The sequence below is a fragment of the Ectothiorhodosinus mongolicus genome (genome assembly GCF_022406875.1).
GTDB classification, from domain to species: domain Bacteria; phylum Pseudomonadota; class Gammaproteobacteria; order Ectothiorhodospirales; family Ectothiorhodospiraceae; genus Ectothiorhodospira; species Ectothiorhodospira mongolica.
The window spans coordinates 93246-150916 of the sequence record NZ_CP023018.1; the positions used below are offsets into that span (position 1 = coordinate 93246).

Sequence of the window (57671 nt, forward strand, 5' to 3'; positions counted from 1 at the left end):
AGCGGCGGGAGCATTCATCAGCCGCGCCAGTCGTTCACGCAGGCGCTGCTCCGTCGCCAGCCACCGCGGATAATGGGAAGAACCCACCCGCATATTCTCATCAGCAAAGGCTTTGACCGCAGCGCAGGTACGCTTCGGCCAGGGTGCTACCGCCGCATGATTCAGGTGAATCAGCCCAGCCTCTTGAGGGAATTCATCAAACATATCGAGCGGACTCCTATGGGTCGGCAATTTGCACCCACATATCGGTATTTGTTAGGGTGCCCCAGCTTTATCGCACTATTTTAGGGCAACTGTGAAGGGGGCGACCCTTTCCGCTGGAATGGGGTACGACCCCATTTGGGGTCGTACCCCATTGGTTATGTTCTTGCCCGCACAACAGGAGAAAGAGATGAATTCAGTGGTGACACTGCATCGCAGAGATGCTTTGCGCTCATTTAATGCGCGCCCATTTCGCGTGTTTACCGATCGGCAGATGTCGCAGATATCACAACTGGCCAAACTACCAGAAGAGCAGCAACGCGCCATGCGCATCGTCGCCAGTGTGTTGCCTTTTCGTGTCAATGAATATGTGATCAACGAGCTCATTGACTGGCGTGCGGTGCCCCATGATCCGATCTTCCAGCTGGTGTTCCCGCAACAGGGCATGCTCAGCGAGAAGCACTTCGCGCGCATGGCCAAGCTGCATGATAGCGGTGCTGATGCCGCCCAAACCCGCATCCTAGCGGACCAAATTCGTGCTGAGCTCAATCCCCATCCGGCCGGACAAATGGAGATGAATATCCCACAGCTGGACGGGCAGAACATCGATGGTCTGCAGCATAAATACCGAGAGACGGTGTTGTTCTTCCCCAGCCAAGGTCAGACCTGCCACAGCTACTGCAGCTTTTGCTTCCGCTGGGCACAGTTTGTCGGTGATCGCGATCTGCGCATGGCCAGCAACCAGGCCGATACGCTTCAAGAGTACCTGTTGGCGCATCCTGAGGTTACCGATCTTTTGATGACCGGCGGCGACCCGATGGTCATGAAAACCCGCCACCTGTCGGCCTATTTGGACCCCTTAACCCGACCCGAATTCGAACATGTGCAAACCGTACGCCTGGGCACCAAATCCCTGACGTTCTGGCCGCATCGCTTTGTCACCGACGAGGATGCTGATGATTTGTTGGGTTTGCTGGCACGCTTGGTAAATGCGGGCAAGCATGTCTCGATCATGGCGCATTACAACCATGCACGCGAGATGAGCACCCCCATCGCCAGAGAAGCGATTCGCCGCCTGCGCGACACCGGCGTGCAAATCCGCAGCCAAGGGCCTTTGCTGGCGCACATCAATGACTCGGCCGAGACTTGGGCGGATATGTGGCGAGAGCAGGTCAAACTCGGCATCGTGCCTTACTATCTCTTTGTGGAACGCGACACCGGAGCGCGCTGCTATTTCGAAGTGCCGCTGGTGGGTGCCTGGGAGATTTATCGTCAGGCTATGCAGCAGGTTTCAGGAGTAGGGCGCACGGCACGCGGCCCCTCCATGAGCGCTGGGCCGGGCAAGGTCGAAATTCAAGGAGTCACGGAAATCCAGGGCGAGAAAGTGTTTGTCCTGCGTTTCATCCAAGCGAGAAATCCAGACTGGGTACAGCAACCCTTTTTCGCCCAGTACGATCCCAAGGCTACTTGGCTGGATCAACTCAAACCGGCTTTCGGCGCCGACAAGTTCTTCTTCAGCGATGAGTACGCCGCCATGACCCCAGACGCTCTTTAATCCTATTTTTAAAGCATCTAGTTGGATCAATGTCACCGGGCGCATATCATCAGCCAATGGGCAAAAATGATAGTTTGACCGCGCGGGACCTAGCGGTGGTATGGCATCCCTGTACGCAAATGAAGGATCACGAACATCTGCCGATGATTCCGATCCGGCGCGGGCAGGGCGTTTGGCTGGAAGATTTTGACGGCAATCGCTATATCGATGCGGTGAGCTCGTGGTGGGTCAATCTGTTTGGCCACGCCAACCCCCACATCAATGCGGCGATCAGCACGCAGGCGGCACAGCTAGAGCATGTGATTCTGGCCGGCTTTACTCATGAGCCGGTGATACGTCTTTCCGAACGTCTTGTAGAACGTGCGCCAAGTCCACTATCTCGTTGTTTTTACGCGGATAGCGGCTCTGCTGCGGTCGAAGTCGCATTGAAGATGAGCTTTCATTACTGGCTCAATCAGGCCAGGCCGGCGAAAACCCGTTTTATCTGTTTAAGCAATAGCTATCACGGCGAGACCATGGGCGCTTTGTCTGTGGGCGATGTGGCTTTATATAAAGAAACCTATAAACCGTTGCTGCTCGATGTCATCACTGTGCCGGGGCCAGACGCTTTCTATGCCGAACCCGGTGAAACCCCCAAAGACGTCGCTAAGCGCCAATTTAGTCACATGCAACAGGCTCTTGAACAGCATGGGGAAGAGGTGTGCGCGGTGATCGTCGAACCCTTGGTGCAATGCGCTGGGGGCATGCGCATGTATGACCCCGAGTATTTGCGCCTTTTAAGGCAGGCCTGTGATCAATACGGCGTGCACCTCATTGCCGATGAGATCGCTGTAGGATTTGGCCGCACTGGAACGTTTTTCGCTTGTGAGCAAGCGGATGTTACTCCCGACTTTCTGTGCCTCTCAAAAGGCCTTACGGGCGGCTATCTACCGTTATCTGTAGTGCTTACGCATGACCAGGTATACGAGGCCTTTTACACCGAATATGAACGCCTGCAGGCGTTTCTGCATTCTCACTCTTACACCGGCAATGCCTTGGCCTGTAGCGCTGCGTTGGCGACATTGGACCTTTTTGAGGCTTCCCCTGTACTCGAGCGTAATCGCATGCTGGCAGATGTCATGAGTGAGGCATTGGCGCCGCTGAAAGATCACCCCCATGTGGGTGATGTGCGCCAAACTGGGATGATCGCCGCCGTAGAAATGGTCAAGGACAAACTCGCTAAAACGCCATATCCCTGGCAAGAGCGCCGCGGCCTGAAGATTTATCAGCACGCATTGGCCAACCAAGCCCTGTTGCGACCGTTGGGTCATGTTTCCTATTTGATGCCGCCGTATGTCATCGAGCCTGAACAAATCCAGCATTTGGCACGCGTGATGGCCGAAGGCATTGATTTGGCGACGCGTGATTGACTTGAGGAGCTCGGGCTACCCGGGCATCAGAAACAGCGGCTTGCCTAGCGAATCATTTCCGCCTGGCCGGGGCGGGCGCGGGTTGTGCGCTGTTTAGGCCCTTTGCGCGCGGCGATACGCACCAACACATCTTTGTCTTCTAAAAGGCGCTGGCGCTGTAGATCGGTAATCAAGGGATTGCGGGCGATGAAATAGCGCAAATTCGGGTCCTGATCGCAGACACAAGCTTCCACTTGTTCAGAAGTTAGATCAGAGCGTTTGGCGCAATTGAGACGCACGGTCTGATTGGGGTCGGCCAGGAGAATGGCGACTTCCTCGGCGCGAAGGTCAACGCGACGTGAAAAATAAGTTTTTACCTGTGCGTGCTGATCGTTCACCAGAAAAGGACGCCATTGCGAATCCAAATCCGCTGAGAGGGCCAGTTCCATGCGCTGATCAAACGATAGGGCTTGATAGCGTTTCTGGTATTCAGACATAAGCACAAATAACACGGTGACAAAGCTCAGAGGCCGCATTCTGGGGGATTGGGGCCGGAAGCGCTACTCCCGAAGGCCCCTCTAAATTGCGCATAATATATATTATGTTAAATAATGGGGTACGACCCCATTTTTCGCATCTTGAAACCGGGGTCGTACCCCTTTTGTGCAGAAAGCGCGGATAATGGGTGCAGACTCATAACAACAAGTTGTGCGCAGGCATGGACAAGACCAGCATCAATACCGCCGCTCTGGACTATCACAGCGAACCACGCCCCGGAAAAATTTCGGTGGTCGCCACCAAAGGGTTAACCAATCAGCGAGATCTCGCTCTCGCCTATTCGCCAGGAGTCGCGGCCGCCTCAAGGGCCATTGCGGCTGATCCCTCGCAAGCCAGCAGGCTGACTACTCGCGCTAATTTGGTCGGCGTCGTCACCAATGGAACGGCGGTGCTAGGACTGGGGGATGTCGGCCCCCTCGCTGCCAAGCCAGTGATGGAAGGCAAGGCGGTTTTATTTAAAAAGTTCGCCAATATCGATGTCTTTGATATCGAGCTCAACGAGAAAAATCCCGACCGGTTGGTCGATATCATTGCGGCGATGGAGCCCACCTTTGGGGGTATCAACCTCGAGGATATCAAGGCACCGGAATGCTTTTATATCGAGTCGCGGCTACGCGAACGCATGAACATCCCGGTTTTCCATGACGATCAACATGGTACGGCGATTGTGGTGGCAGCGGCCGTACTTAATGCTTTATTCCTGACCGGCAAAGACTTGGGCCATATCAAATTAGTGACCTCTGGTGCCGGTGCCGCTGCCCTCGCCTGTTTAAACCTATTGGTTCAACTCGGTTTAAAACGCGAGAACATCTGGGTGACCGATATTCATGGCGTGCTCTACAAAGGGCGACCTGAGGACATGGATTCCATTAAGCAGGTTTACGCACAAGATACGGTCGCTCGCACGCTTGGCGAAGTGATCGAGGGTGCCGATATTTTTCTCGGCTTATCGGCAGGTAACGTGCTCAAGCCAGATATGGTGGCGAAAATGGGTAAGCGGCCGCTCATTATGGCGCTGGCCAACCCCGATCCAGAGATCCTGCCAGAGGAGGTTGAGGCTGTACGTACCGACGCCATTATGGCCACAGGGCGCTCGGATTACCCCAATCAGGTGAATAATGTGCTGTGCTTTCCGTTTATTTTCCGCGGCGCCTTGGATGTTGGTGCGCGTAGCATTACTGATGAAATGAAGGTTGCTGCAGTCAAGGCTTTGGCCGAGCTCGCCCGCGCAGAACCGTCGGAATTAGTGGCTAAAGCCTATGGAGAAGATGTCCCAGGTTTTGGTGCCAACTACCTGATTCCAAAGCCTTTCGATCCGAGATTGATCGTGAAAATTGCGCCGGTTGTGGCCGAGGCCGCGATGGCCTCCGGCGTCGCCACTGCGCCGCTTGAAGATATCGCTAACTATCGCGATCAGCTCAATAGTTTTGTGTATCAGACGGGTTTTGTGATGAAACCCGTGTTCGCGGCCGCCAAGGCTTCGCCGCGCCGGGTGGTTTATCCGGAGGGTGAAGATGAGCGGGTCTTGCGGGCCATCCAGACCGTCATTGAAGAAGGTATCGCCTACCCAATCATCATCGGCCGCCCCGATGTCATCGAGGCACGCATCAAGCGCATTGGGCTACAAATTCGGCCGGGTGAGGATTTCGAGATCGTCAATCAGGACTCAGATCCGCGCTATCGCGAAGTCTGGAACGAATACCACGATCTCATGGGCCGTCGCGGTATCACGCCCGAGGTCGCGAAATACCGCCTGCGCAGTAATACCACGCTGATCGGCGCCATGCTTTTAAGACGCAACGAGGCTGACGCGATGATCTGCGGCATGATCGGGCAGCACGCTTATCACCTCAAGCATATTAATGACGCTATCGGCTTGGCCACGGGCGTGCGCCATTACGCCACCATGAATGTGTTGATGCTACCGCAGCGCACCTTGTTTCTCACCGACACCTATGTCAATGAGAACCCCGATGCGCGCACCATTGCCGAGATCACCCTGATGGCAGCCGAGGAAGTGCGTAATTTTGGTTTAACACCCAAGGTCGCCCTGCTCTCGCATTCCAATTTTGGCAGCGTCGATTCGGAAAGCGCCCGCAAAATGAGTCAGGCCTGCTCTATCCTCGAACGTCTGGATCCCGAACTTGAGGTGGATGGTGAGATGCATGCGGACACCGCACTCAAACAGGAAATCCGCGACCGCTTGCTACCCGGTTCTCGGCTCAAAGGCGAGGCTAATCTGCTGGTTATGCCCAATATCGATGCTGCCAATATCGCCTTGAATCTGCTCAAGGCTACCAGTGGCGAAGGCGTGGGAGTGGGCCCGATCTTGCTGGGGGCTGCGCGACCCGTGCACATCATGACCGAGGCATCCTCGGTGCGCCGCGTCGTCAATATGACCGCGCTGGCGGTGGTCGATGCCAATCAGTATTTGCAGCACCAAAGCCGCTTCGCCATCCCGCAAGGCTAATTAATGGGGACAGACCCCTTTTTGGCAAAAAGGGGTCTGTCCCCATTAATTAATTTATACTGTATATATGTACAGTATACGATCTTCGGCGAACTCGTTATGGCTGGCCTGGCATCACCCTCAGGCATTACCTGAGGGCCTAGCCGAACAGGCTTTGCACTACAGCGATCACGTGCATGTGCCTGCACAGCCGCAGCTGCTGGCTTTAGAAATCGGTCGTAGCCTGCGCTGTTTTGGTGGCCTTGAGTCGCTCCAACAACAGATCACCAACGATCTACACGCCCTTTATGGCGCTATCGACCAAGCCATCGCCCCCTACCCTGCCGCGGCTTTATTGCTGTCGCGCCATCAACCGGGTAGCTCTATCACTGACGCCGACACTTGGTTGAATGTCCTAAAGCAGCTACCTATCCAGGCATTGGCGCTCGATAAAACCCTGAATCAGGCTCTGCAAGGCATTGGCATGCGCCGCGTGGGTGAGCTGCTCAAACTGCCGCGCAGCAGCCTGGCCCGGCGCACTGGTCCAGCACTATTGGCTTTTCTGGATGCGCTCCAAGGTCATCAGGTCATGGCGCTGAATCGTTTTCACAGTCGCCAGAGTTTTCGCTATGAAACCGAGTTTGCACAAGCCATACACAGCACCAATCGACTGCAACAGCCGATCACCAAGGGATTGAGTAGCCTGCTGATATGGCTGCGCGGTCGGGGCCTGAGCATCGAATCTTTGCAATTGCAGCTATGTCATGAAAAACAGCCCAACACCGTCTTAGACATTGGTTTGCTGGAACCCGGTCGAGATATGGCTCAGCTATTGGAGCTGTGCCAACTGCATTTGCAACAGCAACGCTTAATCGCACCCGTCACTAGCCTATTGCTGGAGAGTCGCTCATGTCTGCCTTGGTCAGCGGAGCACCGCTCGACACAGAGCTCGGTTGAGCCACTATTAGAGCGCCTGCAGGCGCGCTTAGGGGAAAAAGCCGTATTCGGCTTACAACTGCATGCCGACCATCGCCCCGAACAGGCCTGGAAGACCGCCTCTTTTGCTGCGCCCAAGGCAATGACAGTATCCTGTGCCACGACGACAGCCGCCCGTCGTCCCATTTGGTTGGTGTCTCGCCCCAGCCCCTGCCAAGCGCGCATCTCTATGCCGCCCCATCTTGAGCGCATTGAAACCGGCTGGTGGGATATGCGCGATGTACGGCGCGATTATTGCGATGCCACCAACGCTCAAGGACAGCGTCTGTGGGTTTATCAAGATTTGCGCGCCAAACATCAAGGCTGGCAGGTTCAAGGATTATTTGCCTGAGCCAACAATCACTGGCAGGAGTTCAATCGCCGTTTTGATGCGGCACCAAACGCCGGCGGCCGCCATCGCCAGGAAAGGGATATTCCATATTACGCGCTGCTGCCCGCGCCACGTCTTGACCATGAAAGCGCAGCACCAAATGCAGCGCCATATCAATGCCCGCTGAGATACCCGCTGAGGTGATCACCGAACCGGCATCAACGACAAACTCATCCTCCACCACCATCACTTCAGGAAATGCCTCGCGCATCCAAGGCAAGGAACGCCAATGCGTGGTGGCGCGTAAACCATCGAGCAGACCCGCCTGCCCCATCAGCATCGAGCCAGTACAAACACCCGCCAATAAAGGAATCCCGGCCCCGATCTGACGCAACCAATCGATCAGCACCGGATTATGGATCTCGGTGCGCGTGCCCTTACCCCCTGGCACCACCAATACATCAAAAAAGGGACAATCCGCGAAATCATGATCCGGCAGCACCCGCATGCCACCGGTTGTGGTCACCGGATCCTTGCTCTGTGCAATCAAGCGGATTTCAAAGGGTGACTCGGTTTCTGTGCGCTGCGCCTCATCCAAACGTGTGGTAGCGAACACTTCGAAAGGGCCGGTGAAGTCCAAGACCTCTACCTGCGGGAAAATCAGAATCCCCACCAAAGTACGATTTGCTTCAGATGTGTTCATAGGCACGGTCTCCTTGGTGTTGAGACAGTACAACATTCCTGCACTTTTTGTCTGGTCGAAAAAAAATGTTGCAATGCACAAAAAGATATTTTATGCTGCATCGCAACAAGGTCAGAAAAGCTTCTACCTTGGAATCTTTTTAAACCCTCGAAATCAGGAGATAGACCATGTACACCGAAATGTTCAACAGCATGCAGGATCAGATGGAAAAATTGGCCGCCCCCGTGCGTAAGTTCAACAACGCCACGATCGACCACATGTCCAAACTGGTTGACTACAACTTGACCACCATGCGCAACTACTCTGAAGTCGCCATTGAGCAGATGCGTGCTATGCAGACTGTTAGCGATCCTAAGAGCTTGCAGGCCTACATCAATGCCCAGGGCGAAGCTGCCAAGAACCTGAGCGAAAAAGTAGCCAAGGATGCCAACGAGTTGGTCGAACTGCAGCGCGGTTTCGCTGAGCAGGTTCAGAAGCTGAGCGAAGAAGGCCTGGCCACTGTGACCAAGCTGGAAACCCCAGTTGCTGTTAAGAAAAGCGCCTAAGTCCTAACTTAGCGTTGCTTTGAATGGGGTCTGACCCCTGCCAGGTTCACTGGTAGGAGTCAGACCCCTTCTTTATTTGGGGTACGACCCCAATTGGGGTCTGACCCCATTTTTTGCTTATACTGTTGATATATACAGTATAAGGAGAGATTGGCATGCTGCCCGCTTACGCCGAGCTGCAATGCGTCACCAACTTCACGTTTCTCAGAGGCGCTTCGCATCCTGAAGAGTTGGTGCAGCGAGCCGCTGAGTTGGGCTACGCTGCTTTGGCCATCACCGATGTGTGTTCGGTGGCCGCCGTGGTACGCGCCCACCAAGCCGCCAAAGAATACGGCCTGAAGCTGCTTATCGGCACACAAATCCAACTGACAGATCTACCCGGTGGCCAGCTGATGCTGCTGGCACGCAATACAAGCGGTTACAGCCATTTGTGCCAATTGATCAGTATCGGCCGCAGCCAAGCCGAAAAAGGCCAGTATTGCCTCAGCCTGGATAACCTCCCCAAAGATACCGATGATCTCATCGCGATTTGGGCCGTCGACTCCCAGACCCTGAATACACATACACCAAACCTACTCAAACCACTGCAAGAAAAATTCCCAAAGCGCCTTTGGCTGGGCGGCGGATTGTTTTGCAGCGCCACCGATGGCCAACTCATCCAGGATTTAGAAAATCTATCCGCCCACAGCGGCCTGCCAATTACCGCCGTAGGCGATGTCCACATGCATGTACGCGCCCGCCGCGCGCTGCAGGATGTACTCACCGCCATTCGCCTCGGCACCACCGTCGCCCAAGCCGGTCACGCCCTATTCCCCAACGGCGAACGCCATCTGCGCCCGCTTGAAGTATTAGCCCAGCACTATCCATCCCACTGGCTGGCTAATAGCCTTTCCGTGGCCGATGCCTGCCAATTCAGCCTAGACAGCCTGTGTTATCACTATCCACTGGATGATGTGCCCGAACACGAAGACGAAAACACCACCCTCAAACGCTTAGTCGACCAAGGCGCCCAAGCGTACTGGCCCGATGGTCTGCCCGATAAGGTCAGCCAGCTACTCGCCCATGAACTGAGCGTCATCGCCGAACTCGGCTATGCCCCCTACTTTCTCACCGTCTATGACATCGTGCGCTTTGCCCGTGAGCGCGGCATTTTGTGTCAGGGCCGAGGCTCTGCAGCAAACTCCGCCGTGTGTTACTGCCTGGGGATTACTGCGGTAGACCCCGCCAAATCCGATATGCTGTTCGAGCGTTTCATCTCCAAGGAACGCAATGAGCCGCCCGATATTGATGTGGATTTTGAGCATGAGCGGCGTGAAGAGGTGATCCAGTACATCTATAACCGCTATGGGCGAGACCGCGCAGCTCTGGCGGCCACAGTCATCACCTACCGTCGCCGCAGTGCCATTCGCGATGTCGGCAAAGCCTTAGGCCTTGCCCTCGATCGCCTGGATGCCTTGGCCAGCAATATGGCCCGCTGGGATGCGGGCTTGGCTGAGGAGCGCCTGCGTGAAGTCGGTCTGGACCCACAAGACCCTAGCATTGTGCGGCTCATGCAATTGGTCAAAGACATTTACGGCTTCCCACGCCACCTCTCGCAGCATGTGGGTGGTTTTGTCATCTCCCGCGAACCGCTACATACCCTAGTGCCTTTAGAAAATGCGGCCATGCCCGGGCGTACCATTATTCAATGGGACAAAGACGATCTAGACGCGCTGGGCCTATTGAAAATCGACGTCCTGGCACTGGGCATGCTCACCGCCATTCGTCGCAGCTTCGGCCTCATCGCCGAGCACACCGGCCAACAGTTAAGCCTAGACAGCATCCCCAGCGAAGACCCACAGGTCTATCAAATGATCAGTGCCGCCGATACCGTCGGCGTCTTTCAAATCGAATCACGCGCGCAAATGAGCATGTTGCCGCGCCTCAAACCGCGCACCTTTTACGATCTGGTGATCCAAGTGGCCATCGTGCGCCCGGGGCCCATTCAAGGCGATATGGTGCATCCCTACCTGCGCCGCAGCCAGGGTCTAGAACCGGTGCAATACCCACATGCTGATGTTGAGGCTGTACTCAAACGCACCCTAGGCGTGCCGCTGTTCCAAGAACAGGTCATTAAACTGGCCGTAGTGGCCGCCGGCTTTAGCGCCGGTGAGGCCGATGGTCTGCGGCGCGCTATCGCGGCTTGGCGGCGCAAAGGGCAATTACACGTCTTTCGTGAGCGCCTACTGCAAGGCATGACCGCCCGAGGCTACCCGCAAGCCTATGCCGAGCAGATTTACCATCAGATTTTAGGCTTTGGTGAATATGGCTTCCCCGAATCCCATGCCGCCAGTTTTGCTTTGCTGGCCTATATCTCCGCTTGGTTGAAACACCATCATCCCGCCGCTTTTGCCGCCGCCTTGATTAATAGCCAACCCATGGGGTTTTATGCACCCGCACAGTTGATTCAAGACGTCCGCCGTCATGGCGTGGAAGTCCTACCGGTAGATGTGTGTCATAGCCAATGGCATTGCACCCTAGAAGGCCCCACCGCAAAACCGAGTCTGCGTTTGGGTTTATGTCTGATTCAGCACCTGGGACAAGGCGCCGCACAGCGCTTACTAGAAGCACGCCAGCAACAAACTTTTAGCCATTGTGAGGATCTGATCCGTCGCAGCAAACTCGACCGCCGGCAAGTAGAAGCCTTAGCCGCTGCCGATGCCTTGCAATCCCTCAGCGGGCATCGCCATGCCGCGCGCTGGGATGCACTGGCCACCGAAGCGCCCCTGCCCCTGCTGGATGGGATACCCATTGAGGAACCCAAAGCTGCCTTACGCGCCCCCAATGAAGCCGAGAATCTATTAGCCGACTACGCCAGCTTAGGCTTAACCTTGGGACGCCACCCACTGGCTTTGATTCGTGAACAACAACCGCAATGCCCGACCCAAACTGCGCGCCAACTGGCGAATTTGGGCAATCGTCGCCGCGTGCGCTATGCCGGCTTAGTCACCACCCGTCAGCATCCGGCTTCGGCCAAAGGCACGGTTTTTCTCACTCTAGAAGATGAGACTGGACCGGTGAATGTTATTGTTTGGGCGCATTTGGTCGAGCGCTTTCGCCTGCCGCTATTACAATCCCAGCTGCTGGAGGTGCAAGGTGAGCTGCAACAGCAAGATGGCGTCATGCATCTCATCGCCCAACGACTGGATAATCGCAATGCCTGGTTGGGCGCTCTACACACCCGCTCACGGGATTTTTGTTAAATCCGGTTTGACAATAACCCCTCAAACTGGTCAGATTCAGATAGGCACCCCACAAAGAGTCCGGCACATGCGCCTTAGCAGGCTATTAATCGGGGTTTTATTCTGGGCTTCGGCTTCCCAAGTCAGTGCCCATGAACAAATTCGCGACTGGTGGATCACCGTCGAGGACTCCAGCGAACAGCTCACCGTCTTGGCTTTCACCCGCAGCGATGATGGCCACGCCTTCGCCATTGGCCAAACTCAAGAAGGCCCGATCAAAGCCGCGATATTGATTAATAACGCCCAACTCAGACTCGCCGATCAAGCCTGTTGCGTCGAAGCCCAAGTCATGGGGAACGGCGAGGCACCGATTATCTCGACCTATATCCGCCCCGGAGCACAGCGCGCCCAACAAGACCGCGAGACATTGGAGTGGGCTTTATGGCAGCCCGGCAGTGGTGAACCGCCCTCTGCGCTCGTTCAAGCGCTCATGCGCGGCGATACCGTGAGTCTGCGGGTTGAGGATGATTTTGGTGAACTGCATCAGCTCAGCTTCTCACTCAAAGGCGCTGGCGATGCTTTGCGCTGGATGATCGCCCAAGGACCCATGACCATCACCCATGACACGGTGGACACCCTCACCCAGCTCGCTGCCCATGAATGCCGCGGCGGCCGAGCCGCCATCGATCATTGCTTCGACAATATCGTCTCTTGCTGGGACCGTCAGCATGAGGGCGCCTCAGCCCTTGCCTTCCATGGCTGTTTGCGCGTCGCCGGTGTTATGGGGCCGCCACGCGCCCAAGCGGCGGAATAACCCGCCCTAAGGGATCAGTACGGTCGAGCCCGTGGTGCGTCGCGCCTCCAAATCGGCATGAGCTTTAGCCACATCTTTTAACGCATAGCGCTGGCCGATTTCGATCTTCACCACGCCCTGCTGCACGACTTCAAATAAATCCCGCGCCGCCCATTCCAACTCCTCACGCGTAGAGATGTAATGAAACAGCGAGGGTCGGGTCAAAAACAGCCCGCCTTTTTGCGCCAAAAGCCCCGGTGCAAACGGCTTCACCGCGCCTGATGCATTGCCAAAGCTCACCATCATGCCGCGTGAACGCAAGCAATCCAGCGAACCCATGAAAGTGGCATCACCTACCGAGTCATAAACCACATCCACACCTTTACCGCCGGTGAGCTCGCGCACGCGCGCCACAAAATCTTCTTCTTGATAATGAATCGGGTGATCACAACCATGAGCGGCCGCCAAAGCCGCCTTCTCAGCACTCCCCACGGTACCGATCACGGTAGCGCCCAAATGCTTGGCCCACTGACACACGATCAGGCCGACACCGCCGGCTGCCGCGTGAATCAACACAGTATCGCCGGGTTTCACGGCATGAATGCGGCGAATCAGATAATGCGCTGTCATGCCCCTAAGCATCATGGCTGCAGCCGTTTCATCACTGATGTCGTCAGGCAGTTTCACCAACTGTTCAGCAGGCATATTGCGCTCTTGAGCATAAGCGCCCGGCGGTGTCGCGGCGTAGGCGACCCGATCCCCTACTGATAAGTCCTGCACCTCAGCGCCGAGGGCTTCAACCACACCGGCCGCTTCCATGCCGAGTACGCCAGGCATTTGCGGCAGAGGATAAAGCCCCGTCCGGAAATACACATCAATGTAATTCAAGCCCACCGCGGTTTGTCGCAGACGTACCTGTCCTGGCTCAGGATCAACCACACTCATGGGCTCCCAGCGCATCACCTCGGGGCCACCGGTTTCATGGATTTGAATCGCAAAACTCATACCGCTTTTCCTTTAAAACGTAAAGACCCCCACTAGGAACTGGAGGCGCCAGCCGGCTCAGAATCGGGTAAGGCGGTCTCTGCCTGGCGATCTTTGGCCAAATAGAGATACACCGCCGGCACCACAAAAAGGGTGAACAACGTGCCGATGGTCATCCCCGCGGCAATCACCAAACCCATGGCAAAGCGCGCTCCAGCGCCTGCACCTGTGGCGATTAACAAAGGCACCATTGCTAATACCGTTGCTGCAGTAGTCATCAAAATCGGTCGCAGACGGATCCCCGCGGCTTTTTCGATGGCTTCACGCTTAGCTAGGCCCTCTTCCTGCAGCTTATTGGCAAACTCCACAATCAAAATGCCGTGTTTAGCGATCAGGCCAATCAGCGTCACCAGCCCCACCTGGGTGTAAATATTCAAGCTGGTAAAGCCCAAGCTCACAAAAATCAACGCACCGGCAATCGACATCGGCACGGTTACCAACATAATCAGGGAATCGCGGAACGACTCAAACTGAGCCGCCAACACCAAATAAATCACAATCAGCGCGAAGAAAAAGGTCATCACCAATTGCTGACCTTCCATGACCAGCTGTCTGGACTGCCCGGCGTAATCGACACTGTAGCCCGGCGGCAGTACATCGGCGGCGATCTTATCGAGCTCCGCTAAAGCATCGCCCAAGGTCACCCCAGGCCGAGGCACCGCCGATAAGGTCACCGCATTCAACTGTTGAAAGCGCTTCAGCTGTTGCGGCTGCACGCTGTGCTCTAGCGAAATCAATGTATCCAGAGGGACCAACTCGCCTTGCGCATTGCGGGTATAAAGATCCTTGAGCTGTTCAGCGTTGAGACGATCGACGCGCTGCAATTGGGGTACGACCCTATAGGATCGGTCCTCCATTGAAAACCGATTCACTGGCGCGCCGGCAAACAAAGCCGCTAAATCACCGGATAGGGTTTGCATGTCCACGCCCATCAGCGCCGCTTTCTCGCGGTCGATCACAATCTCGGTGCGCGGCCGGTCAATCTTTAAGTCCCCGTCAATAAAAATGAAACGCCCACTGGCCATGGCACGGCCGATCATCTCTTGCGCAATCTCCTGCATATTCTCCGGCACATCTGTGGAGCGGATCACAAATTCCACTGGGGCACCGCCACCAGCGCTGGGTAAGGACGGTGGCACTAAGGCAAACGTGCTCAAACCCGGAATCAGGTCCAGAGCGGGCTGCATGTCCTGCTCCAAAATCTCATGCGTACCACGCGAGCGCTGCTCCCATGGCGCCAACACGTAACCCGAAATAGCCAAATTGGTCAGACCACCAAACCCGTTGATAATAAACACATTATCCATCTCAGGGATATCGTCCAGGAAACGATTCAGAAGCGCTGTGTTGCGCTCCACCTGATCCAAAGTCGCTGTAGCGTCCGCCTCTGAGATGGCGAACACAAAGCCCAAGTCTTCCTTGGGCTCGAGCTCGGTGGAGCTGCTGACAAACAAGAAGTAACAAGATATCAACACAATCAGCCCAAACAACAACACCACATGCCGGTCATCCATGAGGCTATGCAAACGGCGCTCATAGCGCTGATGCAGGCCATCAAATCGTGCATCCAGCCAGCCCTCCAAACGACCCTTGCCGGCTTCGCCGCCACTGGGCTTGAGTAAACGCGAGCACAACATAGGCGAGAGCGTCAAAGCAATGACGCCAGAGAGAATCACCGATGCCGCCAGAGTAAAGGCAAATTCCGCGAACAGAGTGCCCGTGATACCACCGACAAAGCCAATCGGCAAAAACACCGCTACCAAACTGGTGGACATCGCCACAATCGGCCATGCCAACTCGCGCGCGCCCCTGAGCGCTGCATCGAATGGGGCCATGCCCTCCTCGATGTGTCGGTGCACATTTTCCACCATGATAATGGCGTCATCGACGACGATGCCGATGGCCAAAACCATGGCCAGCAGGGTCAACAGGTTGATAGAGAAGCCCAACAAAAACATCAAAAACAAAGTGCCGATCAAAGACAGCGGAATGGCAATCACCGGGATAATCACGCTGCGCATAGAACCCAAGAAGGCATAAATCACACCCACCACAATCAGCAGCGCAATGATGATGGTGATCAATACCTCGCGCAGGGCGCTCTCGATATAAAGCGTTGAGTCATAGACGATCTCGCCAATCAAGCCCTCCGGAAAGGCGCGCGCGATATCACTTTCCCAAGTATCACGAACCTCGGCGATCACATCTAAGGCGTTGGCATCGGGTGAGATCTCAACCCCAATAAATGTCGCCGTCAGGCCATTAAAGCTCACTGAGCTGTTGTAATTCTCTGAGCCCAGCTCCACATCGGCAATATCCCCCATGCGCACCAGGTTGCCGTTGTCTGAGCGAACCACCAACCGTTCAAACTCCGCCACGGTGGATAAGTCCGTGCTAGCGGTGAGCTCAACCGTCACAGCCTGGCCGCGAGTGACGCCCACGGGAGCCAAAACATTGTTTTGCAACAGGGCACGGCGCACATCATTACCGGTCACGCCGCGGGCCGCCATACGGTCGGGATCCAACCACAGGCGCATGGCAAATGTGCGGCTGCCAAAGATCTCAGCGCGCTGCACACCCGGGATCGTGGCAATCCGCGGTTCCACCACGCGCACCAGATAATCGGTGATTTGATTATTGTTCAGAACTTCCGAGTAAAAACTCAGATACATCGCCGCCACGGTCTCACCCACGGCCAGCTGCACCACCGGGTCTTCCGCTTCACCGGGTAGGTCACCACGCACCTTGTTCACTTGTGCAGCGATTTGTGTGAGTGCCTGATTGGGATCGTAATCCATGCGCAAAAAGGCCTCGATGGTGCTGACCCCTGAGACACTGGTGGAGACGATGTAATCAATGCCCTCTGCTGAAGCGATCTCACGCTCCAGCGGCGTGGTAATAAAGCCCTGGATGAGGCTGGCATCCGCCCCGGTGTATACCGTAGACACCGTCACCTTGGCATTCTGGATTTCCGGAAATTGGCGGATATTCAAATCCAGCCCAGCACGCAGCCCCAACAACAAAATAAACAGACTGACCACCAAGGCCAGCACGGGCTTACGAATAAAAACATCGGTAAAGCGCATGGCGGCCGCCTAGCTATCGATCGGGGTGGGCATGAGTTCTTCCGGCGGGTTCACCGCGGGATCATCAATAATCTCAACCACGCCTTCATTGCGCAGCTTCAATAGTCCGCTGGTGGCAACGCGCTCGCCGGCTTCCAAGCCCTCAAGAATAATCACCAAATCCCCACGCCGCTCACCGGTGCGCACCAAGCGCTGATAGGCACGCACGGCTCCCTCCTCATCCTCACGAATGGTGTAGACCAACTCGCCATAAGGCTGAAATCGCACAGCTGACTGCGGCAACACCAAGACATCAGCCACTTCACCCATATCTAAAGACACCCGCCCAAACATGCCCGAACGCAACAAACCATCGGCGTTATCCACCAGTCCCTGCAAGGCCAAAGTTCTGCTTCCGGCGGCTACGCTAGGCTCAATAGCGATGAGCTCGCCATCCAGCGGTTCCTCACGAGTCGCAGTGTGCAAAACAAAATGCTGGCCCGAGTACACATGCCGGGCATGCCGTTCAGCCACCGAGAAATTCACATGCAGCTGATCGCGCGTCTGCAGGCTAACAATGGGTTCGCCGGCGTTCACAAACTGCCCCTGGTTGACTTGCCGAATCCCTAGCTCACCGGCAAAGGGCGCACGCAACACCTTTTGATTGATTCGCGCTTGCTGCTCTTGCACCGCTGCGCGCGCCTGCCGGGCCTCGGTTTGCCGGCGCTGCAGGTCCGCCACCGAAATATTATTCTGTTCAGCCAACCGCTCGGCACGCGCCAATTCCAGTGCCGCCAGTTCACTGGTGGCCTCAAGACGCTCCAATAAAGCCTGTTCGGTACGCGTATCTAAGCGCAGCAGCACATCTCCTGCGGCCACGCGACTGCCACTGGCAAATAGGATCTCATCAACCACTCCGCCGACCTCTAAAGTCAGCATCGTGCCTTGCACAGCGGCCAAATCCCCCACGGCCTCTAGCTGTGGTTGCCAAGCCATGGTTCTCACCTCACTCACCGTCACCGCTGCGATCGGTGGCGGCAAATTGTCGAACAAATCAGTGAGAAAAGCGTTCAGCCAAGCTTTAAAACCGAAGATGCCCCCAAAAACAATGAGGACCCCAGCGAGCATGATGATCATGCGGCGATTGGATAGTCGCAATGGCATAGTGTTGATGAAGCCTTGATTGAAAGGGGCAGGCAAAGCCTGAGAAAGGAGATAGTGTAAGGGATTGTGGCACCATTCAGAAAGGCTACAATGACCCCGCTTGTGACATAGGACTAGTGACTCTGACTCAACAATCCACAGAAAAATCCCATCAGATCACACCAGGGGATGCTCAGCGATGGCTGGCCGCACAAACGGGGGCTGAGTCACGCTTGCTGCAATCGGCCGTTTTTGCTGGCGCGGTGGGTGGCTGGTTGGTGATCGCTCAGGCGGGGTTGATTGCCTGGATTCTGACGCAGATCTTGCTCCATAGCGCGCCTGCGTCAGCGCTATTGGGGGCTTTTGTTAGCTTGGCCGCGGTCATGCTGCTGCGTGTGACCCTTGGCTGGGTACGAGAGGTACTGGGACAACGCGCGGCACTGGGCATCCAGGGTCGTCTGCGGCAAGAGTTATTCGCGCACTTAGGGGCCTTGGGACCCGTACGACTGGCGGACTATCACAGCGGCAGTCTATCAGCAGCGCTGGTGGAACAAATCGAGGCCTTGGGCGGCTACTACCAACGCTATTTGCCGCAGGTGAAACTGGCTTTACTGATTCCTGTGGGCATTTTATTGGCGGCGGCTTGGCTGCATTGGCTGAGTGCACTGATTTTATTGCTCATCGCGCCTCTGATTCCGCTGGCTTTGGCGCTGTTTGGCATGGGTGCAGCGCGCATTAGCCGACGCCAGCAAGCCACCGTGGCGCGCTTGGGCGGTCACTTTCTCGATCGCCTGCAGGGTCTGGTCACGCTGCGCTTGCTCAATGCCCAAGGCGCCGCCGCCCGGGCCGTGTACGCCGCAGCTGATGGCTATCGGCAATCCAGCATGAAAGTGCTGCGCGTCGCCTTTTTGTCCTCAGCAGCCCTTGAACTGGTGAGTGCCGCGGGCATCGCCTTAGTGGCCATTCTTATTGGGTTTACACTCATGGGCTGGATTGACTGGGCATGGGCGCCAGAGATAAGCCTATTTGCAGGCCTGTTTGTGTTACTCATGACACCGGAATTTTTCGCGCCCCTGCGTCAATGGGCACAGTCTTATCATGATCGCGCCAACGCCATTGGGGCGGCGCAAAACCTCATACCCCTGTTGCATCGAGAGGCTCCGAAGGCCGCTCCTGTCCATACAAGAAACTTTTCGGCTGCCAAGCGTGAGTCGCAAACCGGTGCCGAAGTGCAATTGGACGATGTCTCGGTGCATTACGGCCGCGGCCAGCCCGCTTTGCATGAGGTCAGCCTCAGCATAAAGCCCGGCGAAAAAATCGCTCTAGTCGGCCCTTCAGGATCCGGAAAATCCACGCTATTGCATGTCTTAGCGGGATTCATCCAAGCCGATAGCGGTAGCGTGCACATCAATGGTGCCGACCCAGATCCTATTAATCAGATCGCCTGGGTGGGTCAGCGACCCCATGCCTTTAGCGGCACGTTGGCGGACAATATTCGCTTGGGCAACCCGGATGCCGATACCGGCAGTCTCGAGCATGCAGCCACCCAAGCGGGCGTCATGAAATTCGCCCGCGCGCTACCGGCTGGCTTGGACACGCCACTGGGTGAGCGTGGTCATGGTCTTTCTGGCGGCCAAGCCCAGCGTCTGGCTCTGGCAAGGGCCGTGCTGAAAAAAGCGCCTTTATGGCTACTGGATGAACCCACCGCAGGCCTAGATCCCGATACCGAGGCGCAGGTCTTGGACGCCTTAGAGCAATCGGTGCGAGCCGGCGCTACGGTCTTAATCGCCAGTCATCATCCGCGCGTGATGGCCTTTGCCGATCGCGTTATCCACTTAAGTGATGGCCGCGTCAGCGCGCCCGAGGCGGCATTGCCATGAACCATATCTGGCCTTTTGTGCGACAAGCGGCGCCGCGCCTGCCCTGGTTCATCCTTGGCATCCTGCTCTCCGTACTGGCGGTACTTGCCGCCATGGGTTTATTGGCCGCTGCCGGTTGGATTGTAGCGGGCGCAGCCAGCATCAGCCTGCTGGCGGTAGGCAGTATCGAGTTAGGCCGCTCTACCGGCCTGATTCGCGGCTTTGCTCTGACTCGCACGCTCGCGCGCTACGCCGAGCGTTTGGTGAATCATGAGGCGGTGTTGCGCCATCTCGCGGATTTGCGCCACTGGCTATTCATGCGCCTGGCACCTCTGGATCCCGCGACGCTGGCGCGATTTCGCTCAGCCGACTTGCTGCAAAGGCTGGTGGGCGATGTCGACACCTTGGATGGCATTTTCCTCAGAGTCATCACGCCCACGCTGACCGCCTTATTCACGCTACTGGTGGGCGCGATTGTGCTGGGCTGGCTGGCGCCGTTGACCGGGCTTTGGATCATTATCCTGCTCGCGGGTACCGGTATCGTCTTACCGCTTGTGGCTTTGACCATGGGTAAACCGGCCGGTGAAGCGCGCACCATTGCTGCCGCCCAAGTGCGTGAGTTGGCTATTGAAGGCGTTAAAGGTTTAGCAGAACTGCGGGTGTTTGGTGCTTTAGAAAAGCATAGCCAGGCATTGCAATCAGCTGAGGCAAACCGGGCCCGCGCCGAAGCCCGCCTTGCTGCCTGGGGAGCCTTGGGTGATTCCGCGGTACTATTGGCTACCTTGGGTGCTTTGTGGCTGGCGCTGTGGTTGGGCGCTGCGTGGGTGGCCAATGACCAGCTCTCGGCGCCATTGGTGGTCGTGATTGTGCTGGCTAGCTTGGCCATTGGCGAAGCTTTGCTGCTGTTGCCTGGCGCTTTTTTGCGCATCGGTCAAATTAATGCCGCGGCTGGGCGCTTGCGGCAAATCTCTGATACCACCTCTTCGCTACCCGAAGCCGCCCAACCCGCGCTTATGCCCACTGGCGAAGCGCTTAGCATTGACAAGCTAAGCCTCAGCTATCCCGGCCGAGAGGCCGTCTTACGGCAGGTCTCCTTTTCCCTGAAACGGGGTCGTACCCTATTAGTGACGGGAGCGAGTGGTTCGGGTAAGAGCAGCTTGGCGCAGGCATTGCTGCGCTTGGTGCCCATCGACTCAGGAGAGATGCAGATCGATACGACGCCGATTGAGGCGCTGCGCTATGAGGATTTGTACACGCTGGTGGGCGTGCTCAGCCAAGAGACGGTCTTATTTGCCGACACGGTGGCGGGCAATCTGCGCCTGGGCAAGACCGATGCGAGTGAGGACGAGCTCTGGGAAGCTTTGCGCCTGGCGGTTCTGGATGAGTTCATCCAACAACTGCCCGAAGGCTTGGAAACGCCGATTGGTGAGGGCGGCGCCCTTCTCTCGGGTGGTCAAGCCCGGCGTTTGGCGCTGGCGCGCATGTTGTTGCGGCAACCGCAGATCGCCATTTTGGATGAGCCCTATCGGGGTCTGGATGCAGGCACCATCGATCAGCTCAATCAGCGCCTAGCGCCCTGGCTGGCGCAGCGCTGCGTACTGGTCATCGCTCATGAGCCCAGCATGTCACCCCCAGCCAGTGAGCATCTGCAACTGCTGCAAGGACAACTCACAGGGGCGGCGCCACATGGCGGGTAATTTCTTCGAAGATCTCAAACCTGGCGCGAAAGAGCGCGTGGACGCCCTATTCCAAGGTCAGCATGCACGTATCGAGCGCATCGTCTCTCATGGCCACTGCTCCCCCGAGGGGTTTTGGTATGACCAAGGCGAAGCCGAATGGGTGATGGTGGTTCGCGGTCAGGCTATCTTGGATTTCAAGGAGCCCGAGGAGCGCGTCACCCTAACAGCCGGTGATTGGCTTTGGATTGCGGCTCAGCGCCCGCATCGCGTGCATTGGACCACGCCCGATGAACCCACCCTATGGCTGGGTGTATTTACCGGGGATAGCGCGCTTCCAACATCGCATAAGCCGCCCGAATCCCCATAGCCTCGCCGCCTTTTGGCCGACCCGGACGTGAACGAGTGTTGTAGGCCATGACGTCAAAATGCGCCCACAGCTGTTCTTGGGGCACGAAGGCTTTGAGGAATAAGCCGGCAGTGATGGCACCGGCATAGCCACTGCCACTGCTATTGGCAATATCAGCGATATCGCTGTCCAGCATATGTCGATAGGGATTGTGCAGGGGTAAACGCCAAACAGGATCATCGTTAGCCATGCTGTGCGCCAGCAAACTATCGGCTAGCGCATCATCGTCGGTGAAATAAGCCGCGATTTCCGTGCCCACGGCAATACGCGCTGCGCCAGTCAAGGTTGCAAAATCCAAAATCAAATCGGGCTTTTCTGCACAGGCCTCAGTCAGCAGATCACACAGTACTAAGCGCCCCTCAGCATCGGTATTGTCCACCTCGACACTCAAACCGCCGCGAGTGGGGATCACATCCCCGGGCCTAAAGGCTTGGCTGCCTATGGCATTTTCCACCGCGCCAATCAGCACCCGCAGACGCACCGGTAAGTGCTGCGCCATAATCAGCCGCGCCAAACCCAGGACATGCGCGGCCCCGCCCATATCCTTTTTCATCTGGCGCATGCCCTTAGACGGCTTTAAATCTAAGCCGCCCGAATCAAAGCACACGCCCTTACCCACCAAAGTGACTAAGGGATGCTGGGGATCCCCCCAACGTAAATCGAGACAGCGCGGTTCATGGGCGCTGGCACGACCCACCCGATGGATCGCGGGATAATTTTCTTTGAGCAGCTTATCGCCAACAATTTGGGTGAATTCGCCGCCGAAATGCTGTGCCAGCTCCTCACACACCACTGCCAAATGCTCGGGCATCATGTCTTCAGCGGGGGTATTGATCAGATCACGCACCAGCGCCACCGCCTCCACCGTATGCGTGATCAAAGCCACGTCTTGGAATGGCCAACCGGCCAATGACAAGCGCACATGATGGTTCTTGGGTTTCAGGTAACGCTCAAAGCGATATCCCGCCAAGCCCCAGCCGATCGCCGCCTTGCTGGCCTGTGCCTGTGACCAGTCAGACTCCAGCGTGTAAACGCCCGCTGGCAACTTCCCCGGTGCACTGGCCAAATGCCAGCTGGGGCCCTCGCTTTCCATCCCCACCAGTACCCGTGCGATCTCACCGCGATCACCTGGCAGCGCCAAAATCTGCCCGGGACGGGCCTTGAATTCATTGTGGCCGACCCAATCTCTCGTGTTCTGAGTTTGCCTTTCCAGCCACGACTGCAAAGCCTCGGGGTGTAAAGCCACCAATGGGGTGCCTGTGGCGTCGCTGGCCACCGAAAAACAGTGCTCCATGGATTTTCACCTCATCCAAACGAACCGCGAGTTTAGCAGACTCCGGCCATAATCCGACTGTGTTAGCATCAGCGCCCTATGACCCCAGCCCTGCATATCGAAAACCTCACCAAGACCTACAAAAACGGTTTTGTGGCACTCAAAGGCATTGACCTGAACGTTCAGCCGGGAGAGTTCTACGCCCTACTCGGACCCAATGGTGCGGGAAAATCCACCACCATCAGTATCATTGCCTCGTTGGTGAATAAATCAGGCGGTCGCGTGTCAATTTTCGGGCATGACATCGATACCGATCTTTATGCCGCCAAATGCTGTTTGGGTTTGGTCCCTCAGGAGTTCAACTTCAACGTGTTTGAGCCGGTTGGCGAGATCTTGGTCAATCAAGCGGGCTATTACGGGATCCCTCGGCGGGAGGCCTGGAATCGAGCTGAGCGCTGGCTGAAAAAACTCGAGCTTTGGGATAAACGCAAAGAGATCGCGCGTAACCTCTCGGGAGGCATGAAGCGGCGTTTGATGATTGCTAGAGCTTTGGTGCATGAACCCAAGCTGCTCATCTTGGATGAGCCCACCGCCGGCGTGGATATTGAGGTTCGGCGCACCATGTGGGACTTTCTGCGCGAAATCAATCAAGCTGGCGTCACCATCATCCTCACCACGCACTACCTCGAGGAAGCCGAGAGCCTATGCCGCAAGATTGGCATCATCGATCACGGCCAAATCATTGAAAACACCAGCATGAAAGCCCTGCTGGCCAAACTGAACACGGAAACCTTCATCCTCGATCTGGAACAGGCCCTGCCAGCCTTACCGAGGCTGGCGCATCCGCATCGCCTGCGGCAAATCGATGAGCGGACTTTGGAAGCCGATGTGGATAAAGACATCAGCCTCAACACCTTGTTTATCGATCTTCAGCAAAGCGGCATTCAAGTGAGCAGCATGCGCAATAAAAGCAATCGACTGGAACAGTTGTTTTTGAAGATGCTAGACGGGAGCCGCAACCCATGAAGACGGCTGCTCATCTTAATTGGATTGCTTTTAAAACCATCCTAATCAAAGAGATACTGCGATTTTCTCGAATATGGGTTCAGACCATCCTGCCGCCCGTCATTACCATGGGACTGTATTTCATCATCTTTGGTGGGCTGATCGGCGCGCGTATTGGTGACATGGAAGGCATGCGCTACATGGACTTTATTGTCCCCGGACTGATCATGATGGCGGTAATTACTAACTCCTATGCCAACGTTGTGTCATCGTTTTTCTCCAGCAAGTTCCAACGCCATTTGGAAGAACTGCTGGTGTCGCCAGTACCCAATAATCTCATCATCCTGGGATTCATCGGCGGTGGTGTGGCGCGTGGCTTGGCCGTGGGTTTGGCGGTCACTTTGGTATCGCTGTTTTTCAGCCCATTCACCGTACACAACCTTCCGGTGATGATCTCGGTGGTGGTATTGACTGCGATCCTATTTTCCCTAGCGGGTTTGATTAATGCGGTGTTCGCCAAAAGCTTTGACGACATCGCTATTGTGCCCACTTTTGTGCTCACCCCACTGACCTACTTAGGCGGCGTGTTTTACTCGATTAGCTTACTGCCCGAGTTTTGGCAGAACGTCTCGATGGTTAATCCCATCCTCTATATGGTCAATGCCTTCCGTTATGGGATTTTAGGAGTGACGGACTTCGATCTGGTCATCTCTTATGGCATCATTTTGGGGTTTATTGCGCTGCTTTACACGATCGCGTACCAGCTGCTTAGTCGCGGAGTCGGCATTCGCAGCTAACTCTTGCAGATACCGCACTCAGCGGCTTCACCGGTTTTCAGACACAGGATTCACATGGCTCAGTACATCTACACCATGAACGGCGTGGGCAAAGTCGTCCCGCCGAAGAAAGAGATTCTCAAAGACATTTACCTGAATTTCTTCCCCGGCGCCAAGATCGGCGTTTTAGGATATAATGGCGCGGGCAAATCCACCCTATTGCGCATCATGGCGGGCGTCGACACCGACATTATCGGCGAGGCCAGGCCCCAACCCGGTATTCACGTCGGCTACCTGCCCCAGGAGCCGCAGCTGGATGACAGCAAAGATGTGCGCGGCAATGTCGAAGACGGTCTGGGTGAGATCAAACAAATCGTTGATCGCTTTAACGCCATCTCCGAAACCTTTGCCGATCCGGATGCCGATTTTGATACCCTCCTGGCAGAACAAGCAGAATTACAGGACAAGATCGATGCTGCGGGCGCCTGGGATCTAGATCGCAAGCTGGAAGTCGCGGCCGATGCCCTGCGTCTGCCCCCTTGGGATGCCGATGTCAGCAAGCTCTCTGGTGGCGAACGCCGGCGAGTCGCCTTATGTCGTTTGCTGCTGTCAGCGCCTGACATGCTGATTCTCGATGAGCCCACCAACCACCTGGACGCCGAGTCTGTGGCCTGGCTGGAGCGCTTTCTTTCTGAGTTCTCAGGGACAGTGGTGGCCGTCACCCATGATCGTTACTTCTTGGATAATGTCGCTGGTTGGATTTTGGAGCTGGATCGCGGCCAAGGCATTCCTTGGGAGGGCAATTATTCCTCTTGGCTGGAGCAAAAGGAAAAACGTCTGGCCATTGAAGAGAAACAAGAATCCGCGCGGCGCAAGAATATGGAAGCCGAACTGGAGTGGGTACGCAGCAACCCCAAAGGTCGCACCGCCAAGAGCAAAGCGCGCTTAAAGCGTTTCGAAGAGCTCTCCTCAGCCGACTATCAAAAGCGCTCAGAGACCAAGGAAATCTATATTCCGCCGGGTCCTCGCTTGGGCGATGTGGTGGTGGAACTCGACGGCGTGTCAAAATCCTTTGGCGATCGCCTGCTATACGAAAACCTCAGCTTTTCTCTGCCTCGCGGTGGCATTGTCGGCGTCATCGGCCCCAATGGCGTGGGTAAGTCGACGCTATTTCGCATGATAGTGGGTCAAGAAACCCCCGATCAGGGCACGATTCGTATCGGCGATACGGTCGACGTGGCGTATGTCGATCAAAGCCGAGATGCCTTGGCAGACGCAAAGACCGTCTGGGAGGAAATCTCCAATGGCCAAGACATTATTCAAGTGGGTAACTATCAAATGCCCTCACGGGCTTATGTAGGCCGGTTCAACTTCAAAGGCTCGGATCAGCAAAAACGCATGAAAGACCTCTCCGGCGGCGAACGCAACCGGGTGCACTTGGCTAAGCTGCTTAAATCTGGTGGTAACTTGCTGCTGCTCGACGAACCCACCAATGACTTGGACGTGGAAACGCTGCGTGCGCTAGAGGAAGCCTTACTCGACTTTCCCGGTAGCGCTGTGGTGATTTCGCATGATCGCTGGTTCTTAGACCGCATCGCCACACACATGCTGGCCTTTGAGGAGGACGGCAATGTTGTCTTCTTTGAAGGGAACTACCAGGATTACGAGGAAGACCGCAAGAAACGCCTAGGCTCTGACGCCGATCAGCCGCACCGCATCAAATACCGCAAGATAGACGCCTAAACCAGCCGGGCCTAGATCAGACGGGGCGCTTTTTCTGCGTCACTACCCAGCACTGATCACAGGGTTTATTTTCGCTGACTGGGTTAGCTTCGAGGAACTTGGCGGTGGCCTTGTCCATGGTGGAGCAGTGCTTGTGGTACCAAGGCACGAATTCATCCAGAAAACGGCTTTTTAAGCCCTGTAGGCTGATTACACCCGCGTCCAAGTCGTCAACATAGCCAACCAGCTCTTCTAAGCGCTGATCGTGTTCCTGTTTATGGATCGGCAGAGGTGAATAGCCAGCGCGCTGCATCTCCAGCTCTTCATGACGAAAATGCTGCCGGCTATGCTCAATAAAATCGCGCAAATCGCGGCGCAGCCCCGGCGGCTCAGGGTCTGCATCTACCAAGCCTTCCAAGCTACCGACGATACGATCCAATAGCGCAAAGGCCTCTTCGTGGTCATCATCCATGAAGTCAACGCCTACTGCCGGCAGGCGTTCGAGAGTTTCTTTGTCGCTCATGGTCTTAAGACCTCGGATGCGCTGGTGGTTGTGTTAAACGATAGCATAACTTGGGTTGCTATCAAGCAGATTTAGATCAATTCTAAGTTTGCACAGTCCCAGCCGATTGTTCGATCTCATGGTTCGGTTGATCTACAGATTAGCCAGAATCGCTTGCTCCACCGCGCCGCGTTCCGCTTTCACCACAATAGGCGCACGACTGGACTGAGCAATAGCAGTATCAGGATCTTTCAACCCATGACCAGTGAGCGTACAAACGATGCTCGAACCCTCGGCAATGCGCCCAGACTCTAAGTCCTGTAAAACACCCGCTAGTGAGGTAGCCGAGGCCGGCTCACAAAAGACGCCCTCTTTCTCGGCGAGCAACTTTTGCGCCGCTAAAATCGCCTCATCCGAGCACTCATCAAACCAACCGCCGGATTCCTCTTTGACTTTCCAGGCATGGACCCAGCTCTGCGGGTGTCCAATGCGAATGGCGGTTGCCACCGTCTCGGGCTGATCCACCATCTCTCCGCGCATAAACGGCGCGCTGCCGGCCGCTTGATAACCGACCATCACCGGTCGATTGCCCGTGACAGCACCGCCAGCGAATTTGCAATGCCCCTGACAAAAAGCACAGGCCTCGGTGACATGATCTCCCGAGCCGCTGGTGTACTCGCAATAGCCAATCCAATGGGCGGTGATATTGCCGGCATTGCCGACCGGCAAACTATGATAATCCGGTGCCCGCCCCAGCTCTTCAATAATTTCAAAAGCCGCGGTTTTCTGGCCCTGGAGACGATAAGGATTCACCGAATTCACAATCGTCACAGGTGCACTTTCCGCGACTTCTTTTACCAAGCGCATACCGTCATCAAAATTGCCCTGGATTTGAATCACCACCGAACCATGCATCATCGCTTGGGCCAGCTTTCCCTGAGCAATCTTGCCCTCAGGAATGACTACAAATGCCGTGATACCGGCGCGAGCCGCATAGGCTGCTGCTGCTGCCGAGGTATTACCCGTTGAGGCGCAAATAATCGCTTTAGAGCCCGCGTTTACCGCTTGAGTGACAGCCATGGTCATGCCCCGGTCCTTAAACGAGCCGGTTGGATTCAAGCCTTCATATTTGACGTAGATATCGACGTCTTTACCAATGGCGCGCGGCACATTCTGTAAGCGAATTAGGGGGGTATTACCCTCCCCCAGAGAAATCACGCGATCATCATCGCGAATCGGCAAACGATCACGATAACGATCAATCAGGCCGGTATAACGGGAGCGAAAACTCATTCGATTCTCTCAAAGCTCGTCGGTTTAGGGCTGTTTTAACAGCTCAAGGCGAATGCGGGTTACAGGACGAATCACGCTAGTCAATTCTTGGATGCGTTCAATGGCCTGGTTCATATTACCCTCACGCACACGCTGGGTGAGCATAATGACATCCGCTGCATCATCATCATCATCATCCGGCTCCTGCTGGCGAATGGCTTCGATGCTGATCTCATGATCCGCCAAGATGCGCGTAATATCCGCCATCACGCCGGTGCGATCCTGCACCCTCAGGCGCAGGTAGAACGCCGTCTCCACCTCATCAATGGGCAGAATCGCAATATCCGACAGCGCATCGGCTTGGAAAGCCAGGTGCGGCACACGATTTTCCGGATCCGTGGTCATCGCCCGCACCACATCCACCAAATCCGCCACCACCGCCGAGGCAGTGGGGTCAGACCCCGCGCCGGCGCCGTAATAAAGGGTCGGACCCACGGCATCACCCCAGACCAGCACCGCATTCAATACGCCGTCCACATTCGCGATCAAACGGCGCTCAGGAATCAAAGTCGGATGGACACGCAACTCAATGCCGGCAGGCGTGCGGCGCGCCACGCCCAAATGTTTAATACGATACCCGAGAGCATTGGCATAGCTCACATCTTCGCGCGAGATGGCGGAAATACCTTCGGTATATACCTTGTCGAATTGTAGCGGCACGCCAAAGGCAATCGATGCCAAAATGGTGAGCTTATGGGCCGCATCAATGCCCTCAATATCGAAGGTCGGATCCGCCTCGGCATAACCCAGGGATTGCGCCTCAGCCAGCACATCAGCAAAGTCCCGGCCCTTATCGCGCATTTCCGTGAGGATGAAGTTGCCCGTGCCATTAATGATCCCGGCCAGCCACTCAATGCGGTTACCCGCCAAACCTTCGCGAATCGCTTTGATGATCGGGATGCCGCCGGCCACCGCCGCCTCAAAAGCTACCATCACGCCTTTTTCTTGGGCTTTGGCGAAAATCTCATTGCCGTGCAAAGCGATCAAGGCTTTATTGGCGGTGACGACATGCTTGCCCTGCTCAATGGCCGCCAAAACCAGCTCGCGGGCGGGGCTTAAGCCGCCAATCAACTCGACGACAATATCGATCTCGGGGTCATTCACCACCGCGGCGGCATCTTCAGTGAGACGCACACCGCGCAGATCTAAATCACCCAGATCATTGAGGTTACGGGCGGCTGCGTGGGTAATTTTGATACCGCGACCGGCACGACGGGCAATCTCATCATGATTGCGCGCCAAGACGCGCACCGTGCCACTACCAACGGTACCCAAGCCCAGCAGGCCAACGTTTACGGGTTGCAAAAGAAACGCTCCTTCAAACCTCAAAGCGCCGGATTATATCGCATCGGCGCGGCCATGATCAGGCCGTCTTCCCCAACTTCTCATCGGCGCGGAACATGGCCTTAATACCGCGCAGAGCCTGTCGGGTCCTATGTTCATTTTCGATCAAGCCAAAGCGCACATGATCATCGCCATAACTGCCAAACCCAATGCCTGGAGAGACGGCCACATGGGCGTCACGCAGCAATTTTTTAGAGAACTCCAAGGAGCCCATTTCCCGATACTGCGGCGGGATAGGCGCCCATACAAACATCGTCGCCTTGGGTTTTTCCACCGACCAACCCAGTGCATTTAGGCCATCACACAACACATCTCGGCGCCGCAGATACAACTGGCGAATCTCTTCCACGCAGTCCTGAGGCCCTTCCAAAGCAGCAATCGCGGCCACCTGAATCGGCGTAAAAGTGCCGTAATCCAGATAGGATTTTATGCGCCCCAAGGCATCCACCAGCGTGGGATTACCCACCATAAAGCCCACGCGCCAACCGGGCATATTGTAGCTTTTGGAGAGCGTGTAAAACTCCACCGCCAAGTCTTTAGCGCCCGGAACTTGCAAAATCGATGGTGCTTTATAACCGTCAAACACAATCTCGGCATAAGCCAAATCGTGCACCACCCAAATTTTGTGCTCGCGGGCAATGGCCACGACTTTCTCAAAGAAATCCAATTCCACACACTGCGTTGTTGGGTTGCCGGGGAAGTTAAGGATCAACATTTTCGGCTTGGGCCAAGAATCGGTGATCGCACGCTCCAATTCGGCAAAGAAATCCACCTCAGGAATCATCGGCACATGACGAATATCGGCGCCAGCGATGACGCAGCCGTAGGGATGAATGGGATAAGCGGGATTGGGGACTAGCACCGCATCACCCGGGCCTAGCGTGGCTAGGGCCAAATGCGCCAAGCCCTCTTTTGAGCCAATGGTGACTATGGCTTCGGACTCGGGATCCAGCTCGACGTCATAGTTCTCTTGATACCAACGCGTCACCGCTCGACGCAGGCGCGGAATACCCTTGGACATCGAATAGCGATGCGTGTCGCCGCGCTGCGCTACCTCAACCAGCTTATCGACAATATGACTGGGCGTCGGCTGATCGGGATTTCCCATGCCAAAATCGATGACATCCTCGCCTCGAGCCCGTGCTTTAGCCTTGAGCTCATTGACAATGGCAAACACATAGGGCGGCAGGCGCTTGATACGAGGAAATTCTTCAATCACAGGGGCGGATTCGTCAGGGTAGAGGAGCAAGGGAAAACAACCGCCGACAATAAAGGGGCATTGCCAGACTGTCAATCAGCTGGCTTGCCATCCGCGCCCCGCTCACGTTAGTTTTGAGCGCATGAAACTCTCACTAGACATTGGCGATGGCAACTACGTCATTACTGGCTACGAACCGGGCGTGGTATACATTAATGCCACGGCCTATCGGCAAAACCTGTTGATCACCCCTGAAAACCTCTACACCGAATGGTCCCTAGGGCCGCTGGCAGACCTGCAAGTCTCAGCCTTCGACTGTCTGCGACCCCAGCTTCCCGATGTCCTATTGCTGGGCACTGGTACCCGCCTGCGCTGGCCCGATCGCAAATTATTACCCACCTTGAGAGAAGCCGGTGTCGGACTGGAAGTCATGGATACTGCTGCGGCTTGTCGCACCTATAACATCCTCATGGCTGAGGGACGCACGGTGGCCGCCGGCTTGATCCTTGAAGAGGCGTGATTTAAGACTTCAGCAAGTTCTCACCGGAAAACCCATTGTTCTCCATCAACTTGCGCAGGCGCTTCAAGCCATCTAACTGAATCTGCCGCACCCGCTCGCGCGTTACCCCTAGTGCGACACCGACTTCTTCCAAGGTCGCGGTCTCGTGCCCTTGCAGGCCGAATCGGCGCACCAGCACCTCGCGTTGTTTTTCATCAAGTTCTTGCAAACACTGCTCAATCCAGTGAATCAAGGCCTCATCCTGCAACAAATCATCGGGTTCAGGGGTTTGTTCATCGGCCAGCAAGTCCAGCAAGGGATGCTCGCCATCGCGACCCACCGGCACATCTACCGAGCTGACCTTCTCGGACAGCTGCAGCAGGCGTGAGATCTCATCAATGGGCTTATCCAAATAGCGCGCCACTTCCTCAGGGCTGGGCTCACGATCCAACAGCTGTGCTAGATGACGGGCGGCGCGCAAATAGATATTGAGTTCCTTCATCACATGAATGGGCAAGCGAATGGTGCGTCCCTGATTCATAATGGCGCGCTCGATGGTCTGGCGAATCCACCAAGTCGCATAGGTCGAAAAGCGAAAGCCGCGCTCGGGATCGAACTTTTCAACCGCCCGCATCAGCCCCAAGTTGCCCTCCTCAATGAGATCCAACAAAGCCAAACCGCGATTCATATAGCGGCGCGCAATCTTCACCACCAGGCGCAGATTGCATTCAATCATCTTGGCTCGGCCCGCCGCATCGCCTTGCTGGGCAAGCCGCGCGTAGTGAACTTCCTCCTCGGCGGTGAGCAGCGTGGAAAACTCGATTTCACTCAAATACAGCCGGGTGGCGTCCAACTCACCTCGAGGAGCGTCTTGTGGCAAGCTCGGCAGCTCATCCTCCGAGCCAGCGCCCGACGACCCCTTACCCTGCTTCTCCTCTGCATCCTCGTACACCGCCAGTCTCCTGTGTACCGCTTCGTGGTTTTAGCGGCGCGGCAAAAAGCGCAGTGGATCTACCGGTCTGCCATCCTCACGAATCTCAAAATGCAACATGTGGCGGTCTGTTCCGGTATCACCCAAAAGCGCAATCTCTTGCCCCGCGCTCACCCTATCCCCTTCATTAACGAGGATTTTTTCGTTGTGTGCATACGCACTTAAGTAGCGCGCATCGTGCTTGATGATAATAAGTCGGCCATATCCGACAAGTCCACTCCCGCTATAAACCACTTCACCTTCTGCCGCTGCGCGCACCGGCTGCCCAGGTTGACCGGCGATCCCAATCCCGCGACGGGCAGCAGAACCCTCACTGGGAAAACCACGAATCACCTGCCCCTGTGTCGGCCACTGCCAGCTCACATTGCCGCGATACGGAGTACTGGGCGCCGGAGCTGGACGCGCCGCCGGTGCCGGCGTCGCTGCAGGCTGACGGTCTCGTTGCGCAGTTTGTTGTGGCCTTTGCGGCGTCGGTTGCGATGGCGCACGAGCCACTGGCGCTGCACCCGTAGGTGGGGTTACTCGGATGCGTTGGCCTGCATAAATCGTATAAGGCGGCCGAATACCGTTCCAAGCCGCCAGTTCCTGCCACTGCACACCATAGCGAAATGAAATGGAATATAGCGACTCATTCTGCCGCACCAAATGTTCACCCGCACGGAACGCACGCACACTCTCCGGAGGCAACGCACAGCCAACAATGACAAGGGATAAAAAAATAATGATGGCAAAGCGCATCCACATGGCTTAACTCAGCGTGTAGTACACCAACAAAGCTAGGACCAAAACCAAGACACTCAACCAACCGATCCATTCCATGTAGGGACGGATCTTGGGCTCAATTTTGGGTCCAGCCCAGCTAACCAAGAAAGCCACAGCATAGAAGCGCGCGCCCCGACCAATCAAAGAGGCAATCACAAACGGCAGAAAGGCCATGGACAGTGCCCCGGCGGCAATCGTGAACACCTTGTAAGGAATGGGCGAGAAACCCGCTACCAACACCACCCAAACGCCCCAAATCGCAAACCACTCAATCGCCAAGTTCAGAGCATCCTCTTGGCCCATTTGACCAATCCACGGCGTCAACGCTTCAATCGCGAGATAACCCAAGACATACCCCAACACACCGCCCAAAACGGAAAATACTGTGGTGATGGTCGCCAAAGTCAGCGCTTTGTGGGGCCGTGCCAAAGCCATCGGCGCCAGCATGACATCGGGGGGTATGGGGAAAAATGAGGACTCGGCAAAAGACAGTCCGGCCAAATAGCGTGGCCCGTAGCGGTGCCTGGACCATTGCAGTACCCGATCGTAAAGCGGTCCGAACACCTTCATGCGATAGCCCCAGGAAGCAGTGGCACAAAACTCACCGCTCCCAAATCCTGTTTCTCAAAACCCTGATCGGTTTTCACCAAGCGGATCAAATTTTGTCGTCCGGCGGCGCCAACGGGGGCTAACAGCTGCCCCCCCAGGGTCAATTGATCCAACAACGCTGCAGGCACTTCCACTGGGGCCGCTGTCAACAAGATCACGTCATATGGCGCATCCTCAGGCCAGCCACCAAAGCCATCGACATGGCGCAGGCTGACATTATCCAGCTTGAGCACGTTCAGCACCTCACGTGCTTGTCTTTGCAGCGGTCGAATTCGCTCTAGGCTAACCACCCGCGGTACCAGCTGTGCCAACACCGCGGCTTGATAGCCAGAGCCAGTGCCAATCTCCAGCACTTTTTGTGGTTGCCCTCGCTGCAAACATGCCTCGGTCATGCGTGCCACAATATAGGGCTGCGAAATCGTCTGTTCGTAACCAATCGGCAGAGGCGTGTTGTCGTAGGCCCGATGGGCCAAGCCCTCCTCAACAAACAAGTGCCGGGGCGTGGTGCGCATCACCTCGAGCACCCGCGCATCATGAATCCCCATATCCTTAAGCTGACGCACCATCCGATCACGCGAACGCTGCGACGTCATCCCCAAACCTGACGTGGGCGATGCGCTCACTCAGACTCCTCGGTTAACCAACGACTGACCACATCAATGGCCTCATAACGCGTCAAATCCACTTGGATGGGCGTGATCGAGACATAACCATGGCGCACCGCGTAAAAGTCCGTACCCAAACCCGCATCTTGTTCCTCACCGGCAGGACCCACCCAATAAATCGGCAGACCGCGCGGGTCGGCGCTGCGGGTCACCGGCTCAGCTCTATGCCGATGTCCCAAACGAGTGGCTTGGTAGCCCTTGATTTGGTCGCGCGGCAGATCCGGAACATTGATGTTTAAAATCGTATCGGAAGGCAGAGGAATACGGCTTAATCGGTCCAGTAATTCCAAAACAATTTGTGCGGCGGTTTCAAAATGTCGCCCTTCTTGCGTCATGGCCAAGGACACGGCCATGGCCGGCAACCCGAGGAAACGCCCTTCCATGGCGGCAGCCACCGTCCCCGAATACAACACATCATCACCCATGTTTGCGCCAGAGTTGATCCCCGAGATCACCATATCCGGCTCGTTCTCGAGTAACCCCGTGATGGCAAGGTGCACACAATCGGTAGGCGTGCCATCAACGCGCACATCGCCATTATCCAAAACCAGGGCCCTTAAGGGTCGCGTCAGGGTCAAAGAGTTACTGGCGCCGCTGCGATCACGATCCGGTGCAACCACGTCAATTTCAGCGCGCTTACGCAGCGCCTTCGCTAAAGTTTGCAGGCCGGGCGCGTGCACGCCATCATCATTGCTGAGCAGAATGCGCATAGCTGTCCATCGATTGAATCAGGGCGCCAATATACTGGAAAACCCGGGGCAAAAGCAGTCATGAGCAAAGATGAATCCGTGGATGATAACGATCCTCGCCTGTTTTTCGAGGCGGTCGGCAAGGTGCAACCCGTGCATGACGATCGTGCGCCGCTGCGCTCTGCGCCGCCGCCACCCAAGCCTCGACAAAAGGCTTTGGATGCCCAGGCGGCGCTTCAGGCTCTGGCCCAGCACCCCTTTGCCGTCACCGATGTACAGCCCGGAGATGAGGTCAGCTATGCCCGCCAAGGCTTAAAGCGCGGCGTGTTGAAAAAGCTGCGGCGCGGCGAATATCGACTCGATGGCGAATTGGACCTTCACGGCTTATCCGCTTGGCAGGCAGAACAGGCCCTAGCGCTATTTTTTAGCGAGGCCTTGGCCGAGGGCTTACGCTGTCTGCGCGTCATTCATGGCAAAGGGCTGCGCTCCAAAGCCGGTGGGCCGGTGCTTAAAAGCCTTACCACAGGCTGGCTGCTGCGTCGTGATGATGTGGTGGCGTTTTGTTCGGCGCCACCGGCCATGGGAGGAACTGGTGCAGTCTTGGTTTTACTCAAGGGAAAATGAAAAAACTTGGGTTAAAATTGGGATAAATCAAAAGTAAACCTCCCCATGCGAACGCCGATGCCTACACCTAAGAATTCTATCGAACCCCTGGGTCCTGTATTGGATAACAACTGCATGCGCTGTCCGGTGCGTGAGGTCAGCCTGTTTGGCGCCCTGCCCCTAGAAATTGTCGAGCAATTAAATAACCCGGCAGAGCATCAACTATTGCCCTCAGGTCAAGTGATTTATCGAGAAGATGCCGCCTCTGACGCGGCCTACACGCTCAAAGATGGCGTCATCAAACTGACTCGGCGCGCTAATGGCAAAGATCAGATCCTGCGCTTGATTACCCAGGGCGACGTGATGGGCGCTGAAGGCCTCTTAACGGGCCACTACAACCACACGGCGACAGCGCTCACCCCCGTGCAAGTCTGTCGCTTGCCGATTCCAGTGTTAAAGCGTCTGCAAGACGAGCATCCCATCATGAACCATGCGCTGTTAGCGCGGTGGGCATCAGCCCTGCAACAAGTCGAGAATCTTGCCCTAGAAATTGGCACGAAAAAAGCCGGCGCACGGCTGGCCGCATTCCTGCTCTATTGGAGCGGTCGCTTCGGTCATGAAGACAGCCTACCCCTACCCTTATCACGTGCCGAAACCGGCGAGCTGTTGGGCCTGACCATCGAGACCGTGAGCCGGTTTTTTGCGGATTTCAAACGCCGTGGCTACGTCAAAGAAAAATCAGGCCGCATCACGATTATGGACGCCAAAGCCTTAGAGGCGATTAGCCAAGGCCAGAGTCACTAGCTAATGCGTCTGCGCGAATTGGCTGATAACGCTGGTAGCGTATGCCCCGGCGGGTAATCTGAAGGCCAGCCTCAGGGTGTTTGTCCCCTCGCGAGCCCAAGTCAGGTCATGCACCGGCACGCGGAAACTGCGCCGCTCCTGTTTTAGCCCGGCTTGACACAGCCCTTCTGTGAATAACGCGAATTGATCAGCGATGCGCAATTCCCGGACATGCACATCTGCCTCGCTGGGTGGCAGCCCGCAGCCCCACAGCGGCCCCGAAGGATGAATATCGAATGCCGCAATGCGGCTTACGATCTCCGCATCCGGATGCTGACACACGAAAAAACTCCCTGAGCCCTCTAGCTGCATGACATCACCGACAAGGGCCTGATCCCAAGTGTCTTCGTCGACCCGCTGTTGCAACACCGCATTAAAAATCGCCGAGCGCGCCGCCGAGAGATACAAACCTCGGCGTTTTTTGTCTTTGACCTGAATCCGTCCCTCAAATAAAGCGCGCGCTTGTTGCAAATTACCGCCATCGCGGCCAAAGCGCTGCGCGCCGAAGAAATTAGGCATGCCGCGGAGGCGTATCTCGTTCAATTGCTGCTCCGCAGCCTCCCAGTCACCCGCGCACTCGCGCAAGCAGATCTCAAAGCGGTTGCCCCGCAAATGACCCACTCGAAGCTTGCGGTGATGGCGCCGCGCATTTAACACCCTGATCGCATCAGACAATCCGCTCCAATCAGGATCGGCTTGCCCCGGCAGATGCAGGCTAAACCATTGGCGCGTGACCGCCCGGCGATCTTTGAGTCCTGCGTAACCGATGTCTTTTTGCCGCAGCCCGGAGAGCCGAGCCAGAGCAGAAACCACATCCGAAGTATTCAGATCATGCTTTTCGATCCACAGCCAGAGGTGCTCGCCCTCACCGCTAGGCTCGGTAGCGGCGCACTCCTCCACCACAAAATCACTGAAAGACTGGCGCAGAATTGCCGAAAAGCCGCTCACCGAGTTTTCACCACTTGATCGCGAAGATAAACCGGCATGGCCTCATCGGCCGAGACCCCCAGGCCCTGGGCAAAATCTCGCACGGCCAAGCGCGCCACCTCATGCGCTCGAGGCAATAGATTTGCGGCCAGATTTTGAGGTTCTTGCCCCATTGAAGCAGCCAGCACCGCCCCATAAGTCTGCCAGCCGCGGCCAATGGCTTGATAAGCCTGGCCAGATTGATCAGCCAGCTGATCCGGCGCACTGACCTGCTCTGGGAGCGAACCGAGCATTGCCAAGCCCTCTACATCAGCGCCATACATCGCCCAGTATACCTCGCCCATGCGGGCGTCTAGCGCCGCCATCACCGGCAACTCAGGCGCCTGATCTAAGGCGCGTTGTGCCAGAGACGCCAGTGTAGACACGGGTACCACAGGCAGGTCTCGAGCAAACGCCACACCCTGGATCACCGCACACGCCATACGTAAACCGGTAAAAGCGCCAGGGCCCCGTCCGAAGGCGAGCGCATCAACAGCGCCCAAATCCACACCCGCCTCATCCAACACCGCCTGCATCATCGGCAAAATCAACCGGCCATGCGCCCGCGGGGCTTCTTGCTCGCGATGTAGGATCTCACCCTCACACCACAGCGCCGCTGAACAACCCTCGGTGGCAGTTTCAATAGCCAGCAGCTTCAAGCGCACCTCCGGACCGCAAAAATTGCGCTGCCGCTTGGCTGTCATTCAGCACAGGCATATTAGGTAGACTCTTAATGAATAATCGTCCATAAGATTTTGTTTTTATTCTTTTATCGCAAATCATTAACACCCCAAAGTCGCCCGGATCTCGAATCAATCTACCGGCGCCCTGCTTCAATAAGATCACCGCCTGCGGCATCTGCAAATGCGTGAAGGGATTCTCCCCTTTGGCCTGACAATCCGCCATACGCGCCTCCAATACGGGATCGCCAGGCGAGGCAAACGGCAGACGGTCAATCACCACCAGGGTTAGCGCCATACCGCGCACATCCACCCCTTCCCAAAAACTCTGCGAGCCCAACAACACGGCATTGCCCGCCTCACGAAAGCGCTGCAATAAAATCTGCCGCGGCGCTTCGTTTTGCACCAAGACGGGGCGATTGACTTGAGGCCGCAGCAGCTTGGCTGCTTCTTGCAAGGCGCGCAAACTGGTGAACAGCAAAAAGCTGCCGCCTGGATTAGCCTCAATCAGTGGCAGCGCCTCTTGTACCACTGCCGCGGTATGGCCAGGGTCATTGGGTTCGGGTAAGTGAGCGGGCAATAGCAGGCGCGCGCACTGCGGGTAATCAAAGGGACTTTCCAACATGAAAGTGCGCGCCTCGTGCAAACCGAGGCGACTGAGAAAATGCTGTACCCCACCACCCACCGAAAGCGTCGCGGACGTAAAAATCCAACAGGGCGTTAACGCCTGGCGATGCGTGGAAAAATGATTCGCCACATCCAAGGGCGTGGCATGCAGGGTAAAGCTGCGACTGAACGTCTCATACCACAGTACGCGACCCGACTGCGCCTCAGCAAAACGCGCCAGCCAAGCCAGATGCGCCTCAATACGCCGCGCGCAGGCCTCGAGGCCGCGGCCCCGCTCGCGAATGGGTGCTAACTGATCTCTCAACTGTTGCAGCGCTTCATGAAGCGCCTGATACGCCTGTACAATGGCCGATTGATCGGCAATATCTGCCCAGGGCCCGCGTGCCGGCAGCCCCTCTAAGGCCAGTCGAAAATCACGCACGGCTTTGCTCAAAGGATCGCCGGCATCACGCAGCTCCGGCATGTCGGGCGCCTCACTCAAGACCTCTTGAGTGACATCCCGCGCTAGGTCCGAAAGTTGGCGTGAGCCCAAATGCTCGCCGAAAAACTGCGTCGCTAGCTCCGGCAACTGATGCGCCTCATCGATAATAATCGCATCAGCCGTGGGCAGAAGCTCAGCAAAACCCGATTCACGTAGGCCCATATCGGCCAACAATAAGTGGTGATTAATCACCACGATATCGGCGTCTTGAGCTTTGCGCCGCGCGCGCAGCACCGGACAGCGGTCATATTCCGGACACTCCTGCCCCAAGCAATTATCAATGGTGGAGGTGATGCGCGGCCATAGCAGCGAATCCTCGGGAATATCCTCGAGCTCGGCAATGTCTCCACTTTGGGTTTGCTCCGCCCATTCCAGCGCCTGAGCCAGTTGTCCTTGCAGGGTTGGAGATAGACCTTTGGCCTCCATCTGCGTCATTTTCAGACGATGCGGACAGAGATAATTAGAGCGGCCCTTGAGCAAAGCCACCTCGACGCTCACACCCAGAGCGCGAGACACCAGCGGCAGATCCTTGTGAAACAGCTGGTCCTGCAAATGGCGTGTGCCGGTGGAGATAATCACCCGGCCCTGATGCGATAAAGCTGGCACCAAATACGCAAACGTTTTGCCCACACCAGTACCGGCTTCGACGATCAAACTGGCCCGATCAGCAATAGCTTGTTGTACCGCCTCGGCCATGTCTTGCTGTTCACCGCGGGGCGCAAAGCCGGCCAGACAATGCGCCAAAGGCCCTTCACGACTGAGTAACTGTCTTGCATCATCCATGATCTAGGTGTCCATCACGCGCTTGATCGCCAAAATATTGGCTAAGGCGCTGAGTTTATCCATTAAGCGGCTGAGTTGCCCGGTATCACTAATTTGCAGCGTTAAATCCATGCTCACGGTATTTTCCCGTCGGTCCGTATGGGTCTCGGCATCTAAGACATTCACGTTGGCATTAGCTAACACCAAAGTGACATCGCGTAACAGTCCTTGGCGATCAAAGGCATCGATATGTAGCTTAACGGGATAGGCTTGCGGCTCTTCTCCCCAGCTCACTTCGATCAGGCGCTGGCGCTTATCCGCTGGTAAGCGCAGGATATTGCGGCAATCGCGGCGATGAATACTCACGCCCTTACCTTGGGTGATAAAGCCAATCACCGCATCGCCGGGAACGGGATGACAACAACGCGCCATTTGCGTGAGCAGATTACCCACCCCTTGGATGCGAATACCTTTATCTGTGCTGGGCTCCTCACTCATCGGTTTGCGCCGGCGTTTCAGCAACGCCTCGTCCGAGGCCGGCGGTAATGGGACCTGCAAAGCCGCAGCTAACTGCGCTGAGCTAATATCCCCTGCCCCCAAAGCCACCAAGACATCTTCGGCGCTAGGCTGATTGAAGCGTTTTTGCAGGTCCGCCGGATCAGGCGCCGACACGCCCAAACGCTGCGCTTCGCGTTCCAATAAGGTCTTGCCTTCGGTGAGGTTGCGCTCTCTATCCTGTTGCCGAAACCAGCTACGCACCTTGCTGCGGGCTCTAGCGGTATGCAAAAAGCCCATATGCGGGCTCATCCAGTCACGCCGGGGCTCACCCGTACGGCTGGTGAGAATCTCAACCCGCTCGCCCGAACGCAGCGCATAAGTCAAAGGCACAATGCGGCCATTGACCTTAGCTCCCCGACACCGATGACCAATCTCCGTATGCACGGTGTAAGCAAAATCCAAAGGCGTCGACCCCTTGGGTAAATCCATGATGTCGCCATTGGGAGTTAGCACAAATACCCGGTCGTGGAATAACTCATAACGAAAGCTCTCGAGCAACTCGCGGTCATCCTCATCAGCCTCCAACAGCCGCCGCAATGAGGCAATGGCGCGGGTCAGAGCTTGATCCTCGCGACCACCCTCCTTGTAGCGCCAGTGCGCCGCCACCCCCAGCTCGGCAAAGGCGTCCATATCGTGGGTGCGAATTTGCACTTCCACCACCTTACCCTCAGGGCCCATCACCGCGGTATGCAGTGACTGATAGCCATTGTCCTTGGGATTGGCAATATAGTCATCAAACTCCCGCGGGATATGCTGCCAAAGGCTGTGCACCGCACCCAAAACCGCATAACAAGTAGAGACTCGATCGACGATAACGCGCACCGCGCGCAGATCGTAGAGCTCATCGAAAGCCAGATTCTTAAGCTGCATCTTTCGCCAGATGCTGTAGATGTGCTTGGGCCGTCCCAGGATTTCTCCTGCCACACCTTCCTCTTTTAAGGCGTTTTGCAGGCGCTCGGTGAACTGCTGGATATAGCGTTCGCGTTCGGTACGGCTCTCTTCCAGCTGTTTGGCAATGCTGCGATAGGCCTCAGGATCGATAATCCGCAGGGCCAAATCTTCCATCTCCCATTTCAGCTGCGCCACCCCGAGACGGTTGGCCAGCGGCGCAAAAATTTCCAAAGTCTCACGTGCAATAGCACAGGCAAATTCATTGGGCTCATCGGCCAGATGCCGCAAGTGCTGCAGGCGGTAAGCCAGCTTAATGAGCACTGCCCGCACATCATCCACCGTGGCCAAAAGCATTCGCCTTAGCCGCTCGGCCTGTTCAGGAGTGCTACCGACTTGGTTGGCCGAACGCTGCAAACTGGTCAGGCGCTGTACATTGAGCACCAAATTGGCAACAACCTCACCATAAGCGGCGCGCAGCTCCGCCTCATTCATCTCACCCGCCAGATAAGCGTCCAACAGCAGGGTGGCCACTAAGGTCTCTTGGTCCACACCCAGCAGCTTTAAGATCTCTGCCACATCCAAACAATGCGGCTGATGGCCAATACGCTCACGTGGCTCACAAGCCAGCTTCAAAGCCGGAGCCAAAAGTGCGTGACCTTCGCTCTCAGGCGCCGCAAACCGCTCCCTTAGCGTGCTAAGCGGCAACTCCGATAAAGGTGTTTTCAAATAGCGACTGTGACGCATAAGACTAGGTGTTATTGCCCCTGACCCAAGGTCGACATCGGCGGCTGACGCAGAGCCGAGCGGGTGCCCAGCCAGCCAGCCAAGGCGATCCCCGCGGCCCCGCCGCCAACGCCAATGACCCACAGCAAGGGATCTGGTCGATAGGGTAAATCGAATATCTGCGCCGCCAGAATCATACCCACGACGGTCGCTCCCAGACTCGCCAGCAGTCCCGCCAATCCTCCCATCACCGCAAACTCCGTGACCAAGCCCTTAATCACCTGCAGGCGCGCTGCTCCCAAAGTCCGCAAAATCGCGCTCTCCCGGCGCCGCAACTGTCGGGTCGACTGAATGGCTGCAAACAAGACGGTCAGACCCGCTGCTAGGGTGAACAAAAACACATATTCCACGGCCAAGGTGGCACGATCCATGATATCGCGCACCTGTTGCATTAAGGCGCGCACATCCAGCACGGTAATGCTGGGGAATTGGCGAATGGCATCACGCAGCAAGGGCGCTGAGGCCTCATCTAAATGAAAACTGGTGATAAATGTTGCCGGCTGCTCATCCAATAGCCCCGGGCTGCCCAAGACGAAGAAGTTAACGTTGAACGAGTCCCACTCAACGCTTCTGAGACTGGTCACCGGTGCGCTAATACGCTCGCCTGCCACGCTAAATTCTAAGACGTCGCCCAATGCAATGCCCAAGGTATCAGCCAAGCCCTCTTCCACCGACCAGCCCGGCTGATCCGACTCCTGTGTCCACCATTGCCCGGCGACTATGCGATTATCGGCCTGTAAATCCCGATCGGCGACAGAAAGATTAAACTCTCGGTTCACCAACCGTTCGGCGCGCGGGTCACTGAACTGCTCAGGGCGCACGGGATCGTTATTGATGCGGGTGTAGCGGCCACGGATCATCGGGTAATAAACCGGCGCATCCAAACCCCGAGCCAAAAACAAATCACGCAACGGCCCCACCTGATCCGGCTGGACATTGATCATGAAATGGTTCGGCGCGTCCTCCGGCAGGCTTTGTTCCCAATTGGCTAACAAATCCACCCGTACCAAGGCCAAGAGCAGCAAAGCCATGATGCCCAAACCAAAGGCCGAAAGCTGCACCGCGGATAAAGCGCCGCGTCGAGACAGATTAGCCAAGCCAAAGCGCAAGGCGATGCCACCATGCGAGCGCAACGGTGCCAACAAGCGCACCATCAACCAAGCCACGCCCCATAAAATGGCGACCATCACCGCTGCACCGGCCAGCACCCAGCCGGCCAAGCGCGGATCCCCGGACTGCCACAGCAACAGCCCACCAAGGGTTCCTAAAGCGAGTAACAAGACCAGCCAGATAGCCGGCGGCGGCGCCCCCAGATCACGGCGTAGGACGCGCAAGGGCGGCACCTGACCTAGGCGCAGCAGCGCCGGCAGTGCAAAGCCCACAGCAGTCAGGATGCCCACCGCCAAACCCGTGAATACCGGCGTTAAGGACGGCAGCGGTAGGCTCAAGGTGAACCAACCCGCCAGCAAACGGGCGAGCACATTTTGCGCTGCAAATCCCAGCAACAAGCCGACGCCGCTGGCCAGCAGCGCCAGCATCAACACGCGCAGGATGAACACCTGCAGAACAAATCTCTGGGTGGCACCCAAACAGCGCATAATGGCGCTGGTGTCAGCCTGGCGCTCACTGTAATGACGGGCGGCCACAGCCACCGCTGCTCCGGCCAGAAGCACCGACATCAAGGCTGCCAGGCCTAAGAATTGTTCGCCGCGGGTAATCGCCACACGGAGCTCGGGGCGAGCATCACTAACACCCTCAAGGCGTTGACCACTGACTAGGCGTGGCTCTGCCCAGCTGCGATAGGCAGCAATCGCGGCTTCATCCCCGGCCAGCAAAAAACGATGGCTAACGCGACTGCCTGGCCCCAACAACTCAGTGGCCGGCAAATCCTCCAGTGAGAACATCAGCCGCGGCGCCAGCTGAAACACATCGCCGCCGCGATCGGGCTCATAGGTCAAGACATGAGTCACCCTAACCGGCGCATCACCCACCCAAATTTTATCCCCCAATTGCACATCCAAAAGTGCCAAAAGGCGCGCTTCCACCCACGCCTCGCCGGGCGGCGGACCGGAGTCAGCGACATGGTCGCCGCCCAATTCCTGGGCGCTGATACGCGCTTGACCGCGGAGTGGCCAACTGGCGCTGACGGCTTTGAGTTCGGCCAGCGCATCGTCTGACTCGCTCACCAACACACTGGGGAAGGATACATAGCGCGCCGTAATCAGACCTTGGCGCTGCGCCTCCTCTGCAAACTGTGGATCCAACGGCTGCGAGGAACTAATGCTTAAATCAGCCGCCAGTAACTCCGCTGCCTGTAAATTGATGGCCTTTTGAACACGATCGGTAAAAAAGCCGACCGAAGTGACGGCTGCAACCGCAATCACCAAGGCGATGGCCAATACCCGTAGCTCACCCGAGCGCCACTCGCGGCCTAAGGATTGCCAGGCGTATCGCAGCAGAGTCATGCGTACTCCAAAATGCCCTGGTTTAGGCGGTAGGACTGGTCGCAGCGGGCAGCCAATGAAGCGTCATGGGTCACCAAAATCAAGGCCGTGTTATGGCTGGATTTTAGATTGAATAACAAGCGCACGATGCTCTCACCCGTGGCCTGATCCAAATTACCGGTGGGTTCATCCGCAAACAGGATTTTCGGCCGTGTCGCAAACGCTCGGGCAATCGCCACACGTTGTTGTTCGCCGCCGGAGAGCTGCGCTGGATAATGCAGCAAGCGTTCACCCAGGCCGACCTCGGTCAGCGTTTCGCGGGCAATTTGCCGCGCCTGTTTGGCGGCACTGGCCAGCTCGAGGCTGAGCATGACATTCTCCAGCGCGGTTAAAGACGGCAGTAGCTGGAAGCTTTGAAACACAAAGCCCACCTGCCCAGCACGCAGGCTGGCGCGCTGATCTTCGCTCAAGTGACTGATTTCCTGTCCCAACAAGCTGATCTGACCGCCTGTGGGAACATCCAAACCAGCGAGAATGCCCAGCAGCGTTGACTTACCCGAGCCAGAAGCGCCGATAATGGAAACGGCCTCACCGGCTGTGACCTCTAGGTCTACACCCTTTAAGATATCCAAACGGCCGCCTGGGCCGCTGATTGACTTGGTCACGGCGCGGGCATTGAGCACATTGTCTTTTTTTGTGGTCTGAGATGACATGTTACGACGCTTTTCCATCCTGATACTGTTGTGCGGCCTTTGGTGGATTCCCATCAGCAGCGCTGCTGATGAGCCGCCGCGCTTGCTGGTCGTCGGCGATAGCTTGAGTGCGGCCTTTGGCATTCCCCTGGAACAAGGCTGGGTAGCTTTGCTCGCCGAGCGTTTGCAGATCAAAAACCCAGCCTATCAGGTCATCAACGCCAGCATCAGTGGGGAAACCACCATGGGCGGCTTGACCCGCCTGCCGGCGCTGCTGGAACGCCACGAGCCTGAGTGGGTGATCATCAGCCTCGGTGGCAATGATGGACTGCGCGGCATCGCTCTGTCTGAGATGCGTGGAAATTTGCAGCGAATGATTCATTTGAGTCGGGATGGCGGTGCTCAGGTGTTGTTGGTGGGTATTCAGATTCCGCCCAGTTTGGGCCGTCAATACACGCAAAGGTTTCATCAGATTTATCACGAACTGGCTGAGGAGTACGCCCTGCCCCTGGTTCCTTTCTTACTCGAGGATGTCGCTTTGGTTGATGGCATGATGCAGGCAGATGGGATTCATCCCACGGCAGCTGCTCAGCCCATTATGTTGGAGAACGTCTGGTCGGTTTTGGCTAAGCCTCTGCTGGTCCCAGCAACCAATCCGTGAGCTCGGCAACATGAGTGACGATCACATCCGGTTGCGGTGATCCTTGCCATGGGGTTTTGCGAGGATTCACCCAGGCCGAGCGCATGCCCACTTGCTGTGCGCCACGCACATCTCGCTCGGCGTCATCACCCACATGCAGCGCATTGCTGGCGGCCACCCCGGCCTCATCCAGTGCGGTCATGAATATCTCCGGTGCCGGTTTGGCTGCCCCGGCGCCCGAGGCGGTGACTACAAAATCAAAATAATGGCCGATGCCAATGTGATGTACATCCGCATTGCCATTGGTGATCGCCCCTATCACAAAATGTGGCTTAAGTGTTTCCAAAGTCTCTAACGCATCATCATAAGGCTTTACTTGGTTACGCGCTTCCCAGAACACGCGAAACCCGGCCTCGACTGAGTCCTGGTCATAATCGAATTGTTCGGCCAAAGCGCTCATCCACGCTTTTCTCAGCGTCGTGAAATCATGCAGCAGCTCGGGGCGCTGCATAAACCAGCGATGGCGATGGCTTAAGAGCTGCTCTTGGCTGAAATTGCGGGTGATGCGCGGTTGATGCTCAGCCAGCCAGGCATAAAACAGCCTTTCCGCATGTTGGATCACAGGCGCGCAATCCCAAAGCGTGTCATCCAAATCGAATGTGATGCATTTGATAGTCATGGCGGCCAAGTTTACCTGACAATGGCTGCTGAGGTTTGTTAGAGTATTCTAATTAAATTCACTGATAGGGAGATTTGCATGCGAGTTTTAAGCAAAGCAATTTTGGCTGGTACGGTATTGGCGATGGCTATGGGCGCTGCTCAAGCGGTTGATCCAGATGATGCCATTGATTACCGCAAAGGCGTATTCCAGGTCTTTGTGTGGAATATGGGCCCAATGGGGGCGATGGCCTCCGGCGATCGTCCGTTTGATCGCGACGTGCTGGCCATGCATGCCGAGCAGCTTAACCGCGTCGCTGACATGCCCTGGCAGGGCTATGTGGATGGCTCTGATTTAGGCAACACCGGTGCGCTGCCCGCCGTCTGGACCAACCGCGCGCGCTTTGATCAGCTTGCCGAAGAGTTCCAGCAAGCCACCGCTAACCTGATGACCGCCGTCGAATCCGGTGCCGGTGAGCGCGAACTGCGTGGCGCAGTAGGTGCCGTCGGCCGCAGCTGTCGCACCTGCCACGACGACTTCCGCCAGTAAACCCAAGGATGGGGTCAGACCCCAATTGGGGTCTGACCCCTTTTTTTATGGCAAATAGGTGATGACTGCCCAAACCACCCCGGCAGACACACTCGCTAGCAAGGCGGCCAGCCAAAGCTGAGCAAAGACGACTTCCTTGAGATCGGCATTCGCCGGCACGGCTTTACGCCCGGTAATCATCGGCTTGACCAAGTCATCGCGCTTTACAAAGCGATAAAACAAGATGGCAGCAATATGAATCCCAACCAAAATCAAGATCAGATCGAAATTGCTCTTGTGCAGGGTGGTGACTAAATCGCTGGTACTGGAGCTCACCGAGCGCGCAAACGGCCCGCGGTTAAAGATCTGATCATTGGCAAATAGCCCGGAAATCCCCTGAAAGGTCAAAGCCGCCATCAGCGCGATCACCGACCAACCGCCCAGAGGGTTATGCCCCAAGTGAATGCGGTGTTCTCCGCTGAACAAACCTTTAACGTAGCGAAAAACGCTGATGGGACCGCGCACAAAATCCGTAAAACGTGCTGAGCGACTGCCAAAAATTCCCCACAAAACGCGAAACAAAAGCAACGCCAACAGCGCATACCCCAAGTACATATGCCAGTTCATGGTCATCACATCTTGAGAGGTCCACCAAAGACCGACCAATAGGGCCACCAACAGCCAATGAAATAGTCGAACCGGCAGATCCCATACTTTAAGTTTTACTGTAGATAAAACTTCTTTATTACTGTTTTTGATCATTTTATCTCCCTGAAAAAAATGATTAGTAACCCGTTAACTCGACAAAGCCGCGCCCCGCCGCTTGGCCTTGTTCAAACACATCCACCGCACCTTCCCAATAGCGCACACTGAGATTCATCTCTTGGTTGGGACGCACAGCCCGCACCTCCAGTTCCCGCTCGCGCTCAGGAAACACAATGCGCCAAGCCACGGGATACAACGCGCCACTGGGACTTTGCCAAGTTTCCAGCACGGTGATCTCGTATTCATCGAACGAAAGCACGGTGTGGTGCGCATCGCGCCCCGCCTCTACCCATAAACCCTTACTAATGGGATCTACTGTGCCATCCTCGCGCCGCAGTTCATAGGCCATCACATCTGTCCCATCGGCCAATTGCAGGGAAAACCAATCCCAACCGATCTGACCCTCCCCTAAAACACTGGTACTCCATTCGCGATCCATCCATGAAAGCCCAGACACAGTCCAGCTCTCATCGCCGATGCGCAATGATCCCTCAGTCGCCAGCCGCGTCATGGAAAAGTAGTACGAGGCATTACCTGGCATCTCAGATTTTCGACTCAGCCCCTGCTCACCCTGAAACACCTTATCTTTGAGCGACATGAAGCGCAGTTGCAAAGCCATCTCTTCGGTGCCCGCCTGCAACGCCCAAGGAAAATCATTATCCGCCAATGAGATCAACTGCCAGTCATCCAACCACACCCGAAACGGATCGATCTGTGCTCCGGCCAACCCGGCAGCGCCGCGTGAAAAACGTTCATACGCATAATGCTGATCTGCGTTGACATCAGTGAGCCCCAAATGCGCCATCCAACCCTGATGCGTCGCCCAATTCGACTCTTCTGGCGCCTCGTCAGGAGACAAGGCAAAGCGAAAAAAGGTGATCTGAAAGCCAAAACGCTGTCCTTCAGGGCCATCCAAATTCCCCGTCACATACCACCACTCATTAAGAAACTCGGGATGCGGGCCGTGATCCTCCGGGAACACAAACTCACGAACCTCCAGCGCCCGCGCATAGCGTGGATCGGGATCTCCCCCCAGGGCTTGCGCCACATCCACACTGCCGCCACCACCGCCTAACTCCATATCGGACTGCGGCTGACATCCAGACAATAAAAAGACGCCCAGACCCACAGCGGCCGCGCAAATCAGCATCCAGACCCATGAAAACCGCATCATGACGAGCGCAAGTGCAGCGCTGGCGAAGTCCTCGCCATGCGATAGCCGGGATAAAGCCCTGCCAAAAGCGCCGCCGCGAAAGCCAACAGGGCGCCCTCCCACAAAACCCGAGCCGAAATCAGCGTTTGCATACTCCAGCCAAAGGAACGTTGATTAATCACCTCAATCAAGACGACCGACATCATCACTCCCAACGGGATCGCCGCCACAGCGGCCACCAATCCCAACACCAAGCTTTGACTCACCACCATGCGCCCCAACTGCCATGGGGTCATGCCCGTGGCCCGCAATAGCGCATTCTCGCGCACCTGCTCCATCTGCAACGCCGTGAGCGCACTGAAAATTCCGACAAAGGCCACGCCCACAGTCAGCAGTCTTAAGATATGGGTGATGGCAAAAGTGCGATCAAAAATCTCCATCGACAGCTCACGAATCTCACCGCTTGAAGTGACCAAGACTTCCGCATCCCAACCCGACAACAGCTGCCGTAATGCATCCATGGCTTCTGCCACAGCCACCCCCTCATGCAAATAAAGCCCCAGTGAAGCGATACTGCCGTCAGCCCACCAGCGATCGTACTGTTGCCGGTGCATTGTCACCAAGCCGCGATCGGAACCGTATTCCTGAAATACTCCGAGGATCTCGAAATCCACCAAACCTTGATCAGTGCGCAAAGTGAGAGCGTCGCCTACCCTAAGATCCGTGCGCCAGGCTAGCGGTTCAGAAATGGTCACGGCGGGTTGTTGCTGCATGACTTGCCAAATCGAGCGCGCATCCATGCTCTGGCTGCGGTAGTGGTAGCCCATCGCCGTGCGCTCAGCTGGGGTCACCGCCATGAGCTCTACCGTACCCGCGGAAGACTGCACCGGCACGCGCTGCGCTGCCGACACCTCTGCCATAGCGGGCAGCCCCAAAACCGCATCAAACAAGCCCTCGGGCAAGCGCGGACTGGCCCCCAGCCCAGATCTTCCCGGCGCACTCAGGTAAATATCACTTTGCAGCGTCTGCCCCAACCACACATCCACAGTCATGCGAAAACTCGCCACCATAATCCCCACACCGATGGTGGCGGCAACGGCTACCGTCAAGGCAGCCACTGCCAAGCCGGTGCGACTGATGCCAGCGCGCACACCGCGAATCGCAACCCTACTCACCGCGTCAAGCCAGTTACCCAAGCTCTGCCCCAAGCTTCGACTGGCTAGGGACAGCAGGCTGGGCACCCAAAATGCCCCGCCCAAAATGAGTAAAAATAGCGCCACAAAACCCAGCAACAGGCTTTGACTGGGCATCACCACCATCACCGCACCGACGACGATCATCAGCAAACCAGCCAGACTCAGCCACGGCAAAAGCCGTCCGGCAGAGGACTCCAGGTGCGAGCGGCGCAGCGCATCGGCTGGCGAAACCCTAGCCGCCTCCAACGCCGGGCTCAGCGCCGCTAACAAGGTGACCCCAAGCCCCAACAACAAGCCTTTGAGCACAAGCACGGTGGTCAGCGGCGCCTCAGTGACACTGAGCACGAAATACAAATCCCGAATCGTGCGCGTCATGAACTGTAGCAACCACTGCCCCAGAAGGCTGCCGAGTAATATCCCCACAGCACTGCCCAAGACCGCCAATACCAAAGCCTCACTCAGCACCATGCCAAACAGCTGCCCGCGGGTGACGCCCTGAAACCTCAGACGCGCCAGAATCGGGCGCCGACGCAGCACTGAAAACACCATGGCGTTGTAAATCAAAAACCCACCCACTAACAAAGCCAATAAGCTCATGGCGGTGAGATTGATGTGAAAAGCTCGGGTTAATTGCAGCGTCGCGGCATTGCGCACCTGCGTCTCGATAAGCTCCACATCCGGCGGCAACATCGCTAAAAGCTCAGCGGGCACCTCGCCGGGCAAAATCAAATCAATACGGTCCAGCCGCCCCGGCCGCTGTAAAAACCGTTGCGCGTGGCTAATATCGGTGAACACCAAACCCTCCAGCCCTGGCGTGTCATCGGCGATCACCTCCAGCACGCGGGCCGTCGCCTCGCGGCCCTGTATCGACAGCAGCACAGGCTGATCCAGCGACAAACCCAGGCGCGCCGCCGTCGCCTCAGCCAACACAATCGCCCCTGGCGTCGTCAGCAAGGCCCCAAACTCGCCGCCTGAGCCCGGATTGGCTTGATCACGAAAGCCCGCTTCAGCAAACGGATCCACCCCCATCAATGTGAAGGTCTCGCCCTGTATGCGCACATAGCCCTCCACCACAGGCGCGCTATCCCGCCACCCGGCTTGGCGCAGCCGCGCATACAGTGTTTCGTCAATGCCCGCTGGGCCGCCGATGATTTGGTGCGTGGCGCGGCCAGTGACCGTATCTAAAGACAGTGCAAAGGCTCGCGTCGCGCTGCTATTGGCCAAATCCACGGCGATGACAATCGCGACGCCCAGGGCGATGCCCACCAGCGCCATCACCGCCTGCCACGGCCGCTGCTGGTAGTCTCGCCACAGCGCTTTGGCGGCCAGCAGCCTCACGCGATCGCTTCCACCTGTATTTGCCCCTGCTCCAAGCGCCAGATACGATCGGCAATCGCCGCGACCTCAGCGCTATGCGTCACCAAAATCAGGGTACGACCCCGTTTTTTGACGAGGTCGCGCAACAAGCTCATGACCTGCGCGCCCGTTTCGGCATCCAGATTCCCGGTGGGCTCGTCGGCCAATACTAAGCGCGGCGCATGCGCCAACGCCCGCGCAATCGCCACCCGCTGCTGTTCGCCACCCGAGAGCCGGTCAGGATAGCTGGCAGCGCGATCAGCCAGTCCCACCAGGCTGAGCATCTCCATCACCCGCGCCTGAATCTCCGATTTGTGATTCAGCTCCAGCGGCAAGGCAACGTTCTCGGCGACGCTTAGGGTCGGCAGCAGATTAAAAAATTGATAGACAAAGCCAATGTGTTCGCGGCGAAACAGGGTACGCTCGCGCTCACTGAGGCGATTTAAGTCTTGGCCCTCTAAAAGCACGCGGCCTGCATCGGCCGATTCAATCCCCGCCAACACATTCAATAACGTTGATTTGCCGGCTCCTGAGCGGCCCAGCAGGGCAATAATCTCGCCCTCTTGCACCTCGGCATCGACGCCATCGAGAATCACGCGCCGCTGCGTTCCCTCGACTACTGATTTACTCAGACCTTCAAGACTCAACAGTGCCGTCATGTCATTGCTCCAGCTTTTCACACCACTGCGCCAGCGGCAGAGGTTTTTGCCAAAATTGCCAACGCTTGCCTGGGGCAATGCGCACGGCACTTTGATCATCCAGCAACTCAAGCGCTGACCATTTGCCCTGATCTAGGGCTTGGCTTAAGGCGGCGAACAGACCCTGATCTAACTCGCTCAATACCGGCATCCAGGCGCCCACATCATCATAGGCCACGGATGACTCTAGCCACGGGCAGATCAGCCAGTGTTGAGCCGCGTCAGAGGCGCTTAAAGCCTGGATCCAAGTCTTCGTCTCGGTGAGCGACTGGCGCCGACACTGGGCACCCATGGCCTCTGCCATCGCCTGCCAAGGCCAGATTAGGCTGCTGCCCTGCTCAACCACTATCCAGACCTCATCACTTCCATGACCTGGCACGCGCTCCGGAATGGGCTGTTCACCCCAAAGCCAAACGCCATTGATGGTCGGCTGACCGCGGCTCTCTCGCTCTTCGTTGAAGGGCGCGCCATACAACAGCATTTGCATCTCTGTAAGCTCAGCGATGAGAGAACGGGCACCTGGGCCTTGCGGTAGATAAGCGGTCATGGCCTGTCCGGCGACAGCGCGCAGCGGCTGCGTGCGTACCTCCACAGGCTGAGCCAGCGTGACTTGCCATTGACTGGGGGTCATGGCAAAAAACTGCCAGCCACGCTCGCCGAAGCCTTCATTGAGCAGCGCTATGGCCGCTTCAGCCTCAGCGTTGCTGATATTAAGGCGCCCCGCATCCGTCACTAACACATCTTCCATGCCGGCCTGTAGATGCACGGGATCAGCGCAAAAAGTCGCCACCTTACCAGGTGCGCGCAGCGATGCCGCAGACTCCAGCAACGTTGTAAAACACGGGCGCTCACCAAACGCTTGCGCGCGGCCCATCCACGCCTCCAATAGCGGATAGCGGCCTAAATCCTCATACTCCTGAGTCCAGCGCGCTAGCGGCGCGAATAAGCCAGGGACATAGACTTTGAGGACATTCTGCGGGTGCGGTGCCATGCGCGATCAGCTGCCGAGCTTGGCTAAAGCTGCCGCAGCCACCACCTCGATCCAATAGCCGTCTGGATCTTTGACAAAAATGACTCCTTTAAGGCCACCTTCGTTGGCGCGCTTGATAAAGGTGACTTGGTTGTCATCGAACCAACGCTCGGCCGCGTCGATATCCGGCACCGCAAAGCAGATGTGACCATATCCCTGCGGCTCAGCATTGCCGTCATGGTAGGCAAAGTTGGGATCATTCTCCGTCCCATAGTTGTGCGTCAATTCCAGCACGCCTGTCTGTGAGAAAGTCCAAGCCGTGCGCTGCGCTTCGTCCTCAGGAGCAGGCTGATCTGGGCTGATGTGCGCCAGAAAGTACAGACTAAAGTCCATTTCCGGGAAATCGAGGGTTCTTAGCAAACGCATGCCAAAAACGGTGCTGTAGAACTGCAGGGATACGGCCGGGTCTTTAACGCGCACCATAGTGTGATTAAAACGAAACCCTTGGGTTTGCGCGGGGGCTTGGGGTGCCACAGCGGGATGCGCTTCGGTGTTAAAGCTCATAGAAGTCCTCCGAAAATGGATTTGGACCCCTATCCTACCTGTTCGTTCGCGCTTGGTCAGGATTGGCGTAACGCGCCAAAACAAAGGCCAAAACAATCGCCGGGATGCCGATCAAAGCTGAGGAGATAAAAAACCAAAACCAATCGATCTGTTCGACCAAAACACCGGTAAAACCCGCCAGAAACTGTCCCGGCAAGGTCATAAATGAGCTAAACAGCGCATATTGAGTGGCGGTGTAGGCGGTATTGGTGAGACTCGACAAATAAGCGATGAATACCGCTGTGGCCATGCCACCACTAATGTTATCCGCCATAATCGCTAACGCGAGGCCGTACATCTCGGGCCCCAGAGTCGCCAGCCAAGAAAACGTCAGGTTGGTCAGTGGCGCTAGAAAAGCCGTCAGAATGAGCATGCGCGTGATGCCAAAGCGCATCACCAATAGGCCGCCTAAGGCCGCGCCAGTCAGCGTCATCGCCAAACCAAAGCCGGCGGCGATATTGGCGATCTGCTGTTTACTAAACCCCAAATCCAAATAAAACGGATTGGCCATCACCCCCATGAAAATATCGGCGATGCGAAACACGCCAATGAACAACAGAATCACCAAGGCCATCTGGCCATAGCGACGCAAAAAATCCGCAAACGGACACACCACTGCGCCGATAAACCACGCCGTGATGTTTCGCCGCAGCCCCTGGTGGCGGGTGCGATCCAAATAGTCTACAACCCGCTGCTCTAGCTGCTGGGTGGCGGCAGAGACCTCCACTTCCGGCTCGCGAATGATCAAGGTGGTGATCATGCCGACACCCATAAGCAATGCCATCGCCGCATAGGCCGTCGACCAGCTGCCAGCTGCCGCGATATGCAAAGCGCCTGCCCCAGCCGCGAGCAGCGCCACGCGATAACCAAAGATATAAGTCGCCGCCATCGCCCCCTGGCGATCCGCGCTGACCGCCTCAATGCGGTAGGCATCAATAGCAATATCCTGAGTCGCTGAGCCAAAGGCCGCGAGAATGGCCCAGACCGCGACCAGCCACAGATGCTCGGTGGGGTCGGTTAGCGCGATACCCAGTAGCGCCGCGGCAATCACCACCTGCGCCAGCAACATCCATGACCGTCGTCGCCCAAAAACACGCGTCAACACCGGCAGTGAGAAGCGATCCACCACCGGCGCCCAGAAAATCTTGATCGAGTGGGCCATCCCCACCCAGCTGAGAAAGCCGATGGCCGCTAGCTCAACGCCCAGATCTCGCAGCCAAGCCGTGAATGTACCGCCCACCAACAGCAAGGGCAGACCCGCCGCGAACCCCAAAAACAGCATACCCACCACCCGCGGGTGGCGGTACACCCCCAAGGCGCCCAGCCAGCTACGTTGCGTCATAAAAAATGGGGTACGACCCCGCATTCGCGCTCATGGCGCGATCATAGCCGAAAACAATGCATGGGGTACGACCCCAAATGGGGTCGTACCCCATTTTCAGCGCAATTCGGCGAAGATACCGCGAGCGATCTCATTGAAATCGCGGCGCATCATGCGCGCACCCAGAACAGGCGGGACCCAAAAATCCGGTTGAACCACAGATTCAACCTGCAGCCGCGTACCCTCACCCTCAGGCTCAAGCTGCCAGCGCGTGAATCCGTAAAGCAAATCACTGTGTTCAGGCACAACAACGGCGATGATTTCCTGAAAAGCGATCTCGGTGACTTGTTCTAGGCGCCGAATCGATCGACAAAACATCAGCACACAGCCGCTGAGTACCGTGAGCACCTCAACCTCGTTGCCCTCACGACGCATGAGGTGCGCCGATTGAATACTGGGGGAGTAATCGCTCAGCGCGGCATAATCAGTGAGTACCGCCCAGACCTGCTTCGGATCGGCAGAAAACCACGCATCCATCGCAAAATGATAGCGGCCGTCCTGCTTATGAAATTGCAGGTCCAGTTCGTCATTGCCCTGAACCGGAAAGGTCAATACCGCGCAAACCAAGACCCAGAGCACCACCCAGCCGCGCATTGCCGATTCCTTCCCCGAGGGGGATTGGAGTTTATGAAGCTTCCTCAGTGGTATCTTGAGCATTGGCCGACTGATCTTCAAGGCTTCCCAGCCGCCAAACCGGAAACGGATCCTCAAAGCACTTCCAATGCTCAGGCCCAAAAGCCAGCTCCTGATCCGTCAACAAACACTCATCCAGCCTAGCACTCAGCGCGGCAGCATCCATATCAATCCCAATGAAAACCAGCTCCTGACGGCGGTCACCAAATTGTTCATCCCAAACTGGCAACACGCCCGTCTCCCACCACTCTGCATTCACCGGGCGCTTATCCTCAGGCATCGCCGCCCACCAGAAACCAGCGGCCTCATGAGTCAAAGCTCCGCCCGCCTGAGATAAAGTCCCTGCCCAATTAAATCCTGAGGCCAACCAAACCCAACCCTTAGAGGGGTACGACCCCAAATGGGGTCGTACCCCATTTTTAGAAGTCGAGGATGAGTTTGACGATGATGACGCCGATGATAGCCAGCGTCAGCCACGTGATCCAACGCGCGCCACTGGGGCCGAGGGTAAGTTTCGCACCCAGCCAGGCACCGGTCATGCTACCAACCGCCAGAATCAAGCCGTAGCTCCAGGCCACAGCCCCGGATCCCATAAAAATCGCCAGTGCCGGGATGGTGTAAATCAAAATGATCAGGACTTTCAGGATATTCACTTGAATCAAATCCAAGTGAAGCACGCGGTACAACAGCACGATAAAGAGTATGCCGACGGCGACTTGTATAAACCCGCCATAAAAACCAATAGCCAGCAGCGCCAAAATAATCGGCCAGCGCAATTTTTCATCACGCTCCAAGCGCCGCGTCTTAATGCCCGCCCCCTTAGGCATGAGCATCAGTATTGAAGCGCCGATCATCACCGCGATCAAAATCCAGCGAAACAGCTCGTCACTGACCAAGGTCGCGGCATAAGCGCCCGCGATGGCACCGATGATGGCGGGAATCGACAGGCGCCACGCCAGTGCCCACTCATGATGGCCGGAACGTCGATATTTCCAAGCCGCTGAGACATTTTGGAGGGCAATGCCGACGCGATTCGTGCCGTTAGCGGTTGTGCTGTCCAAGCCCATGAACATTAGCGCTGGCAGGGTCAACATCGATCCCCCGGCGGACATCACATTGAGAAACCCGGAAAGCGCTCCCACCAAGAGCAACAACGCCGCATCAGCCCCGGTCATAGCACGCCCATTGGGGTTTGTGGACTAATCGCGCCAGCGCGGCAGTTCCCAGTCGAGTTTAACGGCGATCAGACGCAGGCTGCTGGCCACCACAGCGGCCAGCAGTAGGCTTGCCCAATCCTCGAAGCCAGCCCTATCGGCAGCGATTAACACCCAAGCGCCGATAAAGGCGCAAATTGCATACGGTCGGTGATCACTGAGCACCCGCGGAATCTCATTACACACCATATCCCGCAGCACGCCGCCAAAAATAGCGGTGATCACACCCATCACGGCGGCCACCAAAAGCGGCATTTCTAATTC

Annotated in this window: 51 protein-coding genes and 1 pseudogene (2 of these 52 cut by a window edge); 18 read left to right on the plus strand and 34 right to left on the minus strand. The window is 56.6% G+C overall.

Going from position 1 to position 57671, the window contains the following annotated elements:
* Positions 1-204, minus strand: the 5' end (the start) of a protein-coding gene (locus tag CKX93_RS00255; RefSeq protein ID WP_076754228.1) for an aminotransferase class V-fold PLP-dependent enzyme. The gene continues 942 nt to the left of window position 1, outside the view; the window shows 204 of its 1146 coding nt (coding positions 1-204); its start codon is at positions 202-204; its stop codon lies off the left edge, out of view.
* A 187-nt stretch (positions 205-391) separates the two neighbouring features.
* Between CKX93_RS00255 and CKX93_RS00260 the strand changes: the two genes are divergently transcribed.
* Both CKX93_RS00260 and CKX93_RS00265 read left to right on the plus strand, forming a co-directional pair.
* Positions 392-1756, plus strand: coding sequence for a KamA family radical SAM protein (locus tag CKX93_RS00260; protein WP_076755163.1), 1365 nt, complete (start codon positions 392-394; stop codon positions 1754-1756).
* Positions 1757-1812: 56 nt separating this feature from the next.
* Entirely contained in the window at positions 1813-3165 is a 1353-nt protein-coding gene (locus CKX93_RS00265; protein WP_076754230.1) for an adenosylmethionine--8-amino-7-oxononanoate transaminase, read from the plus strand.
* Between the two features lie 44 nt (positions 3166-3209).
* Here CKX93_RS00265 and CKX93_RS00270 read toward each other — a convergent pair whose 3' ends face one another.
* Positions 3210-3641, minus strand: a complete 432-nt coding sequence (locus CKX93_RS00270) for a hypothetical protein (RefSeq protein WP_076755165.1) — start codon at positions 3639-3641, stop codon at positions 3210-3212.
* A gap of 221 nt (positions 3642-3862) precedes the next feature.
* Between CKX93_RS00270 and CKX93_RS00275 the strand changes: the two genes are divergently transcribed.
* Both CKX93_RS00275 and CKX93_RS00280 read left to right on the plus strand, forming a co-directional pair.
* Positions 3863-6172 carry an NADP-dependent malic enzyme gene (locus CKX93_RS00275; RefSeq protein ID WP_076754232.1) on the plus strand — a complete coding sequence of 770 codons (2310 nt, stop codon included), beginning with the start codon at positions 3863-3865 and terminating at the stop codon, positions 6170-6172.
* 67 nt (positions 6173-6239) lie between these two features.
* Entirely contained in the window at positions 6240-7478 is a 1239-nt protein-coding gene (locus tag CKX93_RS00280) for a Y-family DNA polymerase (RefSeq protein WP_076754233.1), read from the plus strand.
* 22 nt (positions 7479-7500) lie between these two features.
* Here CKX93_RS00280 and CKX93_RS00285 read toward each other — a convergent pair whose 3' ends face one another.
* Positions 7501-8160 (minus strand): DJ-1/PfpI family protein, encoded by a 660-nt coding sequence (locus CKX93_RS00285; RefSeq protein ID WP_076754235.1) that lies wholly within the window; start codon positions 8158-8160, stop codon positions 7501-7503.
* Between the two features lie 167 nt (positions 8161-8327).
* Here CKX93_RS00285 and CKX93_RS00290 point away from each other — a divergent pair, with 167 nt between their 5' ends.
* The 3 genes from CKX93_RS00290 to CKX93_RS00300 all read left to right on the plus strand — a co-directional run bounded on the left by CKX93_RS00290 (position 8328) and on the right by CKX93_RS00300 (position 12740).
* Positions 8328-8705: a phasin family protein gene (locus tag CKX93_RS00290; RefSeq protein WP_076754237.1), complete on the plus strand. Its 378-nt coding sequence runs from the start codon at positions 8328-8330 to the stop codon at positions 8703-8705.
* 155 nt (positions 8706-8860) lie between these two features.
* Positions 8861-11947, plus strand: a complete 3087-nt coding sequence (locus CKX93_RS00295) for an error-prone DNA polymerase (RefSeq protein WP_076754239.1) — start codon at positions 8861-8863, stop codon at positions 11945-11947.
* Positions 11948-12014: 67 nt separating this feature from the next.
* On the plus strand, positions 12015-12740 hold the full coding sequence (locus CKX93_RS00300) for a hypothetical protein (RefSeq protein ID WP_076754240.1): 726 nt from the start codon (positions 12015-12017) through the stop codon (positions 12738-12740).
* 6 nt (positions 12741-12746) lie between these two features.
* Here CKX93_RS00300 and CKX93_RS00305 read toward each other — a convergent pair whose 3' ends face one another.
* Genes CKX93_RS00305 through CKX93_RS00315 form a run of 3 tightly spaced genes read right to left on the minus strand, consistent with a single transcriptional unit; the run spans position 12747 to position 17992 of the window.
* Entirely contained in the window at positions 12747-13724 is a 978-nt protein-coding gene (locus CKX93_RS00305) for a quinone oxidoreductase family protein (protein WP_076754242.1), read from the minus strand.
* 32 nt (positions 13725-13756) lie between these two features.
* Positions 13757-16849: an efflux RND transporter permease subunit gene (locus CKX93_RS00310; protein ID WP_076754244.1), complete on the minus strand. Its 3093-nt coding sequence runs from the start codon at positions 16847-16849 to the stop codon at positions 13757-13759.
* A gap of 9 nt (positions 16850-16858) precedes the next feature.
* Positions 16859-17992, minus strand: coding sequence for an efflux RND transporter periplasmic adaptor subunit (locus CKX93_RS00315; RefSeq protein ID WP_076754245.1), 1134 nt, complete (start codon positions 17990-17992; stop codon positions 16859-16861).
* Between the two features lie 212 nt (positions 17993-18204).
* On the opposite strand from CKX93_RS00315, the gene cydD reads away from it, so the two are divergent.
* From cydD to CKX93_RS00330, 3 genes are read left to right on the plus strand one after another with little or no spacing between them, the layout of a single operon-like run.
* Positions 18205-19851, plus strand: coding sequence for a thiol reductant ABC exporter subunit CydD (cydD, locus tag CKX93_RS00320; RefSeq protein ID WP_240076661.1), 1647 nt, complete (start codon positions 18205-18207; stop codon positions 19849-19851).
* Positions 19848-21527 (plus strand): thiol reductant ABC exporter subunit CydC, encoded by a 1680-nt coding sequence (gene cydC / locus CKX93_RS00325; protein ID WP_076754247.1) that lies wholly within the window; start codon positions 19848-19850, stop codon positions 21525-21527. The genes cydD and cydC overlap by 4 nt, the downstream gene beginning before the upstream one ends.
* Positions 21517-21876 carry a cupin domain-containing protein gene (locus CKX93_RS00330; RefSeq protein WP_076754249.1) on the plus strand — a complete coding sequence of 120 codons (360 nt, stop codon included), beginning with the start codon at positions 21517-21519 and terminating at the stop codon, positions 21874-21876. The genes cydC and CKX93_RS00330 overlap by 11 nt, the downstream gene beginning before the upstream one ends.
* On the opposite strand, the gene CKX93_RS00335 is transcribed toward CKX93_RS00330, so the two are convergent.
* Positions 21824-23209: a leucyl aminopeptidase family protein gene (locus CKX93_RS00335; protein WP_076754250.1), complete on the minus strand. Its 1386-nt coding sequence runs from the start codon at positions 23207-23209 to the stop codon at positions 21824-21826. The genes CKX93_RS00330 and CKX93_RS00335 overlap by 53 nt on opposite strands.
* Before the next feature lie 78 nt (positions 23210-23287).
* Between CKX93_RS00335 and CKX93_RS00340 the strand changes: the two genes are divergently transcribed.
* The 3 genes from CKX93_RS00340 to ettA are packed head-to-tail and all read left to right on the plus strand — an operon-like array spanning position 23288 to position 26712.
* A complete protein-coding gene (locus CKX93_RS00340; protein WP_076754252.1) occupies positions 23288-24214 on the plus strand; it encodes an ABC transporter ATP-binding protein in 927 nt (308 codons plus the stop codon).
* Positions 24211-24990, plus strand: a complete 780-nt coding sequence (locus tag CKX93_RS00345) for an ABC transporter permease (protein ID WP_076754254.1) — start codon at positions 24211-24213, stop codon at positions 24988-24990. The genes CKX93_RS00340 and CKX93_RS00345 overlap by 4 nt, the downstream gene beginning before the upstream one ends.
* Positions 24991-25044: 54 nt before the next feature.
* Positions 25045-26712, plus strand: a complete 1668-nt coding sequence (gene ettA, locus CKX93_RS00350) for an energy-dependent translational throttle protein EttA (protein ID WP_076754256.1) — start codon at positions 25045-25047, stop codon at positions 26710-26712.
* Between the two features lie 16 nt (positions 26713-26728).
* Here ettA and CKX93_RS00355 read toward each other — a convergent pair whose 3' ends face one another.
* From CKX93_RS00355 to alaC, 4 genes are all read right to left on the minus strand, one after another.
* On the minus strand, positions 26729-27214 hold the full coding sequence (locus CKX93_RS00355; RefSeq protein WP_143339898.1) for a bacteriohemerythrin: 486 nt from the start codon (positions 27212-27214) through the stop codon (positions 26729-26731).
* A 132-nt stretch (positions 27215-27346) separates the two neighbouring features.
* A complete protein-coding gene (thrC, locus tag CKX93_RS00360) occupies positions 27347-28486 on the minus strand; it encodes a threonine synthase (RefSeq protein ID WP_076754259.1) in 1140 nt (379 codons plus the stop codon).
* A 24-nt stretch (positions 28487-28510) separates the two neighbouring features.
* The gene (locus CKX93_RS00365) at positions 28511-29830 is read right to left on the minus strand and encodes a homoserine dehydrogenase (protein WP_076754261.1); all 1320 of its coding nucleotides are present in this window, start codon (positions 29828-29830) and stop codon (positions 28511-28513) included.
* A gap of 58 nt (positions 29831-29888) precedes the next feature.
* Entirely contained in the window at positions 29889-31088 is a 1200-nt protein-coding gene (gene alaC, locus CKX93_RS00370) for an alanine transaminase (protein WP_076754262.1), read from the minus strand.
* A 121-nt stretch (positions 31089-31209) separates the two neighbouring features.
* Between alaC and CKX93_RS00375 the strand changes: the two genes are divergently transcribed.
* The gene (locus CKX93_RS00375) at positions 31210-31587 is read left to right on the plus strand and encodes an Mth938-like domain-containing protein (RefSeq protein ID WP_076754264.1); all 378 of its coding nucleotides are present in this window, start codon (positions 31210-31212) and stop codon (positions 31585-31587) included.
* Between the two features lies 1 nt (position 31588).
* Here the strand turns inward: CKX93_RS00375 and rpoS are convergent, their stop codons facing one another.
* Genes rpoS through surE form a run of 5 tightly spaced genes read right to left on the minus strand, consistent with a single transcriptional unit; the run spans position 31589 to position 35303 of the window.
* Positions 31589-32518 (minus strand): RNA polymerase sigma factor RpoS, encoded by a 930-nt coding sequence (gene rpoS, locus CKX93_RS00380; RefSeq protein ID WP_234982759.1) that lies wholly within the window; start codon positions 32516-32518, stop codon positions 31589-31591.
* A 30-nt stretch (positions 32519-32548) separates the two neighbouring features.
* A complete protein-coding gene (locus CKX93_RS00385) occupies positions 32549-33301 on the minus strand; it encodes a peptidoglycan DD-metalloendopeptidase family protein (RefSeq protein WP_234982760.1) in 753 nt (250 codons plus the stop codon).
* A 3-nt stretch (positions 33302-33304) separates the two neighbouring features.
* Positions 33305-33889 (minus strand): YqaA family protein, encoded by a 585-nt coding sequence (locus CKX93_RS00390; RefSeq protein ID WP_076754266.1) that lies wholly within the window; start codon positions 33887-33889, stop codon positions 33305-33307.
* Positions 33886-34521 carry a protein-L-isoaspartate(D-aspartate) O-methyltransferase gene (locus tag CKX93_RS00395; protein ID WP_076754268.1) on the minus strand — a complete coding sequence of 212 codons (636 nt, stop codon included), beginning with the start codon at positions 34519-34521 and terminating at the stop codon, positions 33886-33888. Before CKX93_RS00395 ends, CKX93_RS00390 begins: the two co-directional genes overlap by 4 nt.
* 26 nt (positions 34522-34547) lie before the next feature.
* Positions 34548-35303, minus strand: coding sequence for a 5'/3'-nucleotidase SurE (gene surE / locus CKX93_RS00400; RefSeq protein ID WP_076754269.1), 756 nt, complete (start codon positions 35301-35303; stop codon positions 34548-34550).
* 60 nt (positions 35304-35363) lie between these two features.
* Here surE and CKX93_RS00405 point away from each other — a divergent pair, with 60 nt between their 5' ends.
* Positions 35364-35906: a Smr/MutS family protein gene (locus CKX93_RS00405; protein WP_076754271.1), complete on the plus strand. Its 543-nt coding sequence runs from the start codon at positions 35364-35366 to the stop codon at positions 35904-35906.
* A 57-nt stretch (positions 35907-35963) separates the two neighbouring features.
* Complete coding sequence (locus tag CKX93_RS00410; RefSeq protein WP_076754273.1) at positions 35964-36689, plus strand: Crp/Fnr family transcriptional regulator; 726 nt, start codon at positions 35964-35966, stop codon at positions 36687-36689.
* Here the strand turns inward: CKX93_RS00410 and truD are convergent, their stop codons facing one another.
* From truD to CKX93_RS00440, 6 genes are read right to left on the minus strand one after another with little or no spacing between them, the layout of a single operon-like run.
* Positions 36690-37676, minus strand: coding sequence for a tRNA pseudouridine(13) synthase TruD (gene truD / locus CKX93_RS00415; RefSeq protein ID WP_076754275.1), 987 nt, complete (start codon positions 37674-37676; stop codon positions 36690-36692).
* Complete coding sequence (gene tsaB, locus CKX93_RS00420; protein ID WP_076755170.1) at positions 37673-38353, minus strand: tRNA (adenosine(37)-N6)-threonylcarbamoyltransferase complex dimerization subunit type 1 TsaB; 681 nt, start codon at positions 38351-38353, stop codon at positions 37673-37675. The genes truD and tsaB overlap by 4 nt, the downstream gene beginning before the upstream one ends.
* A complete protein-coding gene (locus tag CKX93_RS00425) occupies positions 38334-40265 on the minus strand; it encodes a DNA repair helicase YoaA (protein WP_076754277.1) in 1932 nt (643 codons plus the stop codon). Before CKX93_RS00425 ends, tsaB begins: the two co-directional genes overlap by 20 nt.
* A 3-nt stretch (positions 40266-40268) precedes the next feature.
* Positions 40269-42437 carry a GTP diphosphokinase gene (relA, locus tag CKX93_RS00430; protein ID WP_076754279.1) on the minus strand — a complete coding sequence of 723 codons (2169 nt, stop codon included), beginning with the start codon at positions 42435-42437 and terminating at the stop codon, positions 40269-40271.
* Positions 42438-42448: 11 nt separating this feature from the next.
* Positions 42449-44941 (minus strand): ABC transporter permease, encoded by a 2493-nt coding sequence (locus CKX93_RS00435; RefSeq protein ID WP_076754281.1) that lies wholly within the window; start codon positions 44939-44941, stop codon positions 42449-42451.
* Positions 44938-45633 (minus strand): ABC transporter ATP-binding protein, encoded by a 696-nt coding sequence (locus CKX93_RS00440; RefSeq protein WP_143339899.1) that lies wholly within the window; start codon positions 45631-45633, stop codon positions 44938-44940. Before CKX93_RS00440 ends, CKX93_RS00435 begins: the two co-directional genes overlap by 4 nt.
* Between CKX93_RS00440 and CKX93_RS00445 the strand changes: the two genes are divergently transcribed.
* Positions 45632-46273, plus strand: a complete 642-nt coding sequence (locus CKX93_RS00445) for an arylesterase (RefSeq protein WP_076754286.1) — start codon at positions 45632-45634, stop codon at positions 46271-46273. The genes CKX93_RS00440 and CKX93_RS00445 overlap by 2 nt on opposite strands.
* Here the strand turns inward: CKX93_RS00445 and CKX93_RS00450 are convergent.
* On the minus strand, positions 46239-46931 hold the full coding sequence (locus CKX93_RS00450) for an HAD family hydrolase (protein WP_076754287.1): 693 nt from the start codon (positions 46929-46931) through the stop codon (positions 46239-46241). The genes CKX93_RS00445 and CKX93_RS00450 overlap by 35 nt on opposite strands.
* A gap of 78 nt (positions 46932-47009) precedes the next feature.
* Here CKX93_RS00450 and CKX93_RS00455 point away from each other — a divergent pair, with 78 nt between their 5' ends.
* Positions 47010-47459 carry a c-type cytochrome gene (locus CKX93_RS00455; RefSeq protein WP_084178577.1) on the plus strand — a complete coding sequence of 150 codons (450 nt, stop codon included), beginning with the start codon at positions 47010-47012 and terminating at the stop codon, positions 47457-47459.
* 45 nt (positions 47460-47504) lie between these two features.
* Here CKX93_RS00455 and CKX93_RS00460 read toward each other — a convergent pair whose 3' ends face one another.
* From CKX93_RS00460 to CKX93_RS00510, 11 genes and pseudogenes are all read right to left on the minus strand, one after another.
* Entirely contained in the window at positions 47505-48200 is a 696-nt protein-coding gene (locus tag CKX93_RS00460) for a cytochrome b/b6 domain-containing protein (protein ID WP_076754290.1), read from the minus strand.
* 22 nt (positions 48201-48222) lie between these two features.
* On the minus strand, positions 48223-49377 hold the full coding sequence (locus tag CKX93_RS00465) for a lipocalin-like domain-containing protein (protein ID WP_234982761.1): 1155 nt from the start codon (positions 49375-49377) through the stop codon (positions 48223-48225).
* On the minus strand, positions 49374-51890 hold the full coding sequence (locus CKX93_RS00470; RefSeq protein WP_076754292.1) for an FtsX-like permease family protein: 2517 nt from the start codon (positions 51888-51890) through the stop codon (positions 49374-49376). The genes CKX93_RS00465 and CKX93_RS00470 overlap by 4 nt, the downstream gene beginning before the upstream one ends.
* A complete protein-coding gene (locus CKX93_RS00475; protein ID WP_076754294.1) occupies positions 51887-52567 on the minus strand; it encodes an ABC transporter ATP-binding protein in 681 nt (226 codons plus the stop codon). The genes CKX93_RS00470 and CKX93_RS00475 overlap by 4 nt, the downstream gene beginning before the upstream one ends.
* A 1-nt stretch (position 52568) precedes the next feature.
* Entirely contained in the window at positions 52569-53597 is a 1029-nt protein-coding gene (locus tag CKX93_RS00480) for a hypothetical protein (protein ID WP_076754296.1), read from the minus strand.
* Positions 53598-53603: 6 nt separating this feature from the next.
* On the minus strand, positions 53604-54140 hold the full coding sequence (gloA, locus tag CKX93_RS00485; protein WP_076754297.1) for a lactoylglutathione lyase: 537 nt from the start codon (positions 54138-54140) through the stop codon (positions 53604-53606).
* A 34-nt stretch (positions 54141-54174) separates the two neighbouring features.
* Complete coding sequence (locus CKX93_RS00490; RefSeq protein ID WP_234982762.1) at positions 54175-55521, minus strand: AmpG family muropeptide MFS transporter; 1347 nt, start codon at positions 55519-55521, stop codon at positions 54175-54177.
* Between the two features lie 96 nt (positions 55522-55617).
* Positions 55618-56154 carry an SRPBCC family protein gene (locus tag CKX93_RS00495; RefSeq protein WP_076754300.1) on the minus strand — a complete coding sequence of 179 codons (537 nt, stop codon included), beginning with the start codon at positions 56152-56154 and terminating at the stop codon, positions 55618-55620.
* A gap of 31 nt (positions 56155-56185) precedes the next feature.
* Positions 56186-56590, minus strand: a pseudogene (locus CKX93_RS00500) (CobW C-terminal domain-containing protein); the annotation flags it as partial.
* Positions 56591-56612: 22 nt separating this feature from the next.
* The gene (locus CKX93_RS00505) at positions 56613-57368 is read right to left on the minus strand and encodes a sulfite exporter TauE/SafE family protein (protein WP_076754302.1); all 756 of its coding nucleotides are present in this window, start codon (positions 57366-57368) and stop codon (positions 56613-56615) included.
* 24 nt (positions 57369-57392) lie between these two features.
* Positions 57393-57671: the 3' portion of a trimeric intracellular cation channel family protein gene (locus CKX93_RS00510; RefSeq protein WP_234982763.1), read on the minus strand. 309 nt of this gene lie beyond the right edge of the window; 279 of the gene's 588 nt are visible here — the last part of the coding sequence; its start codon lies beyond the right edge, outside the window; its stop codon occupies positions 57393-57395.

What these genes read in the sequence shown, in the direction of transcription:
- CKX93_RS00260 (WP_076755163.1), top strand. Translation starts at nt 392, where the DNA reads ATGAATTCAGTGGTGACACTGCATCGCAGAGATGCTTTGCGCTCATTT.
- CKX93_RS00265 (WP_076754230.1), top strand. Translation starts at nt 1,813, where the DNA reads ATGGGCAAAAATGATAGTTTGACCGCGCGGGACCTAGCGGTGGTATGG.
- CKX93_RS00270 (WP_076755165.1), bottom strand. Translation starts at nt 3,641, where the DNA reads ATGTCTGAATACCAGAAACGCTATCAAGCCCTATCGTTTGATCAGCGC.
- CKX93_RS00275 (WP_076754232.1), top strand. Translation starts at nt 3,863, where the DNA reads ATGGACAAGACCAGCATCAATACCGCCGCTCTGGACTATCACAGCGAA.
- CKX93_RS00280 (WP_076754233.1), top strand. Translation starts at nt 6,240, where the DNA reads ATGTACAGTATACGATCTTCGGCGAACTCGTTATGGCTGGCCTGGCAT.
- CKX93_RS00285 (WP_076754235.1), bottom strand. Translation starts at nt 8,160, where the DNA reads ATGAACACATCTGAAGCAAATCGTACTTTGGTGGGGATTCTGATTTTC.
- CKX93_RS00290 (WP_076754237.1), top strand. Translation starts at nt 8,328, where the DNA reads ATGTACACCGAAATGTTCAACAGCATGCAGGATCAGATGGAAAAATTG.
- CKX93_RS00295 (WP_076754239.1), top strand. Translation starts at nt 8,861, where the DNA reads ATGCTGCCCGCTTACGCCGAGCTGCAATGCGTCACCAACTTCACGTTT.
- CKX93_RS00300 (WP_076754240.1), top strand. Translation starts at nt 12,015, where the DNA reads ATGCGCCTTAGCAGGCTATTAATCGGGGTTTTATTCTGGGCTTCGGCT.
- CKX93_RS00305 (WP_076754242.1), bottom strand. Translation starts at nt 13,724, where the DNA reads ATGAGTTTTGCGATTCAAATCCATGAAACCGGTGGCCCCGAGGTGATG.
- CKX93_RS00310 (WP_076754244.1), bottom strand. Translation starts at nt 16,849, where the DNA reads ATGCGCTTTACCGATGTTTTTATTCGTAAGCCCGTGCTGGCCTTGGTG.
- CKX93_RS00315 (WP_076754245.1), bottom strand. Translation starts at nt 17,992, where the DNA reads ATGCCATTGCGACTATCCAATCGCCGCATGATCATCATGCTCGCTGGG.
- cydC (WP_076754247.1), top strand. Translation starts at nt 19,848, where the DNA reads ATGAACCATATCTGGCCTTTTGTGCGACAAGCGGCGCCGCGCCTGCCC.
- CKX93_RS00330 (WP_076754249.1), top strand. Translation starts at nt 21,517, where the DNA reads ATGGCGGGTAATTTCTTCGAAGATCTCAAACCTGGCGCGAAAGAGCGC.
- CKX93_RS00335 (WP_076754250.1), bottom strand. Translation starts at nt 23,209, where the DNA reads ATGGAGCACTGTTTTTCGGTGGCCAGCGACGCCACAGGCACCCCATTG.
- CKX93_RS00340 (WP_076754252.1), top strand. Translation starts at nt 23,288, where the DNA reads ATGACCCCAGCCCTGCATATCGAAAACCTCACCAAGACCTACAAAAAC.
- CKX93_RS00345 (WP_076754254.1), top strand. Translation starts at nt 24,211, where the DNA reads ATGAAGACGGCTGCTCATCTTAATTGGATTGCTTTTAAAACCATCCTA.
- ettA (WP_076754256.1), top strand. Translation starts at nt 25,045, where the DNA reads ATGGCTCAGTACATCTACACCATGAACGGCGTGGGCAAAGTCGTCCCG.
- CKX93_RS00355 (WP_143339898.1), bottom strand. Translation starts at nt 27,214, where the DNA reads ATGAGCGACAAAGAAACTCTCGAACGCCTGCCGGCAGTAGGCGTTGAC.
- thrC (WP_076754259.1), bottom strand. Translation starts at nt 28,486, where the DNA reads ATGAGTTTTCGCTCCCGTTATACCGGCCTGATTGATCGTTATCGTGAT.
- CKX93_RS00375 (WP_076754264.1), top strand. Translation starts at nt 31,210, where the DNA reads ATGAAACTCTCACTAGACATTGGCGATGGCAACTACGTCATTACTGGC.
- CKX93_RS00385 (WP_234982760.1), bottom strand. Translation starts at nt 33,301, where the DNA reads ATGTGGATGCGCTTTGCCATCATTATTTTTTTATCCCTTGTCATTGTT.
- CKX93_RS00390 (WP_076754266.1), bottom strand. Translation starts at nt 33,889, where the DNA reads ATGAAGGTGTTCGGACCGCTTTACGATCGGGTACTGCAATGGTCCAGG.
- CKX93_RS00395 (WP_076754268.1), bottom strand. Translation starts at nt 34,521, where the DNA reads ATGACGTCGCAGCGTTCGCGTGATCGGATGGTGCGTCAGCTTAAGGAT.
- surE (WP_076754269.1), bottom strand. Translation starts at nt 35,303, where the DNA reads ATGCGCATTCTGCTCAGCAATGATGATGGCGTGCACGCGCCCGGCCTG.
- CKX93_RS00405 (WP_076754271.1), top strand. Translation starts at nt 35,364, where the DNA reads ATGAGCAAAGATGAATCCGTGGATGATAACGATCCTCGCCTGTTTTTC.
- CKX93_RS00410 (WP_076754273.1), top strand. Translation starts at nt 35,964, where the DNA reads ATGCCTACACCTAAGAATTCTATCGAACCCCTGGGTCCTGTATTGGAT.
- CKX93_RS00425 (WP_076754277.1), bottom strand. Translation starts at nt 40,265, where the DNA reads ATGGATGATGCAAGACAGTTACTCAGTCGTGAAGGGCCTTTGGCGCAT.
- relA (WP_076754279.1), bottom strand. Translation starts at nt 42,437, where the DNA reads ATGCGTCACAGTCGCTATTTGAAAACACCTTTATCGGAGTTGCCGCTT.
- CKX93_RS00435 (WP_076754281.1), bottom strand. Translation starts at nt 44,941, where the DNA reads ATGACTCTGCTGCGATACGCCTGGCAATCCTTAGGCCGCGAGTGGCGC.
- CKX93_RS00445 (WP_076754286.1), top strand. Translation starts at nt 45,632, where the DNA reads ATGTTACGACGCTTTTCCATCCTGATACTGTTGTGCGGCCTTTGGTGG.
- CKX93_RS00440 (WP_143339899.1), bottom strand. Translation starts at nt 45,633, where the DNA reads ATGTCATCTCAGACCACAAAAAAAGACAATGTGCTCAATGCCCGCGCC.
- CKX93_RS00450 (WP_076754287.1), bottom strand. Translation starts at nt 46,931, where the DNA reads ATGACTATCAAATGCATCACATTCGATTTGGATGACACGCTTTGGGAT.
- CKX93_RS00455 (WP_084178577.1), top strand. Translation starts at nt 47,010, where the DNA reads ATGCGAGTTTTAAGCAAAGCAATTTTGGCTGGTACGGTATTGGCGATG.
- CKX93_RS00460 (WP_076754290.1), bottom strand. Translation starts at nt 48,200, where the DNA reads ATGATCAAAAACAGTAATAAAGAAGTTTTATCTACAGTAAAACTTAAA.
- CKX93_RS00465 (WP_234982761.1), bottom strand. Translation starts at nt 49,377, where the DNA reads ATGATGCGGTTTTCATGGGTCTGGATGCTGATTTGCGCGGCCGCTGTG.
- CKX93_RS00475 (WP_076754294.1), bottom strand. Translation starts at nt 52,567, where the DNA reads ATGACGGCACTGTTGAGTCTTGAAGGTCTGAGTAAATCAGTAGTCGAG.
- CKX93_RS00480 (WP_076754296.1), bottom strand. Translation starts at nt 53,597, where the DNA reads ATGGCACCGCACCCGCAGAATGTCCTCAAAGTCTATGTCCCTGGCTTA.
- gloA (WP_076754297.1), bottom strand. Translation starts at nt 54,140, where the DNA reads ATGAGCTTTAACACCGAAGCGCATCCCGCTGTGGCACCCCAAGCCCCC.
- CKX93_RS00490 (WP_234982762.1), bottom strand. Translation starts at nt 55,521, where the DNA reads ATGACGCAACGTAGCTGGCTGGGCGCCTTGGGGGTGTACCGCCACCCG.
- CKX93_RS00495 (WP_076754300.1), bottom strand. Translation starts at nt 56,154, where the DNA reads ATGCGCGGCTGGGTGGTGCTCTGGGTCTTGGTTTGCGCGGTATTGACC.
- CKX93_RS00505 (WP_076754302.1), bottom strand. Translation starts at nt 57,368, where the DNA reads ATGACCGGGGCTGATGCGGCGTTGTTGCTCTTGGTGGGAGCGCTTTCC.